Source organism: Lysinibacillus boronitolerans JCM 21713 = 10a = NBRC 103108, from assembly GCF_000772935.1.
Taxonomy (GTDB): Bacteria; Bacillota; Bacilli; order Bacillales_A; family Planococcaceae; genus Lysinibacillus; species Lysinibacillus boronitolerans.
This window is the reverse complement of record NZ_JPVR01000081.1, coordinates 226460-282613: the sequence shown is the minus strand read 5'-3', so window position 1 is coordinate 282613 and position 56154 is coordinate 226460. Positions and strand designations below refer to the sequence as shown.

Here is a 56154-nt window from a genome sequence, read left to right as displayed (position 1 = left end):
GAAAAATTAGCAGCCTGCACACCAGAAGGCTTAACATATTCTATTTTCTCTAGTGGTGGAAGTGAAGCAATTGATGTTGCCTTAAAGTGTGCTCGTTATGCTACAAAACGCAAGAAAACGATTTCCATTAAAAATGGATATCATGGACACACAGGTCTCGCGGTTTCGCTTGGCAATGAACGCTATTCAAAACCATTTTTAAGTGAGGGCAGTCCACACGAATTTGTGCACGTACCATTCAATGATCTTGCGGCAATGGAACGTGAGCTTGCTAGAGGGGATGTAGCTAGCGTAATTATCGAGACTATTCCTGCGACATATGGTTTCCCCTTGCCAGCTGCTAATTACTTGGCGGATGTCAAATCACTTTGTGAACGATACGGGGCACTATATATTGCAGATGAGGTGCAAACGGGCTTGATGAGAACAGGTAAGCTATGGGGAATTGAGCATTATGGCGTGAAACCAGATATTCTGGTGACAGCAAAGGGTCTAAGTGGCGGTATCTATCCAATTGCAGCTACAGTGGTCAATGAACGAGCAGGCGGCTGGATGGAGGAAGATGGACTAGCCCATATTTCTACATTTGGTGGAGCAGAGCTTGGTTGTGTAGTGGCGATGAAAGTATTAGAAATCTCCCAACGTCCTGAAGTAGTAAAGAATGTAGAATATGTTGCTCGTTATCTACGAAGTGGCTTAGAGCGTATTCAACAACAATATCCTGATTTCTTTGTGGGCATTCGTCAGCTTGGCGTTGTCATGGGCTTAGAGTTTAATCATCCTGAAGGGGCTAAATATGTGATGAGCTCCTTGTACAAACATGGTGTATGGGCCATTTATTCAATGCTGGATACACGTGTGCTGCAATTTAAGCCAGGGCTATTATGTGATAAAGCGTACTGTGATGAATTGCTTGAAAAATGTGAGGCTGGCATTAAAGAGGCAGCACAGCTTGTAAAATTTGCACGCTATTAAAGGGAAGAAAGCTTGTCAATTTAGTAAACAGGGGGTTTTCTAGATGGGTCAAATGGATTTCATAGATTTAGAATTGGTCCTTTCCAACTTTCATCAGGCAGCAAATGATGCGTTAAAGGAGTTTAGTTGTTTACTAGAAGCATCGTGTAAAATGATTGATTATTCCGAAAATGCGACGTATCTCGTAGAAGATGGGCAGGGCAAAAAATATATTCTGAGGATTAGCCGTCCAAATTACCATAAAAAAGAGGAAATCGAAGCGGAGATTGCCTGGTTAAACTCGCTCCATGAGCAATCTCCTATTGATGTATCATTACCGATGCGAGCAGATGACGGTGACTACGTACATGCTCATTCGTATAATGACACGATCTATTATAGCACATTATTTACATTTTTGGAGGGCACTGCTCCTGATGAGAATAATGAAGATGACTTAATTCAGCAATTTGAAACATTAGGCGAAATTACAGCCATGTTCCATCAACATACAATCGAGCAGCATGATTATTACCAAGCCTTTCAGCGCATGACATGGGACTATGACACGATTCTAGGTCAATCTCCAAAATGGGCGAGATGGCAGGATGGACTTGGAATGACCCCTGCACGAATCGCCTTATATGAGGAAGCATCACATATCATTCAAAAGAAGCTTGAGGCATTTGGAAAAGATAAAACACGATTTGGCCTTATCCATGCGGATCTACGCTTAGCTAATTTACTCATCGATGGTGATGAAATTAAAGTGATTGATTTTGATGATTGTGGTTTTGGGTGGTTTTTATATGATTTAGCTACTTCAGTGAGTTTTATTGAGCATATGCCGTATCTTGAAGAGTTGATCGCTTCATGGGTTAAGGGCTATAGCAAAATTCGGTTATTATCAGATGAAGAAAACGAGATGATCCCAACTTTTATATTAATGAGAAGACTACAGCTTATTTCATGGATTGGTAGTCGTGATAATGATACCACGCGCTTACTTGGTGAAAATTACACCCTTCAAAGTGATGCATTAGTGAAAGCCTATGTAGAAAAGTATCAAGACCGTAACAACTAAATAACGATAAAAGGTGGCGAATAACATGTCTTCGAAAAAGGATGAAATCATCGTATTAAAGAAAGCCCTTACACCCATCCATTTATGGACAATTGGCGTCGGCATTGTGATTTCTGGGAACTACTTTGGCTGGAATTTTGGTTTAAGTCAATCTGGTTTTTTAGGAATGCTCATTGCCACATTATTTATGGCGATTATGTATTTAACGATGACCTTAGGTATTTCTGAATTATCGACGATGTTACCTTATGCAGGAGGCCCTTATTCCTTTGCTCGTCGGGCGATGGGTCGTTATATCGGTTTTATTACAGGGGTTGGTGTCGTGCTGCAATATGTCATTGCCGCACCAATTATTGCAATCGGTATTGGGGGCTATATCAGCTTTTTGTTTCCAGCCGTACCGACAGTGGTGGCAGCTGCCTTTATGTATGCGCTGTTCATGGGGGTTCATATTATTGGCATTAAAGAATATGCCACGATCGAAATGGTGCTTGTTTTTATCGCTTTAGGCTTACTAGTCTTAATGTATTTCGTTGGTTTACCGCAAATTAATGTGGGCCATTTATTCCCTGAGAATGGCGATCTTATACCAGGTGGATTTAAAGGGATTTGGTCAGCATTGCCATATGCGATGTGGCTATTCCTAGCAATCGAGATGTTGCCTATGTTATCAGAGGAGACGAGAGATGTGCAGAAGGACATGCCAAAGGGGTTAATTTCAGGTATGGTGACCTTGCTGATTTTATCCATTTTGACAACAACTGTTGCCATCGGGCTAGCGGGCATCGATGTCATGACGGTTGCTGAAGATCCGTTGCCTGCAGCGATTGCCGCTGTTTTTGGAAATACGTATTGGTTGGCGCAGATCTTAGCATCTGTAGGCTTAGTAGGACTAATCGCAAGCTTTTCTGGTGTGATTTTGGCTTACTCTCGTCAGGTCTATGCTTTATCACGTGCAGGCTATTTGCCAAGCATATTATCGAAGATGCATAAAAAGCGTCAGACACCCTATATGGCCATTATTTTGCCAGGCTTTATCGGGTTAGTGTTAGTCATTTTATTTAATCCAGATGATTTAATTTTAATTTCTACATTTGGGGCATTAGTATCGTATATTACGATGAATTTATCGGTGTTGATTTTGCGTAAAAAAGAACCTCATTTAGTGCGTACCTTTAAGACACCACTGTATCCATTTACGCCTATTGTCTCACTTGTGCTAGCCGTCATTGCTATCTTTGCGAGCTTCTTTGCGAATTTGACTTTTTTCATCGTTTGTTTGGCTGTTTTTGCTGTGGCAACGATCTATTATTGGGTGTGGGCAAGACACCATATTAACGAGGATGCACCAGAGGAACGCTTTGCGAAGGATGCTGCTACGGTGCAGGTAGAGGTGCAAGCACCAGTATCGCCAATAGAGGCTATACGAGAATAAATAAAGGGATGGGTTTTCCTATGACAAAAGTGGAATGGGTCATTTTTGATAAGGATGGAACAATCATTGAAATGGATTCTTTATGGATTGCTTGGGCCAAAAATTTATATGCTAATTTAACTGAAAATTCAGACTTAGAAATCTGTTTTTCCTTACAAACTTTTTTAAAAAACATAGGGGTTAATGACAATGGAACAACGATTGACCCAACGAGTCCTCTAGCCATTGGAAGTATACAAGAAGCTGAGACGATCGTGGCATTTTTACTCTATCAGCAGGGAATCCCCTGGAGCAAAGGGGTAACACTTGCGAGAGCAGCTTCCAACTTGGCCACATCACAGCAGGAAAATAGCAAGGTACAGGCATTACCAGGTATTCGTAATCTCTTAATCACCTTAAAAAATAAAGGGATGAAATTAGGGGTGATTACAGCTGATCAAACGGCACGAGCCAAATCACATTTACAACAGCTAGAGTTATTAGCTTTGTTTGAATTCGTTCTAGGAAGTGACCAAGCTACGTCCAGTAAGCCCTTCCCAGACTTAGCGTATGTGGCAAAGGAACAATTTCACGTATCACTTGAGAAAGCCGTGATGATTGGCGACTCGAATGCAGATATGCTCTTTGCTAAAAATGCTGGCATGTGCTTTTCAATTGGCATCATTCCTAAAGCCACATACCAAAAGGATTATTTACCTGATGCAACCACAATTATTGAAGCGTATGACGAATCTGTTCTTACCATGCTAATTGAAAGGGAGTGAGCATATGGACAATCAGCTAATTGCCAAGATTACAGAATTGGTCTTGGAAAAACTAACGCAAGTCTCTCAGCCTGAACAAGCTTCTAAAACGTTATCAAACGAAGAGTTACAGGAATGGCAATCATTTCGATTAATAAAAGAAAATCACCATCAGATGCAGCAATCAACTGCTCCTGCTTATGAGGCATTATCTACGCATGAATTACAGCATTGGCAAAGCCTGCACCAGCAATTATCAGGCACTGCCTCTGTAGCCAATGCGACCGACTTAATTGCGTTAAAAAAATTTACATGACGGGAGGTTCGTCATATGGTGAGAGACCAAGATTTGGTTTCGATACAAGAGGCAAGGGACGGAATAGCAGCCGCTTCGATTGCGCAAAAGATGTATGCCAGCTTTACGCAAGAGCAGGTCGATCGAATTGTTGAGGCCATTGCCCAAGCTGCGTATAAACAGGCAGAAAATCTTGCCGTTTTAGCCGTTACAGAAACAAAGATGGGGATTATTGAACATAAAAAAATAAAAAATGAGTTGGCTTCCCAAGGTGTTTATGAAGCCATTCGCCATGAGAAGACAATTGGCATTATACATGAGGATAGGGTAGCAAAACAGGTGGAAATCGCGTATCCATTTGGTGTCATTGCAGCAGTTACACCTGTCACGAACCCGACTGCAACAGCCATTTTTAAAACGCTAATTGCCTTAAAGGCGCAAAATGCCATTGTCTTTAGTCCTCATCCAACAGCAGTCAACTGTACCATTGAGGCATTGAAAATTTGTCAGCAGGCAGCCGTTCATGCAGGAGCACCAGAGGGACTTATTCAATGGATTAGCCATCCAACGATAAAAGGTACAGAGGAACTAATGCATCATCGCGATGTACAGCTCATTTTAGCAACTGGTGGAGCAGGGCTTGTCAAAGCTGCCTATAGCTCAGGGAAACCAGCCTATGGCGTTGGCCCTGGGAATGTTCCTGTCTATATTGATCGCACAGCAAATGTGAACGAGGCGATAAAGCAAATTATCGATAGTAAATCATTTGATAATAGTACGATCTGTGCCACAGAACAAGCTATTGTCGTGCATCAGGAGGTCAAAGCACAGGTGATGGCAGCTTTAGCGGAAAATGGAGCTATCCTTCTAAGTGGGCAGGACAAGGAAAAATTAGCAAAGGTGATTTCACCAGTAGCTCGTACATTAAATAGCCACATTGTCGGGAAGCCAGCAACCGTAATAGCCCGTATGGCCAATATTGATGTCCCTCGGCATACACGCGTATTAGTCGCGGAGGAACAGGAGATTGGGAAGGAGTATCCATTTTCCATGGAAAAGCTTTCTCCCATCCTAGGTCTTTATACGGCTCGTTCTCAGGAAGAAGCCGTAAAGATTTGCCGTCGCTTGCTTGACGTTGGAGGGAGAGGACATAGCCTGGCTATTCATGCACAGGACGAACATTTTGTTAAGCAGTTTGCCGCTCAAATGCCCGTGTCCAGAATATTAGTCAATACTTTAGCATCTGTTGGGGCTGCAGGCGGTACGACAAGTTTAACGCCTTCCTTTACATTGGGCTGTGGGGCATATGGGGGAAATATTACGAGTGATAATATTTCTGCACATCATTTATTAAATAAAAAAAGAGTGGCCTATGGTGTGAAGGCACTAACAATCCCACCCCCACGACATCCACAAAATATACAGGCTCCATCAATGCAAGCAATTGAAGGGGTGGCTATTGACAGCTTAACCATTGAAAAGATTGTAGAAGAAGTACTCACAAAGCTAAGTAATTAGAGGAGGAAAAGGGAATGAGCGTAGAGATAAATGGAGCTTTAGGCATGATTGAAACAAGAGGCTTAATCGGATCAATTGAGGCGGCAGATGCCATGGTGAAGGCAGCAAACGTCAATATTGTAGGAAAAGTACATGTTGGTGGCGGCATTGTGACGGTGCTGGTGACAGGTGATGTCGGGGCAGTCAAGGCAGCGACGGATGCAGGCTCTGAGGCCGCACGTCGGGTAGGTGAGCTATTATCGGTACATGTTATTCCACGCCCTCATTCGGAATTATACGCAATTTTACCAAAGTAAAAAGTGAGGGATTGTGATGACAAACAATCAAATACATGCCACTGAAGTCACCACTCAAAGTATCCCGATTGCGATTTCAGCCCGTCATTGTCATGTTAATGAGGAGGATTTCTATTATTTATTTGGTAGAGACGCAGCGTTACAGAAATGGAAGGAGCTTTCCCAGCCAGGTCAATTTGCCTCACAGCATGTTCTAACGATAAGGGGACCCAAAGGCCAAATTGATAAGGTTCGGGTTTTAGGCCCATTTCGCACTGCAACTCAAATTGAAATCAGTCAAACGGATGCCATCAAGCTGGGCGTAACACCACCGATTCGTATGTCAGGCGACTTAGAAAAATCTGAATCGATCACATTGATTGGGCCACATGGAACTCGCCATAAAAAGCAAGGATTGATTATTGCACAAGCACATATCCACATGGCTGTAACCGATGCTGCTGTGTTCAATGTCCAAGATAAGGAAATCGTGACGGTTGAAATCTGTGGGGATGGACGTCAGCTACGATTAATGAATGTGGTCATACGCGTCTCCCCAGCATTCGTTCTTGAGATGCATGTAGATACAGATGAAGCGAATGCCGCCGCACTTCAACAGCATTCAATTGGCAAGCTTATCAAAATGGAGTGACACGTATGGATATAAAAGAATTACAGAGAATCATCGAAGAAGTAGTCACATCGATGATGGATACGAAGCATAAAAGACTTTTGCTTGTCCATTCGCATACGGCCATTTCTAAGAAACAGGTGGACGTATTACAAAGCTATTGCCATGTCGAGGAGTGGCAGGCAAATGATACCACCAGTCACACTCAGCTATTCTACGATGCTATTGTTTTTCTCGAAGTGGATCAAACATTTATCGTCAGCAGTGCCCAAGGCTTGCCTACTACACCGGCAGCCTTGTACCTGTCTGAGTTGCTGGTTAGCAATCAAACAGCAATTTTAATTCCTAATGAAAAATTATCTGCTGTTGTCACAGCAAAGGAACCAAATCCTTACATGAAAATGTTGCTGCATCATATAGAGCGCTTAAAGGAGTTTGGCTGTGACATTCAGTTATTTGCACAGCTTATTCGATTTATAAAGCAGCAACAGGAACCTACTCATTCGGGTATAGTGGCAAACTATGTAACAGCAGAGATGCTTCAATCGTACAAGGGACAACAGCTGACACTGCCTGCCCATACAAAACTTACACCACTAGCACAAGAAATGATTCAGGAAAAAGGGATGACGATACAAAGATATTAGCAGGAGTGTTGTTACATGATGAAATCGATTGGTATTGTGGAGACAAGAGGGCTTGCGATTTCAATACAGATCGCAGATGCTATGCTCAAAGCAGCGGATATTCGAATACTTCGACAAGAAACCATCGATTTGGCTCTCGTAACCATTGCCATTGAAGGGGACACAGCGGCCATTCAGGAAGCGATAGCTATTGGCACACAACTAGCTAAAGCAGCCAACCAATGGATTGCCTCTTCGACTATTTTACGGCCAGATTTTGCGGTGAATGAATTAGTAACAGAAATTGCGAAAAAGCCAAGTACTTAAAATGAATAAAAGGAAAGGTGGAGGAACGAGTTGAAGGTCGATTTAACGGGGAAGGTTGTCATAGTTACTGGTGGTAGTAAGGGAATTGGGAAGGGGATTGCTACCGTATTTGCGGAACAGGGCGCACATGTGGTGATTGCGGCAAGAGGTATGGAAGCTGCCACAGATTTAGCAAATCAATTACAAGCGCAAGGCTTCTCAGCTTCTGCTGCCACTGTTGATGTTGAAAACTATGAATCTGTTGAGCACATGGCTACGGAGGTTGCTAGCTCTTTTGGTTCCATCGATATTTTATGTGCCAATGCTGGTATTTTTCCCTCTATGAAACTAGAGGACATGACGACTGACCATTGGGATCAGGTATTAAATGTCAATGCCAGAGGAACAATGTTTGCTGTCAAAGCTTGCGTGCCCCATTTAAAGAAAGCGAATGCTGGCAGGGTCATTATTACCTCGTCGATCACGGGTCCAGTGACTGGCTATGCTGGATGGACGCATTATGCCGCAAGTAAGGCAGCTCAATTAGGATTTATGCGAACTGCGGCTCTTGAATTAGCACCCTATCATATTACGGTCAATGCTGTGTTGCCAGGAAATATTGCAACAGAAGGCTTAGATGGGCTTGGTGAAACCTATCTACAGAAGATGGCGAAGGCGATTCCTTTTGGCAGCCTTGGTCGTGTGGAGGATATAGCGTATGCTGCATTGTTCCTTAGTAGCAAGGAGGCAGGCTTTATTACGGGTCAATCGATCATTATTGATGGTGGCCAAACATTACCTGAAGATGCAGAGGCATTTTAAGAGAAGGAGGGATACAAGATGAATTTAGGCGCATTAGGAATGATTGAAACAAAGGGCTTAGTGGGCTCTATTGAAGCGGCCGATGCGATGGTCAAGGCTGCCAATGTCAATATTGTTGGTAAAGTCCATGTGGGTGGCGGTATTGTCACTGTACTTGTTCGTGGAGATGTCGGAGCTGTGAAAGCTGCAACAGATGCAGGGGCAGCAGCTGCACAACGTGTTGGAGAGCTACTATCTGTACATGTGATTCCTCGACCACATGCTGAATTGGAAGTGATTCTAAAAGTGCAATAATGAATGAGGTGGCTATATGAATGAACAAGCGGTAATGCAAATTGTTAATGATGTCATAGCCGAATTAGTACCTAAAAAACAAGCAGCTCCTACACTTAATGAAATCCCTATAGGTATCTCTGCAAGGCATATTCATTTACAACAAGAGCATGTCGAGCAGCTGTTTGGCAAGGGTGCTTCACTAAGTGTAAAAAAAATGTTAGCTCAACCCGGTCAGTTTGCAGCACATGAAACGCTACATGTGGTGGGACCAAAAGGAAGCATCCAAAATGTACGTGTATTAGGTCCAGCTCGCAACTTTACACAAATTGAAATTAGTTATACAGATGCCATTGCCCTCGGAATTCAACCACCATTGCGTGAATCGGGAGAAATTGCTGGCTCAGCTAGCTGTATACTGGTAGGACCCAGGGGAAGTTTGATTTTACAAGAGGGCGTCATTATAGCACAAGCACATATTCATATGGCACCTGCTGATGCACAGCAGTTAGGGGTTCAAAACGGTCAATATGTCTCCGTTAGGGTGCAAGGTCGACGTCCTATTACCTTTGAGCAAGTGAAAATTCGTGTGGCTGATCACTATCAATTAGAAATGCATATTGATACAGATGAAGCAAACGCAGGCTTCATCCAACAGGGCGAAACAGGTACAATTATAACATGCAAGATGGCAGGAGAGCCGTTCAATAACATCGACAGTCCTCCAATTGAAATTAACCACAGGTTTATAACGGCAAATGATGTAAGTCGTTATCAAGGTGAGACAGTGATAGTTCCTAAAGAGGCAAGGTTGACGGCACTGGCGAAGGAGGCCGTGGAAAAATTAGAAATTGACCTTCAGTTTCACGAAAAAGGATGAGGATGTATGCGGATAGGAACAGTGGTCGGAAATATTTGGGCAACACGTAAAGAGGAAGGGCTACAGGGATTGAAATTACTCATTATCCAACCAATAAAGCTGGATGGTCAACTGAGTGATGAACAAATTGTTGCTGCAGATCGTATAGGTGCAGGTGTTGGGGATAACGTCATTTTAACAATGGGCAGTGCTGCCGTACGAAGTTTTTCTACGACCAGTATTTGTCCAATTGATGCCATTGTTGTTGGCATTATCGATGGCAAAGATGAATCGTGAGGTGAGCACAGTGACAGAAGCGATAGGAATGATCGAAACATATGGCTTGATTGGCTCCATTGAAGCTGCGGACGCCATGCTAAAAGCAGCCAATGTCCAATTAGTGAAACAGGAGCTAGTAGACGGTGGTATCGTAACCATTATTGTTGAGGGAGATGTTGGGGCAGTACAGGCTGCGGTTGATGCTGGCAAAGCGGCAGCGACGCGAACGAGCAAGCTACTAAGCGCACATGTAATACCACGAGCAGCCAATGAAGTATTCACAGCGATTATTGATGAAACACAGCCGACAAAAGCGACGGAGGCAGCAGCCAAAAAAACAAGCACTCGCCAGAAGCCTCAACAAACAAAGCTTGTAGAGGATGAGCAGGCAGATAAGTAGTCGTGGATCTTTAGCAATGAATCTATGTCGTTAGGAGGGGGAGGCAGATGAGCTTTAGGCGACCGAAAATCGTTATCATTGGCGCTGGACATACAGGTGCAACCGTCGCGTTAATGGTCGCACAGAAACAGATCGGGGATATTGTGCTAATCGATTTACCAGACTTCGAAAGTGCTGCGAAAGGGAAGGCATTAGATATTCTCCAAGCGGGACCAATAGAAAGATTTAACGTACAGGTGACGGCTACTTCAAACTATCAGGAAATCGCTCATGCTGATATTGTGGTTATCACGGCAGGTATTGCAAGAAAGCCTGGCATGACACGACAGGATTTAATTCATACAAATGCGGCAATCGTCCGCACGGTAAGCGAACAGATCAAACGTTATGCACCAACTAGCTATGTTATCGTCTTAAGTAACCCTGTCGATGCCATGACCTATGTTTGTCTGGAAGCAACGGGTTTTCCAAAAAATCGCGTCATGGGACAATCAGGTGTGTTAGATACAGCGCGCTTTAATACCTTTATCGCACAGGCACTTCAGCTCGCTGTCGAGGATATATCAAGCTTCGTCTTGGGTGGACATGGCGATGAAATGGTGCCACTCGTTCGCTATACGTATGTCGGAGGAATACCATTAGAAAAATTAATGCCACAAGCACAGATTGAGCAACTAGTGGAGCGAACGCGAAAAGGCGGAGGCGAAATTGTCGCCCTACTTGGCAATGGCAGTGCTTACTATGCCCCAGCTGCCGCCATTGTCCAAATGATTGAAGCGATTGTGAAGGATCAACGGAAAGTAATGCCCATCATTACGTATTTACAGGGCGAATATCAAGTAAACAACGCATGTATCGGTGTCCCCGTTGTTTTAGGGGGAGATGGTATTGAAAGTGTAATTGAATTGCATTTAAACGAAGAGGAACAGCAAGCATTTAATCATTCGGTTCACCAAGTTTATCAAACATTAGCCTATATCAAATGATGCAAGCGCATGACACCATCTAATAGTGGCATGTATTAGATGGTACTGTACATAGTTGAGGCACCTTACGATGTTGTAAAGGTGCTTTTTGTTGTGCAAAATTTTCTTTTAATGGAAGATCGTTTTCTGTACAATTAAAAAAGTTACTACTGATGCACAAAGGAGGATTCGATGAAACAAGCACTCATCATTATCGATATACAGGAGGCTTTCTTTCTAGATAGCCAGCAAAATCTTTGGAACAGTGAAGCTATTATCAAAAATATTAATGCCTCCATTACATGGGCACGGCGCAACGAAGTACCCGTTATTTTTATTCAGCATACAGACGCAGATGATGTTGATTTTGCATTAGGTCAACCAGGCTGGGAACTGTATCATGGATTACATAGACAGGCGGAGGATCAGGTGATTCAAAAAACAACGTGGGACGCTTTCTATCAAACGGAGCTGGCAGCTTATTTACAAGCGCATCACATCGACCAATTGCTTTTCGCGGGTGCTCAAACAGAGTTTTGTCTTGATACAACAATCCGTAGTGCTTTTAGTCATGGCTACCATCATAATATTTTAATAGAAGATGCACATAGCACCTTAGATAGTAATGTACTGGCAGCACCACAAATTATTCAACATCACGAATCCATTTGGCATAATCGTTTTGTGCGTATTCAGTCAATTGGAGGATTCCAACATGCTGTTTGATCAGAAAGAGCTTCAGATAAAAGAGCTATCCTATACAATTCGCTGTGCTCGACGCGAAGATGCCCAAGCCTTATCAGATTTACGCTTGCAATTAGACGGTGAAACGGAAAACTTCGATCGTGAACAGGGTGAGGCATTCATAGATCGAGCAGGCTTCGAGCAGCTTATTCAACAAGATAGCGAAAGTCCAAAAAATTTATGTTTAGTAGCGGTTGTCGCTGATCGGGTCGTTGGATTTTCAAGATGTGAGGGCTCTCCACTCAAAAGGCTTGCTCATAAAGTAACCTTTGGTGTTGGTGTCAGTAAAGAGTTTTGGGGCTATGGCATAGGAAAAGCCTTGCTGCAAGAATCCATTGATTGGGCAGATGCCAATGGTGTTCGCAAAATAGCACTAGAAGTGTTAGAAACCAATGAGAAAGCGATACAGCTCTATAAAAAAATGGGCTTTTTAGTGGAAGGCATTCTGAAAAATGATAAATGCCTTGCAGATGGCTTGTTCTATCACACGATCATTATGGGAAGATGGCAGGAATAGCATCGTAGAAGGAATTTAAAATAGCATGACAAATTTTATGTATATCTTTTGTTTGATTGTCTGGGGTCTTAATTTTATTGCAGTCAAAATTCAAGGAACGCCAGTCAGTTTAGAATTATCTTTAACCTATCGTTTAGTCATGACAGCCCTTTTATTTTTTATCCTTGCTTGGTTCATGAAACCACAGGGTAAGCCTCAACAGCGCGATGTACCCTTTATCATCATTTTTGGCGTTTGTAATTTTGCATTCAGCTATTTAGCGCTGTATTATGCGACGATATGGAGCTCGGCTGCTATTGTCACATTAATTTTTTCATTAAAAGTCATACTAACACCCATCGCTCTACGGATATTTCTCAGGGAGCCATTGCCTCGTCGTGTTTTAATTGGCGGTATTTTAGGTGTCATCGGCGTGGGGGTGCTGATTTATCCATCTTTACATAATATCGAGTTAAAAGGAGTGTTGATTGCCTTCGTAGGGACTGTCCTGACAGCCATCGGGGATGCAAGCTCTGCCAGAAATGCCAAGCAGCAGATAAACCCCGTTTATGCGAATGCCATTGGCTTTACAGTGGGTAGTGCAGTCATGTGTGTCATTGTTTGGCTACAGGGACAAACAGTCGAGATACCCAAATCCATTACCTACCTATCGGCTCTCTTGTATTTAACGCTTATCGCCTCCTTTCTCGCATGGTTATTTTACTTAAAACTAGTCGAACGAATTGGTGGGGCAAAAAGTGGCTATATGGTTGCGTTATTCCCCGTGATTGGCGGTATCGCTTCAGTTGTCATTGGCGAATCAACACTCAGTATTTATTTAATTTTAGGCTGTCTTTTTAGCTGTATTGGAGCTGCGATTGCCTTAGGCTTTAAAATTAAGCCTATTTTACGATGAACGAAAACCCCTTTCCCTTCATAAACTAGAGAAGAACGCTTGAAAAGGGTGAGGGACAAAATGTCATTCGTTCCATTGAATGCGATGGGTATCAGGAGAGAAAAAGATGAGGATCACTGGGACATTGATCGCTGGGAAAATGATGGTGGCAGAAGCTTAGAGGCGTAAGGGAGACAGAAATTTGTCTCCCTTTAAATATTTTTGAAACCTTTTGATCGAATGCTCGTATGATAAGTAGATAAGTTTTCATTGTCAGCTATAAAAAAGGGAGAAATGATTTTTTTGAACCATTGAACAAAACGATTACTATTCATTATTTACGTGATTGTCATTGCGGATGCGTATTACACAACGCTCTTTATTGAACCAAAAACACCGCCGCAACACCAAACCATCAAAGCAACAGCCATCACGGTAGACCAACTACGGTAGCAAGCCTCACAAAAGGAAGCGGACAACCCGTCGTTTGAAGCCTTTTTCCTTCAAGCAATTTCTTCAAAGCGTGGCCCAGGAAATGGTGATGCAAGAAAATTTCGTAGAAGCACGAACGCAAAAGCGTGTCTATTTACACTATCAACAGCTACGTTGCTGACACCCTGTACATTTACAGGGTTTTTTTAATAGGAGGAGTAAAAACATGAGTATGGCAACCTATATAGGCTTCAATTTTCCAGTTGAAATACAGGATGACTATACAGAAAATGAAGTTGACATAAATTATTTTTTCTCAGTAAAAGAGAATCGCCAAATTGTACAGGCAAAGCATTTTACAACACCCTATGTATATGAAATCGAAACAAAGGGAGAGCCCATTTGGCAAATGCATAACGATAATAAAGTGTATTCCCCACATAACTATGAAAAAGCCAAAAGAACTTTTCACCATGTATGTGACTTTCTAAAAAAATTCCTTCCCAAAGGAGATTATTGCGAAATCTACATTTGCTGGATAGGAGAAGAAGGAGAGGAACATGAGAAAAAACTGGCACTTTTGTTAGATCAACTTTCAGTAGAAGAGGTAGATATAGTTGAGAAATGTTTGCTGATGTTAAGAAACTAATACCTTCATTAAAGTAAAAGATTGAAGCAATAAGCCTCAATCTTTTTTCTGTTTGCTAGGAAGCTGATAACCCTCTAAGTCTGGAATGAATTCTTGAGGGTCAATCGATATATTCACTTCAAGCCTTTCTGGATGAACATAGCTTGTCAGCTCACCATGTTGGTCATATGTTTCACTTTTAATGAGAATGCCAGTATCTTTATCCACCCAAAAACGAAACGCTTCTGTCGTCCCTTTTAACTTTTCATTATTTGTCACCGCTTCATCCATTTTCCCAGCTAATACGATTGTATTATGACCTAACAACGCTTCATTTTGTTTTTCAATCTCCCAATGCCCCATATTTCTTAAATAACTAGCAGCTTTCTCATAAGCGAACAACGACATACTTGAACTTCCAAATGAAGGTCTTTCTCTCAATTTATTATATGAAATAGGCGGATATTTCAAGTCAATACTAAAAGCTTGCTCAGGAGTAACTATGTCTCGTTTTGATTTCTGTTTCGTTTCACTAACTGTATAAACTTTTTGTCCATTAAGTGCTGTATATTTTAACCAGCTCTTTCTGTTGTTATAAAAGTACTCCTGTGTATCGTTCTTGATTCCCGTCGTGTTATCATCTAAAGCGATTATCTTTTCATAGCCTCCAACTTCTTTTTTGGTACTTACTTTATAAGTAACACCCAATGTTCTAGTGGAACCGTCTTGAGAAATTCTATGTTCTTCAAATTTTCCAGCTGCTGAGTGAAAATAATCGATCGAATTTAATAATTTACTCACGACATCCTCTTTCGTCATATCCCCATAAAATTCTTCTTGGATCGGGGGATGATAAAGAGTAGTTTCCATTGTAGGTTCTTGTGAACGGTCTCCCTTAGCAACTGGTTGTTCTGTCAGCTCCGTGACCATAAAATAGCTAGCCCCTATAAGAAAAAAAACAATGACAGCTATAGGTAACAAATGATTGAAAATGGATTGAAATTGGGGCTGCTTCTTGTGACCTTTTCGAAGCCTCTGCCTTACTTTTTCTTTCTGTTTCTCATTAAAATGAATGTCCTTGAATGCCGTGTCATCCAATGCCTTGCCTATATTTTTAAACATATCATTCATTCATCTTGCACCCCTCCATTGATTTTTTGAGCAAAAGGCGAGCCCTATGAAGTCGAGACTTAATGGTTTGTAAACGCAAATCTAACAAATCAGCTATTTGGTTATAGGGCAGCTCTTCATAATAATATAAAATAATGAGTTCTCGGTAACGTATTGGTAGAGCAAGAATCTTTTCAGAAAGCAATCGTTTTTCCTCCTGTCCGACTAATTCCAACTCAGGGGATTCAATTGTACTCTTAATTTTTGAGAAAAATTCTGTCAGCACAATATTTCGATAAGACCAGCTTTTTAATCTATCTTTACATAGATTGACAGTAATTCGATATAACCATGTTTTATAGGAAGATTCATTCCTGAAATTATCTAAATGCTCATAGCACTTTATAAATACTTCTTGCGCAATATCTTCCGAAAGCTGCTTGTGCTTCATATACGTAAAGGCAAGACGTGCTATGTCATCTCCATATGCCTTCATCAACCATTCAAGCCTCTCCTCCTTACTACATTCACTGCTAACTTCTATTGATGTTCTCGCATGTTCAAGCATCCTCCACACCCTTTCAATTATTAGACGGAGTTGGTGCTATTTGGTTGTAATCAATTTACTATAATAACGATGGATTTGTAATAGCAGTAAAAGAGAGTATGAGAGATTCTTGTGTTATGATTCAATAGTAAAATGCTAATAAATGGTGAAAAGGGGAGTAGTATGCATACACAATTCGAATTTACTGTTTTTCCTCAATTGGAAACAGATCGCTTTATTTTACGAAAAGGAAAAATGGATGACCGCCAAGATATTTTGAGACTTTATTCTAATGAAAATGTAGTGAAGTACCTGCCATTACCATTGTTTGCTTCAGTTGAAGATGCTATTGATGAGATCAATTGGTATGAGAAAATTTTCAAAGAACAAAAAGGCTTAAGATGGGTAATCGAAGAAATTCAGACCAACAAAGTGATTGGCACATGTGGCTATTTGAATTATGAAAAAGAGCATAATCGTATAGAAATTGGCTATGATTTAAACCCTGATTATTGGGGGAAGGGTGTGATGCAAGAGGCTTTAAACGCGATTATCCATTTTGCCTTTACATCCATGGGAATCAATAAAATCGAAGCAAAAATAGAACCAGAAAACACAGCATCTATTAAACTAGTAGAGAAATTAAATTTTTCTCAAGAGGGCCTTTTGAGGCAACATGAATTTGAAAAAGGAAAGTATGTAGATCTCGCTATCTTTTCCCTATTGAAAAGTGAATTTTAGGAGGTTAGGAAAGTCGCACTCATCATGAGGGTGGCTTTTAATTTTGCCATTACTGCGAGATACATAGAGAATCAGCCATGTTAAACGTAACTATTAAATGGGAAATATTATAAAAATTAACTAGTGTAAGGTATTATTATAATAAATGGCTAACCTTCTAAAGAGGAGTGAGAGAGATGAAGCTCTTAAATGTTGTATTGACAGGACTATTGATAAGTGGATTGTTAATAGGTTGTACCGAGGAAGGAGAAACGAAAGGGGAACAGGTAAAAACAGAAGAAACAACAATCAAACAAGTAGCAGCAGTAAACCCTTCGAAAATTTGGAATGATGTATCAACCCCTGAAGACTTCAATAACTATGAGATTGAACCAACGTTGGAAGCATGGATTGCCTATCATGCCCAAGATATTAACAAAACAACAGATGTTGACGAATATTATCTAAGGGCAGATCGTCTCACGAAGGAAATGCTATATTTTAGGGTTCAAGGGGAAGACCTTCAAAAGGATTTTGAAAATTTAAATGTACTGCAGATTTTGATGGGACATCTGGATTATGTGATATCGGTAGAAAAACAACAAGGTCTTGATACAGCTGAGTTCTATGGAGAATTAACTAAATGTTTCAAGTATTTTACTGAATTACTTCACGATCTCAACGTAATTATCAATAACGATGGCAAGGGTGAAACATTCGGGCTCACACACCAATTAGACGGGAACAAGGTGGACGAACTCGAAAAACTTCTTTATTCAGAGGCCGGTAAGGAGTAAAAGTAAAATAGATTTATCAGGGGGGATATTTTTGAGTAATAAACAACTAATTCCTACAAATCAAGTTAAAGAAGAGTTTGAAGCTATTTTATTAGAACATGCTAGTATTGCGCATTGTGAGATTAATTTAAAAAACGGCACGATCAAAAACAACCAACGATTCGACACCCACTATGACGAGTTTGCTTTGGATACTGTGAATAATGAATTTTGTTTTAGTCTAAAAGCTAATAATAGCATAAACTTTCATAGAATTAATCTTCAAACATTCAGTCAAATCAATGCAATAACATTAGACTTAAACAATTATTTTTCTTCTGAAGAACTTAAGGAGGAAAGCTATTATTCCAAGTTAATTTACCTCAATCATCAATATTTGTTGTATTTTATTACGAAAAGAGAAATGAACTATGGACGTCCTTTTTATCAATGTATTTTTTTGGTAAACACTTCAACAGGAGAGATAAAACGATTAAATCCTTACCTTCCAAACGGAGATAATTTACTTAGATTAGATACGTCCAAAAACATCTATCTAAGCAATCATAGTCACTTATTACTGTTAAAAACTGGGAGAATAAGACCCTTTGAGAAACAAGCAATGTATAATGGAGTAGATATAGAAAATCCTTATCATGACCACCTTGAATCGATTTACTTAATGGAGGTTTCAACTTTAATTGACCAACAAAATTTTAATAATGCGACATTACTATCTTTACTAAATTATTCAGGTGCTTCTGAAAACTTACGATATGAGAACAATGTTCTGTCATACGTAGTATCTGATTTTACTAACAATACTAAAGAGTTAATAAAACATGATTTGTTAGACGAGGATGTTTCAAAATTTCAAGATGACCAATTAATACGAGATTATTTAAATTATGATTTTGAAATATTACCAAACTACTATCATTATATCTCTAAATTATCTAAACAAGAAAAAAGTAATACATATAATTTGATTGACGATGAATTGTCGTTTAATTTAAAGCTGAATGAGATAAGCTGAGAGAATTTTAACTTGTTATAAGCATCTGTAATGGAGGATAATTAGGAAGCTATTTGGCATGAATGCGATTTTTGCTTTCTTAAAGATATTTCCCATAAACAAAAAAGATTGAAGCCCATTAGCCTCAATCTTTTTATGGTCGCTCTCATTATTTTACATTCGGATAAATCATTGTTGCTGGGTCTACATATTCGTCGAACTGTTCTTCTGTAAGTAAGCCACTTGCGATGGCTGCTGCCTTTAAGGTCGTGCCTTCTTTGTGGGCCTGTTTTGCGATTTTTGCTGCGTTTTCATAGCCAATATATGGGTTTAATGCCGTTACAAGCATTAATGAATTTTGTAAATTATGATCGAGTACCTCTTTGTTTGGTTCAATACCTACCGCACAATGGTCGTTAAATGATTTCATTGTATCCGCTAATAGGCGAGTTGATTGTAAGAAGTTGTAAATGATGACTGGTTTAAAGACGTTTAATTCAAAGTTACCTTGAGAAGCGGCGAAGGCAATTGTTGCGTCATTCCCAACTACTTGTGTGACAACCATTGTCATTGCTTCACTTTGAGTAGGGTTTACTTTACCTGGCATAATGGAAGAGCCTGGTTCGTTTTCTGGGATCGTAATTTCACCAATACCTGAACGAGGGCCACTTGCTAGCCAGCGAACGTCATTGGCAATTTTCATTAAATCAGCCGCTAAAGCCTTTAATGCACCATGTGCTACAACTGCTTCATCATGACTCGTTAGGGCATGGAATTTATTTGCAGCTGATGTAAATTGTTTGCCTGTTAGCACACTAATTTCCTCAGCCACACGATCACCAAATTCAGGGTGAGCATTGATTCCTGTACCGACCGCTGTTCCACCAATTGCAAGCTCCTTCATATAGTCAATATTTTGGATAATCATATGCTCTGATTTTGCCAGCATAGCTGCCCAGCCGCTAATTTCTTGACCTAATGTAAGAGGTGTCGCGTCCTGTAAATGCGTACGACCAATTTTAATAATGTCTTTAAATTGAGCTGCTTTATCTTCCAAGGTTGCTTTTAGTAAACGTAATCTTGGTAATAAATAATCTTCCACTTTTAAGACAGCCGCAATATGCAATGCTGTTGGGAAGGTATCATTTGAGCTTTGAGATTTATTGACATCATCATTTGGATGAATACGGTCCGCTTCACCAGCATCCTCTAATAGTTGATTCGCACGGTGAGCAATGACTTCATTTACATTCATATTGGATTGGGTACCACTACCAGTTTGCCAAACCACAAGAGGGAATTGATCGTCCCATTGACCATTTAAAATTTCATCTGCAGCCTGCACGATGGCATTTGCTTTAATATCAGAAAGTTTGCCTAGTTTATTATTCGCAATCGCTGCACTTTTCTTTAGGATTGTCATAGCTTGCACAAGCTCGATTGGCATTTGTTCCGTACCAATTTGGAAATTTTCTTTACTGCGCTGTGTTTGCGCGCCCCAAATTTTATTGGCAGGTACTTTAATTTCACCCATAGTGTCTTTTTCAATACGATAATCCATGTCAAAACAGCTCCTTTAGTATGTAAAATTTTCCTCATGTACAGATAAAAACGGATACTCTTAGTCTGATGTAAGAATATCCGTTTGATACATGCTTATTCAAAAAAGAGGGGGATTCTGAATAAAGCAATTTGGAGAAAAGAAATAATCTATTGATAATGATAATTGTTATCAATTAAAAAGTCAACGGATATGCTTGAAGAAATTTAAGATGAGAATGATTCGCAATCCTTGCCTATTTTATTCCCGAAATTTAATGGAATAAACATGTTTTAGTCGACTATCTCTTTTTCTTTCCAAGCTCTTTAAGAGGCTGCTTTTTAGGGATTTTTTCGAACAATATCTTTACATGAAAATTGTTGTCATCGACTTGAAGTACCTCCAACACCTTTGCCTTGCGCCCTTTAATGCGAATATCCTCTTCCACAGTAGGTAGCTTGACGAGCAATTGACTTAAAACGGACGTCTTGTTTTCATAATAATGAGTCACAAACATCGCGATTCTCCTTCTGACTTTTGATTGTTACTCAATTTATGAGCGAGGGATAATAGTTAGAACTTTGGAGATGGTGGAAGACGCTGAAGAGTGATGAAAAATGTTAAAGGTGAACATCAAGTGAGGGAATCCGCGCTCAAGAAGGATTTCTAAGTGATCAAAAAGGTAGACAACCCGCTCAGAAAGGAAGTCTAAGTGATCAAAAAGGTAGACAACCCGCTCAGAAAGGAAGTCTAGGTGATCATAAAGAGAGAAAACCCGCTCAGAAAGGAACCCTAGGTGATCATAATAGAGAGGCAACCCTTTCCAGAAAAAAATCCAAGGTAATCATGGAATGAGGGGCAACTTGCTTATTTAAGAGAATTGATCAGCAAGCTACAGCGAAATAAATTGCAATGGAAAACACTACTGCATGTTGCAGGGAAATCATTCACTTAATCAGTTAGAGAGGAGGTCAATGTCCGCTTATTTTATCAGAAAATCAAAAATATGACATGTTTTTACCTTTGGAAATTGCAACTTTCGACATGTTTTTTATTTATTTCTCGGGAAATATCTCATAGCGAATTGTGAAAATGGTAGGGACTTCGTAAGCTGTTTTAGGCTATTTATGTGGTGGCTGGTTCGAATGGATACATAAAAAGGTGACATTTTAATCAAACAGGTGGGTGGAATACGTTTCAGCTAGGGGGATGTTCGCTATAATAAGATTAGGGAGGAAATGAAATGTATTTAAAATCATGTAAGGTGTTACAGGATACGATTCCCAATAAACAGGAGTATCCTTTTAATATACCAAGCTTGCAGGATTTGCATGAGCTAGAATTCCCAACAAATGTGACGTTCTTTGTTGGGGAAAATGGTTCTGGGAAATCAACATTACTTGAGGCGATTGCTGATCGCTGCGATTTCAATACGGCTGGTGGCGGTCGTCAAAATTTATATGAAGTACATAAGGCGGAATCTTCATTGGGGGAATATATCCGTTTGTCGTGGCTGCCGAAAATTTCGAATGGGTTTTTTCTTCGATCAGAAACATTTTATCAATTTGCCAGTCATATTGATTTGATAGAAGATCCAAGGAGATATAACGCTTTTGGTGGGAAATCGCTACATCATCAATCTCATGGTGAATCCTTTCTTGCGTTATTTATGAATCGCTTTAAGGGGAAAGCCATTTATTTATTGGATGAGCCTGAGGCAGCATTGTCTCCAACGAGGCAGCTGAGCTTGCTGAAAATAATGAAGGACCTTGAGCATGAGGCACAATTTATTATTGCTACACACTCACCCATTTTGCTTGGCTATCCGAATGCAACGATTTATAGTTTTGATCAAGGAGAAATTGAATCCATTCGCTATGAGGATACAATTCATTATATTGTGACCAAACGTTTTTTAGATGCACCACAGTCGATATTAAGAGAGTTATTTGATGAGGAGAGGGAATCATGAATCAACGAAAAGGCTTAATCATGCGAGAAATTCGATTAGATGAAATGGCACAGTCCATTGATTTACTGAATTATGTCTTTCAAATGTCAATGTCCATTCACAAGGATCGTCGCTTTGTGAATGCGAAGAGTAGGCAATTTAATGAAGGGCATGCTATCGGGTGGTTTGATGGTTCACAGCTTGTATCGCAAATTTTAAGTTTGCCTTTTGAGGTGAATGTGCATGGCAAGATTTATGAAATGGGTGGCATCACAGCAGTTGGGACATACCCTGAATATTCAGGGCATGGCTTAATGGAGAGCTTGATCATTGAAAGTCTGCAAAGTATGCGAAATGAAGGACAGTATATATCCTATTTATTTCCATATTCTATTCCTTATTACCGCAAAAAGGGATGGGAAATTATGAGTGATATTGTGGAGTTTCAAGTGAAGGATACACAGCTTCCTCATTATGCTGGGCTAAATGGGAAAATTCGCAGAGTTGATCCGAAGCATGAGGATGTGGTGGATATATACTCACGCTATGCGCAGAAGACGCATGGGGTAATGGTGCGCAATAGTATTGCCTGGAACGAGAAATTTCAGGAGGATTTCTGGGAGGAGAAATTTATAGATAGTGATGTGAACCTTCAGGCAGCGGTCTACTATGATGAAGAAGATGTGGCACAGGGCTACATGTTCTATCGTATTATGGAGGAAAATTATTACATTGATGAAATCGTTTATTTGCAGGAAGAGGCTCGTAAAGGTTTATGGAATTTCGTCTCGGCTCACAGCTCGATGGTCTACAATGTCTACGGGAAAACAACCGGAAATGAAGCGGTAGCCTTTCTATTAGAGGATAGTGAGATCATTCAAAAGGTATCGCCATATTTCATGGCAAGAATCGTCGATGTCAAAGAATTTTTACTGCGCTATCCATTTGTCGGTCAGAATTTCGAGCTCCAGCTAGCTGTCAGTGATCGTACTGTTGCGTGGAATAATGGTACGTACATCATCAAAATGAAAGATGGAAACCTTTCTGTGCAAAAGGTAAGTGAGACGTTAAACGCGAATGCTGTGCATTTAACGGTGCAAACATTGGCGACCATGCTGTTAGGCTATAAACGTCCAACCTATTTAGAAAGAATTGAACGATTACAGGGACGTGCAGAGGAAATTGCATTGCTCGAGGCGGTTTTACCAGTAGGTATCCCAACATTTATTGATTATTTTTAAGTGGTATGGGGGTAAGAGCCATAACGTTGACGGTTATGGCTGCCACGCCTCTTTTAACAGCTCGATGCCCAGCTTGATTTCTTCCAGCGTTAATTTACTAAAGCCTAATTGCAGCATGGGTTCCTCATTTGTTTGATGGATAAAAAAGGGACTTGTCGGATAAACCTTTACACCATAAGTCGCCGCTCTTTGGATTAACTGCTGCTCGGAAAGTGAAGACTTTATCTTCACTAATACATATAGGCCTGATTGCTCGCCTAACACGGCTATTTGCTGACCAAAATGTCGTTGTAGCTCCTGCACAAGGTGTTGCATTTTTTGTTTATAGGTCAAACGCATTCGTTTAATATGGCGTGTCCATTCTCCCTGCGCCATAAATTGGGCCATTGTGCGTTGATGGAGGGACGAAGCATTTTGTTCAAAATGAGCAAAACGCTCTTTATAGGGCTGAACAAGTGTATTTGGTAGCACCATATAGCTTAAACGCACACCTGGTAAAAACGATTTGGAGAAGGTGCCGAGATAGATTACCCTTGATGAATCGATGGAGGCAAGGGCAGGAAATGGCTGTTGCGTATAGCGAAACTCTCCATCATAATCATCCTCTAGAATATAACCATCGACTTGTTGAGCCCATTGTATTAAGGTCTGTCGCTGCTGAATAGACATGGACACACCGTATGGGAAATGATGTGATGGGGTGACATACATTAAGCGTGATTGACAGTTTTGGAGTATGTCAAGTTGAGCTCCTGTTTCCCTTACAGGTAGTGACTCTATTTCGAAGTGATGTAACTGGAAGGCCTCACGTGCACCATTATAGCCAGGGTCTTCCAAAAGAATGCTTGGGAAAGAATCCTTTAGTAAAAAGCCAAGATACAAGAGCATTTGCTGTGTGCTACTACCAATGATGATATTGTCGCTCGTTGTATAAACCCCTCTTGCTTGCAGTAAATACGGCACAAGCTGCTCCTTTAGCACTGATTCTCCAAACAGTTCTCCGTATTCGTAACATGTTGATTCCTGTAATACTTGATTGGCAATTTGGCGCCATGTTTTCATGGGAAAATGTTGCTGATCGACCGCCCCTGCACGAAAATCTACGAGGTATGATGCAGTCTTTCTTTTTGGCTGTAATATAAGAGGCGGTTCCTGCTCCTGTAGAAAAACCTGCTCTAGCGCATTGACGAAATAGCCTTTTCGTCCCTCCCCACGTATGTATCCTTCTGCCACAAGCTGTTCATAAGCGGTTAATGTAGTATTACGACTGACCTGTAAAGTTTCTGCAAGTTTTCGTATGGAGGGCAAGGAATCATCTGTTTGAAGTGTACCTTGCGTAATAAGTGCTTTAATTTGCTGGTACACTTGCTTATATTTTGCCTCTTTTTCTGTTAATAGAAAGATAAAATCGTCCATAAGGCACCACCTTGACATGTTAAAATATTTGGAACTGTTTCTTTTGAAATGTCAGATTATTTACTACCATCATACTAGAAGGACAATCAAAAGGAAATGGAGATCAAAACATGAAAATTTGTATGGTGACACAGCAAACGATGGGAGACGTAGTCCCATTATTTAATGCCTATCGTGAATTTTATGGACAATCATCTGATTTACAGCAAGCTGAGCAGTTTATACAGGAGCGAGTAATGGGCGCAGAGTCTATTATTTTCCTGGCATATTTGGAGGAGGAGCCAGTTGGATTTGCACAATTGTTTCCAGTCTTTTCATCCGTAGCTATGAAACGAGCGTTTCTCTTAAATGATTTATTTGTGGCGAAACAAGCCAGAAAACAAGGTGTAGCACAGGCGTTGATGGAGCAATGCTATATCTATTGTCAGCAGGAAGATGCTCGTTACATGATGCTAGAAACTGCCAGAGATAATGTCCAAGCACAGAAGCTCTATGAAAAAATGGGCATGACGATTGATGACACTGTTTATTATTACAGTATTTATTGGTAATTTTTTTCGATGTGATGGATGTTGGTGGAGAGCCCGCTCAATACCACTATAAATCTAAGTTTCAGCCCCCACCATTGATTGTGTAATGGAGGGGGCTTTGTGGTTAGGCGTGGCTCATCCATCCTGCGAAGAGACCTGATGAGAAAAAGTGGGTAATATTTTGAAAGCCCGCTTCACTTAATAGCTGTTGGATTTCTTGATCGGAGAGGAAGGAAATATTCATGATGCCCTTGCCCATGTTAGCTACCTTTTCTTTTGTATAGCCGGCCTCTAAAAAGTAGCTTTGCCATATTTTGATGCGATCCTGTAGCTCGTCACTTTCTCGTTCACCATAGGCACAAGCGAGGACAAAGGGCTTTCCAGGTTTTAATTGCTTGTGAATGTTTTGCAGTAAATGGAGTTTCTCCTGTCGATCTTCAATGAAATGAAGAACGAGGATACAGCTAGCCGCATCGAATTTCGGTGTTGATTGTGGCAAGCACTCAATCGTTCCTTGTAGCAGCTGAACGCGATTTTCAATATCGAGTTGCACGGCTTTATGTTGTGCGATTTGGAGCATTTCCATCGCTGGATCAACCCCTGTGAACGTCCATTTAGGGTTTGTAGGTCCCCATGCAGAAAGCTCGTTGCCCCCGCCAGCTCCTAAAATAAGCAGGGATGCTTCTTGTTCCCCTAAATGCATACGGAAATAGGCTTGAGTCACGGCAAATAATGTGTCATAGGCAGGCACTGAAATCCGCGTGCTTTGCTCATATATTCGTGCCTTTTCTAATAAATGTGTTGATAATGTCCCCATTGTGATAGCCTCCAGTGATTTATTGCCTCTATTACAGACCCTTAATGTCTGTAATAGAGTATAAATGAAAATAACTGAAAAGACAAAGGAGAAGCCCTTTGACATCGTTTTTTATTGTAAAACATTTAATAATTAACAATAAAGATAAATAATTTAATGTTTATCATTAAATTTATATTGAAAATAATGGTGCTTTCTTCTATGCTTGTAGTAACAGGAGGGGGAAATAAGATGATGAATAGTTTAATTAGTGCCATTTTGCAAGTGATGTTATTTTCAGTGATTCCGTTTATTTGGTGGCTTTATACAGCGAGAAAAAAACAGCCCTTTTTAACGTGGATAGGATTGCAAAAGCCTATTATTGTGCATAAGGGAAGGTATGCTATGTACATTGTACTTTCTATTTTCACGATGTTAATACCGAGCTTTGCGTTAATCTTTTTCTATATTGATCGTACCTTACTAGCAGCGAATCAATTCGCGGGACTTGGAGCTGCTGCCGTCATTCCAGCACTTTTCTACGCTATTATTCAAACTGGTTTATCAGAAGAGCTATTATTTCGCGGCTTTTTATTAAAGAGATTGATGAAAACTTTTGGCTTTCAAGCAGGTAATGTCGTGCAAAGTATTGTTTTTGGCTGTGTTCATGGGGCCATGCTATGGTCGGTACTTCCGCTACATGTAATCTTATTAGTTGTGCTTACTACAGCGCTTGCTGGCTATGTGATGGGCTGGGTGAACGAACGAATTGCTGGGGGCTCTATTGTCGCTAGCTGGAGTATCCATAGTATTGTGAATTTCATAGCGGCGTGCTTGTATATGTTTAAATTTTGACTTATTTGCATTTCTTTGCTGTCACTTGCATAATAGGGCAGAGAAGATTTTTTCGTGAAGGGACGTGCAAGCATGACAGAGTGGCCTAAGGGAGTAGCAAAACCAGCAATTCGCGCATTACAGGCAGCGGGCTTTACAGAATTGAAGCAGCTAGAAAAAGTTGAGCTTTCTACATTAGCTCATCTTCATGGAATGGGGCCAAAAGCTTTAGCAGCGATTGAGGCGGCACTAAAGGAAAGTAGGGAACCTCGTGAATAAGCTGACATTGTTTTTACTGGCGATGGTTGTCTATTATATCCTCGTTGTAGTCGTAATTAGCAAGCTGTTTATTATTCCCATTATGAAAGTGATGGCTCTGATCTTTTTTATAGGGGCAGGTTATATTTTTTCTCGTAAAATGCGTAGGAAACTTCAGTAGGAGGTAACATGAAAATTGTTAAATTAACATTCTTTTATTTAGCTATTATTTTATTGGCACTGACGCTGTCCTTAGCGGGTGTTCGTCTATCCATTTCACTAGGGATATTTGCATTGATAGCGATTGGGATGATTTATCGCCATATACATATTTTATATCGGACAAACAATATGGAGCAGGTAGATAAATGGGTTAAAAATCACCGAAAAGAGCCTATATTTGCTGCGCTCTATGCATCAGCTTACGGGACAAAGGAGGAACAGATTCAGGCAATCGATGTCATTATCCATCATTATAAGCAGCCAGCCATTAAGTACAATTACCTCTTTATTAAGGCGATTATGGAGGAGAATCTTGGTGCTGCTAAAGTAGCTGCAAGACAAATTGATAAGGAGCCTTTAACTAGCTATGCATTATGCTATATCGCCGCTCTGGAAGGCCGCTCAGCCGATATGAGAAGTGATAAACTAACACAGCCGTGGATGCAACCTGCAATTGAAGCGGTCTATGCCTGTACAATAAAGGATGAGGCTAAGTTCCGCCAATTCGCGGATGCCAGCATCCATCAAGCACGTGGCATACAGAAATACGGTTTAATACATAATTTTAAGCAAATGGAAGATGAATTGGTAAAGGCATAATTGAAGGGCTACTTGATAACAGTATCAGGTAGCCTGATTTTGTGTCAGAAATCATAAATTAATTCAATGAGGTGAAAATGTTTGTCTAAAATGGATCATATGATGCAGATTTTATGGATGTTGAATTCAGGTAGGAAAATTACCGCGAAAGAAATCGCTGAAAAATTAGAGATTAATATCAGATCCGTTTACCGCTATATTAACTCACTTTCTGCCAGTGGTGTGCCAATTATAGCTGAAACAGGTCATCATGGAGGATATACCCTGTTAAATAATTTTATTAAAAGTCCTCTTATTTTTGATGTAGATGAGAAAGCGGCATTACTTCATGCTTCTATTTTTGCAAAAGAAGCTGGCTATTTTTTAGATGAGGCATTAAACAGTGCAACAGCAAAGCTTACAATGTATTCAAATCAAGAGCAAGAAAAAATGATTCAACAGCATTTACAAGGTTTTGAGATAATCGGTCCTGTAGAATCCTCATTGGAGCCTCTATTAAAAAAATTAGAAGAGAGTATAGTAAAGGAAACATCTATAGAAATGGAATACCATACTAATAGCGAAGTGCAATCTAAGTCGAGGGTGGTCAATCCATATGGTTTGGTTTATTGGAATCAAAACTGGTATGTCGTTGCATTTTGTCATGTAAGAAATGAAATCCGTACTTTTAAAGTAGACCGAATTAGCAGTCTGCATCAAACAGTCCTTCCCTTCCAACGACCACAATCTTTCTCTGCCAGTGATTTTTTTATGAAAAGCCTATTTCCCCAAGCCGAAGATAATCAGAACCTTGTGCCCTTCATCATTTGTGGAAAGACAAGTGCTGTGGATGCGATCAGTCAGCATTGGTTTTTAAAGTATCACCTCAAAGAACGCACCAATAAGAACGCAATATTTTTAGTAGATGAGGAAGCATTACATACATATGTACCCTATTTACTTTTTCCCTATGGAAAATCAATCCAAGTAGTGGAACCCATAAGTTTAAAGCAAACGATAATTGACGTTCTCTATGAGCTCATACATTTTTATGAAAATGAAAACTTTACTGACGGAGAATGTCAGTAAAGCTTTTTTATACTAAGCATAGTTTCATTCATAAAAAGGAGTGTTTATTATGCAGACAAGAAAAGTATATCTTTATGTATTTGATACGATGGCAGATTGGGAGATAGGATATTTAATGGCCGAATTAAATACAGGTAGGTATTTTAAAAAGGGGTTAGAGCCTTTAGAGGTGATGACAGTAGGGATTGATAGAAGTCCTGTTACGACGATGGGTGGCATCACCATACTTCCGACGATGACCGTTGCTGAATGTCACTTGAACAGCATGGATGTCTTGATTCTTCCAGGAGGCAATACATGGCTAGAATCTATTCATGAGCCTGTATTGAATAAAGTCTCAAAAGCGTTGAACGAAGAAGTTTTCGTAGCTGCAATTTGTGGTGCAACGTTCGGTCTCGCAAAGCTTGGTTTGCTTGATACAAGACACCATACGAGCAACGATCTCGAATATTTGAAGATGCTTTGTCCACATTATATTGGGGATGAACATTTTAAACAGAAGCCAGCCGTAACTGAAAGGAATCTAGTAACGGCATCTGGCATTGCACCGTTGGATTTTGCCTACCATGTTTTGAGGCTGCTCGATGTTTTTACACCAGAAACATTACATGCTTGGTATAAGCTTTATGAGACGCAGGAGAAAAAATATTTTTACGAATTAATGACATCCATTGGATAATAAGTAGTCTAAGAAGAGCATGTTCATTGTTAACACATGCTCTCTAATTTTTTGCATTAGATTTTTTATCCAACAAAATGCCTCGCACAATACCCATCATGAAGATGCCAAATAACAGCAGTAAAAATAAGTAAGCATGCCATTGCTGTAAAATGCGTTCGCGTCCTAAAGCCACCGTAAGATCATTAAATAGGGAGTAGGTAAAATACAATAGAATACTATTTTTGATGAGACAAAACGTTAGGATGCCATTTTGTCGCTGTCTATGGGATAGTGGTGCTTTATTTTTACGCATCACTGGATAAGCGGCCTTTATCTCCAAATAGTGTAAAAGTAGAAAGAGCATAAGAGCGACAAAGGGTAAATAAAAAATAGCAATTTTCGGACCGAATTGGGCATGGTCACTCGTAAAGCTTTGCAGGACAGGAATCGTGGCTGGGAGCTTGCCATATTGAATAAGTGTCGCTGTAATACCAGCTAAAAAAATAGTCGCCACAATAACAGTTAGCTGGTGACAAAAGCGTGGTGTGGGTGTTTTTTGTTGTATATGCATCCTTGCTCCTCATTTCCATCATCATTGATAATAACAATCTGTTATACTGTATCATAGAATGATTGCTTTTTGTGTTAGAGAAAGAAGGATATTATGGAATACTTGTTGTTTTTACTAATTGGCATCATTGGGAATGTCATTGGTACGTTAGTTGGAGGGGGTGGCTTAATTACCTTGCCAACGATGATGCTAATGGGGGTACCCGTCCATTCGGCAATTGGCGCAAATAAAGTGTCCAATATGGTGAGTGCTTTTTCGAGCTTTTATACGATTTATCAACGTAAGGAATTAGCATGGAACGAAATGCGTTCGGTGTTACTTGTCTCTTTAATCGGAGGCACATTGGGTGGACTTTTCGCTTCCTTCATGAGTAGTCAATCATTGACGTTCATTGCTATTATTTTACTTGGCTTTGCGCTTGTCATGTCCTTTATGGGGGGAGCTGATTTTGGCGACAAGGAACGCTTTACGATGAATCGAAAAAACGGTCCTATCCTTCTTGGGGTTGGCTTTTATGACGGTATGTTTGGTCCTGGCAGTAGTACATTGGCGCTTTATACATATGCACATGAGAAGATTTCCTATATTAAAGCCGTGGGGCTATCACGGGTAGGGGTATTTGCAATGTGCTCAGGCGCAGCGATTACCTATATTGCTACAGGGAAAATCGAATGGCCGTTAACGCTTATTTTAATGATTGGCTCGACGATTGGTGCACAAATTGGGCTTGTGCTAGCCAGAAAAGTGAAGGCACATCAGGTAAAGCTTTTACTGCGTATTGTAACGATTGTGCTGATTATACAGCTTGTTTATGATTTCATCCATCAGCTTTAGGAGGTGATTGTCCTGTTTGAAATTTCACCCTATCCAACCTTTTCGTGGTCACTATCGCGTCATAAAACATTGACAAGCTGCGCCCGCAAATACGGCTATGAATATTACTTTTCACATAACGGGTGGCTCAGTTACAATGTGGAGCCATATCATCAACAGGTGTATCGCTTAAAAAAGCTGCAATCGATGCCTATTTTATTTGGGCAAATTGTCCATCGATACATTGAGCAGGCCATTAATGATTATTTACAAACAGGAAAAGCTCCAACTGTAGAGGAGCTAATTCAATTAGGTCGCGGGCAGCTGAATGCAGCCTTTATTGACTCCACACGTCGTCTTGACTTTTGGAGGCAAAAGCCGAATAAGTATTATATGATGCAGGAAATCTATTATCATGGCACACTTTCTCCTGAGCTTGTGCAAGACTACAAAGAACGTTTACGACTTGTCTTTAATCATTTTTTGATGAGTGAAACATTTCAGCAAATCACCTCACAAAAAGGCTCGCTCCGTATCGGAGAACCAGAGCAATTCCGCTCGATGAAAGTGGAAGATGTCCAGGTATTCGTTGTTATGGACTTTCATTATTATGATGAACTGAGGGATAAATGGATTATTGTTGACTGGAAGACTGGTGGAGAGTCTGATGATGACCGTCAGCAATTAGCGCTCTACGCTTACTATGTTCAGCAAAAATACCGTGTGTCTCTAGCGCAAATCGAGGTCTATAATGAATATTTATTAACAGGCAAGCGCAAGAAATATAGTTTTACAGACTTCGATATGGAGAATATTTTGTATACGTTTCAGCGCAGTGTTTTAGAAATGAAAAAGTATCAGGCCGATATTTTCTCCAACGAGCCCGTAGACATCGAGGACTTTGAACAAACACAAGAAAAATGGCATTGTCGTGGCTGTAATTTTAGGGAGCTATGTGTGTCAAGGTGAATAAAGAAGCGAGTGCTAAAATAGCCTCTCGCTTCTTTTTAAGAGATTTTCGTATAATGAGCTTTTGTGCTTTTTTTAATAAAGTAAAGAAAAATTAATTGTATAAGCACAACTATTAGAAACATGATGCCCAAAATAACGAATGAAACCATTCTCACTTCAGGTGTTTGCACAATCCCTGCACCATCCACATTCCTTGCCCCAATAAATATGGCGATGCCAGAAAAAATCAATAACCACACAATATTTACAGCCCACCAAAATATTTTCATACCTAAAATGAACACCCTCTTTCTTCTTGTAATTTCCTCTTATTGCTTAATCATATCAATTTACCTTAATTTTGGAAATGCACTATAGACGGTGCTACATCTCAGCCTGCAGACGGATTGACTCTTTTTAAAATAGTTGTTTTTATAGGCTTCATTTCTTTTTAAGGATATATATGGTAAATTGGTGTATGCATATTTGTATATCACCTAGTCAAATTTTAGAAAGGAGGCAGCATATGATAAACAATAAAAAGACGTTCATAGGGTCAATCGTTATGTTGGGTATTTGTATGTGTCTGTTTTTTCCGTATCCCTACAATGAAGCGATGATGGCACATACTACCTTCATGTCAATTCCTATCGAAACACAAGATGGATACGTGTTACTTGGCATCTTTGGCTCGATTTTATTTATAATTGCTATGATTTTACTACTTAGAAGTATAAACAAATATCATTTTCGAACATTTGTCATCGTAGTATTACTCTATTCATTTTTACCCCATTTGCTTATCGTGGCGTATCAAGAAACCTTTGCTAGTGGCATTATGGCCATTTCATACAAAGGGGATGGAGCATGTCGGTTTGATATGGTGGGAAAAGACTTTATGAATGGGGAATGTACCATTGTCTTACATAATCGAAGCAATGAAGCTGTGTCCTTTGATTTACAATTTATCGATACGAATTTTTTTAAAGGCGATAAACGGATGAATTCACTTATGAATATAACAGGGCCATATCATGTGACCATCGAGGCCAATCGTGAAAAAGCTATTCATCTAAAGGAATTACTCGATTTAACAAATGTTCCTAATCATATAGAGGGAGGTAGCTCCTCCAATGTGCATGTGCAATTAATAGACGGTGACAAGGAAAGAACTTTATAAATAGTCGATGCGGGGAAAATATTTTGCGTCTTATACATAGTTTCAACGTTGCATTTGCTTTTGTGGTAAACTTGTATTAAATTATAGTAAGCTATGAATTGAACTTGAGAGAGGAGGCAAAAAGTCATGGAAACGATTTTCAGAAGAACGGCGATTGAGGTAAAGACATTTTTACAATTAGATGATTTATGCTCAAAGGGACCAGTCTGTGGTTTTTTAAGAAAACAGCATAGTGAAAGTAGTAACCGGAAGCTTTTTGCCTTTGTTAGTCATGTGTGAAAAATGACTTTTTAACCATACAAAGTAATTGGTAGACGCCGGTTTTATGGCGTCTTTTTTGTTGTGATAAAACGGAGAGAGGGTGAGCTAATTGCTAAAAAAACTAAGACAATTAAGGAATGTTGCAGTGTTCCAAGCGCTTCTAATTTAGAAAAATAATTAGAAGCGAGGAATTTACTATGAAAAAACAACCAATTTTTACTTCATCATTTCTTTTTCTATTCATAAGTAATTTTTTTATTTTTATAGGATTTGAAATGCTATTGCCTATTTTACCAGCCTATTTATTAAGCATAAACGCCAATCCGATGCAAGTAGGCTTGGTGACGACGGTATTTACACTAGGTGCCATTACGATAAGACCTTTTATAGGGTACTATTTAATGGATCATAAGCGGAAAAAACTAGCGATTGTGGCAAGTATAGCATTACTACTAATTACCATGCTGTATCCATTGCTTAATACGATTTGGATTTTCCTATTACTCCGACTTTTCCATGGAACAGCGTGGGGTGTATCCACAACAGCCAATAGTACAATGGCTGTAGATAGTATCCCTAAAGCTCGATTAGGAGAGGGAATGGGCTATTTCTCGGTATCCACAACCGTGGGAGCAATTGTTGCACCCAGTCTCGGGATTCTTATTTACAGTACCTTTTCTTTTCACACGCTGATTTGGTCGTCAGCCTTACTAAGCCTTTTTGCGATCATAATGCTTTCATTTGTGCATTCCACGGCACCTATTCAAAATGACAAGCAGCCATTTCGATTTATGGAAGCGATATTTGAAAAAGAAGTAAGGTTTCAGGCATTATTGACTGTTGTGACGACGCTTGGTTTCGGCGCCATTATTACATTCTTAGTTCTTTTTGGTGAACAAAAGGGATTACAACAGATTTTTCTATTCTTTCTTATTAACGCAATTGTTTCCACGTTAATACGTCCTTTTACAGGGAAATGGTTTGATAAGCATGGACCATGGTCGATCATTATTGTGTCAGCGATTTTCGGTTTTCTATCATTAATCATGTTATCCTATACTACTAATATTTTCACTTTGATTTTTGCAGCGATTTTATTTGGTGCAGGCTATGGCACCGTTATGCCGTGCTTACAAACTTGGGCTGTTCAAAAAGTAAGTGAAGCCAAAAGTGGTGCAGCCAATGCCACTTTTCTTTCCAGTTTTGATGTTGGGGTCGGTATGAGCGCATTTATCTTAGGGATTTTAGCTGAGTGGATGAGTATAGAAATGATTTTCCGACTTGTTAGCCTAAGCTTTCTCCTCGTCGCCCTGTTAGTTTATCGGGATTATATTGTTAATAAAAAAACGAGCCATTAATACAGTAGGGAGGACCAGTCTCCATTAATTGCCCCTTTAAATAGACAATGTAAATTTTAGTCAATTACATGTCTTCTTTAAAGGGGGTTTTTATATGAACAACACCACTTGGATAGGATTGTAAGCCGCTTGCGTGTTAACAAATAGTTGGAAAATTCAATCCAAATTGTTAGATTTAAGGTATGATAGGGGAAGGCAAGCTTTGGAGGACTTTAAATGCTAAATGTACAATTATTAAAGAAGGTTAGAACCTTATTGGAGATGTATGAAGAAGGAGAACTTGGTGGGGAAGTAATGCCTGAAGATGTTTTAAAGGGTGTTGTAGAAGATGCAGATTTACTTCATGTGTTAACGCTAGCAATGGCTTTGAATTATCAACGAAATTCTTATACGTTGTGGGAATCTGTTGTAAAGGCTTATCAGGATGAAAAAACAGCATGGATTTTTCATCCTAAAATAGCCGCAAATTGTGATATTCATGATTTACGCGAAGCATTATTACTTCATCGTGTTGGTTTACAACCTAATCGACACCCTGAGATATGGCAGCGAGTAGCGAAAGGTATTGTAAATTCCTCAGCAAACGGAGATGTACAGGGGCTGATCGAATCTGCTCACTTTGATATTGCTATTTTAAAAGAGCTGATGCAACATACTCGCAAAGCGGAATTCCCCTATTTATCTGGACCTAAAATTTTCAATTACTGGCTATATGTTTTGGAAAATTACGCATCTATTAGGTGGCGTTCTCGTGAGCTTATAACAATAGCTCCAGATACACATATAATGAAAGCAACTGTTAAATTGGGGTTATGTATGGATGAGGTATTAGATGGGGGAGCGAATGATCGGAGAGTTGTAGCGAATGCATGGGAGCAAGCACTCAAAGGAACAGAGATCGCCCCAATCGATATTCATACGCCATTATGGCTGTGGTCTCGAGCTGGGTTCCCCTCGCTTGAAGAGAAAAAGCAAAGTGTATAGCCGTGTAGGATTAAATAAAAAACTTAAAGAGCATGTTTTGATTATATGTCAAAACATGCTCTTATTTATTGTGACCGTATTTAGGAAAGACTACAAACTACTTCTCCCAAAGCTCAATCAGTCGACCTTCTGGATCTTTAATCCAAATAAACTTCCCAAATTCGCTACTTTCTAGAGGTTTTGCAAGGGGAATATCCAGATGTTCAAGATGCTTTAACATATCGTTTAAATCATGTACTTGGAAATTCAACATTACTTGTTGTTCTGTGGGAAAATAACTGTCCTGTTCATTGAAAAAAGAAAAGATCGTTTCATTGCCTTCATGGGGTTTAATGATTGTCCCATTCCAATCGTTTATTTCAATCATCAAGACTTCATTGTACCATTTCTTCACAACCTCTAGATTTTTAGTTCGCCAAAATATTCCGCCAAAACCTTTTATCATCGTCTCAAACTCCTATCTGTAGAAAGTTTCCTGATCTTTTCCATTAATATAGCATGACAAGGTGGCCATAAGAAAGAGACCATGCCATTTTGGATGGTCTCTACCTGTTATTCGGTAATCGTTTCTGCAAATGTTTTACGGCCAGGGCTTACTTTATTAATATGAATATGGATTTTGCTAATGGAGTCTTTGCTTAAAGGAATTTTGCCATCCTTCTCTAATCTCTTCCAGGCCTTTACATTACTACGGTAGAGGTATTCGGATAGACGAAAGACATCCGCATCCATTTTTAGTCCTTCCTCAAAGGTAGTTAGAATTTCTTCCTTGACGGCTTTTTCTACTTTTTTTCTTACCTGATTGGGTGCTAGCTTCCCTTTAAAACCATTTAAAATCGTATCGAATTTTAAATTTACCTCAAACTTTACATCATTACCTTTGACAATTGGCTTGACTTTTACATCGAGCTTTTTAATATCGACGGTTAGGTAATCACTTTTTTCATTATTTTCCAATTCAACGGTAATTTCACCTTGCTTTGTTTTATCGTTCATCCATTCAATTCCACGAGCGGATTTGCCTTTAATATAACCCTTAAAACTATCCTTTGAAAGAATACCGACACCTGAAAAAACGGTTTCTGTTTTAGGGCCATCCATTGTTTCCCAGTTTTCGTTGACAGTTACGTAAGGAATTTTCATTTCGTGGTTGGGCTCATTTAAGCCAATGACTAGTTGTCTTAAATTGACAGGCTCTACAAATGACTCCTGTTTCGCTGTATTTTTGGGATTACTTAATTTGGCAGCAGTTGGTGATTTCTCTAACAATGGAGAAACTAATAAAACATCCTCAATAGGATCTTGGGTACAGTAAACCCAAATATGATATCTGGTCTCGCGAAAGCGTAAAAAAGTATCAATAACCGCAATAGCATGTTCATCTTTCATAGCACTCTCTGAGAAAAGAAGAAAGGTCATATGTCCCCAAAATACTTCTTGGTCCATTGAACGATACAATTTGTAAATGGCTTCTTCTATTGTCTTTCCCTTCGCTTGGCCAATTTCGGTAGGGGCAGCATTTGGATTAGCTGATTCCGTTTTCGCTACGTTAGCAAAGTTGATAATTTGTAGGTATGCTGTATATTCATTATCCTTATAGTCAACCCCGACACCTTGTACGTAATACATGCGTTGTGGCTCTGTTACATCCCAACAGCCCGATAGCAGTAGTGTAGTCGTAAGCATTAAAATAACAATTGCAATCTGTTTTTGGCTCATATGTCTCCCTACTTTTTGAAGTTCATGTATATTAGTTTGTACAAGAACGCAAGGTATTATAAGTAGAGACCATTTGTATGTAGGAAAGTGCTGCTCTTGTCAAAAATGACATGAAGACAGCACTTGTGGTTTTAGTGGAAATATTTTTGGACGCGTTGAACGACCTCGTTTGCCGAAAGTCCATTCGCATCGATCACAGGGCCTTCAATGACTGGATCACTAATTCCCATGACATCGCGATCTTGACCTGTAATAATACAAGCATCACATTTTTTCGCATCCTCTTCATTGCGAAGCTGGATGACTTCATAGCCCTGTGCTTTTAAAGCATCCTCGATATTTGATAATGATTGTTCCACACCAATAATTCTAGACATTTCTTGTCCACCTCCTACAAATAATGTGCCATTTCAGGTTGCGCATTATTCATACTATTTTTAGCTGGGAGAGATAATTTCTAGAGATCCGTGCGTAATAGGGGTTGTGTACTACATCTAAAAGAACCGCCAAAGCTTCGAGAAATCGTAAAATCAACATATTCTACGGTGATACCTCTCTTTGCTAATTGCTCACCAATCCATGTAAATTCTTTGTCTGTAATGTAGACTTCTTCATTAATAGGTAACCCGTTAGTAGCAAGTTTGGCGGCATCCTCTAGGGAAACGTGAATTTTATCCCAATCTTTTAGCTGTTCGGGAATACCATCAAGGAGTGCTTCCTCGCAGACAATCATTAGACCCTCTCTAACGAGGCTAAGCGCACAGTCGAGATGGAGAATGGTTGGATGAAGCGGCACTTCGACCACCATATAATCAAAGTTACGTGCTAAATTACGCAGCCATTGCACACCATTTTTATTGGAGGCTAGTCCTGAATTCCCGATGAAAATCGTTTTATCTAACACTAACACATCACCGCCCTCTAAAAACGGGCCAGCTTCAGAATCTAAACCATCTGCCGTATCAGGCTTTGGAATGGAGACATAGAAACATTGATTTTCGTTTGCTTCCTGTGCTAAAAGATTGCGCACTGGCAAAATTTCGTTGCGTCTATGTGGGAATCGAAGGGAGACCTCGATTAAGAGATGGCCGATGGTGAAAAAGGGATCGCGAACGAAGAAATTGCTATAGCCATCTTCTTTTCCTACCTCTTTTTCATAGTCTGTTAAACGTCTTGGTACCTGTACTTCTACACCGTATTTTTCTAATACTTTTTTTAAATTTGCACGTTCCAATTCCCATTGCTGCTGTCTTTCTGGAAAGACGTCCTTAAAATTTTTTCCTAGTGTATTTACGCTTTCATAAAGCGCTAATGTTTCTTCTGTTAAAAAATCATCATCTGTCGGAGCCTCTTTAGCTGGAAAAGCAAATTCCGATTGAGCCATGACGACTCGTTTTAAAGGAGCAAACTCACTTTTTACAAAAATATTCGTCATCGTACTTCCTCCTGTTGTATGATTTAGAAAAAATAATGAAATTTTTTCCTTCGATGTTCCTTATCGTAAGGTATATAGTTACTATATAGTCAAGAATAGGGTGTAAGGTGGTGAAAAGATGGGCATTGCTGAGGTGCTGACGATTGTCTTTATCGTATTAAAGCTAACAGAAGTCATAACATGGTCGTGGTGGTTCGTCTTATTACCAATGATTCTTTCATTTAGTCTGTATGCCATTATTGGCCTGGTGAAGCTTGGAATGGTATTGATTGCTGTGGTAGCAGTGAAAAGGCGGGATGATGAAATCAATAGATAAATAATATAGCCACCTGATTAGTTTAAGAAGCTTTGAACAAATAAAAATAAATCAGTATTGTCCACGACAATGTATTGCTTCATATTTTTAGGATGCACGTTAATACCAATGATATTTCTAGCATAATCCAATTTGATTGTAAAAGACTCATTTGTATTGGGTGAAGTGAAAATCAAATAAGCATCCGTATTAAATGCGGGTATATTCGGTATAAATTTCTTTTTCATCACTAGATTATCTAGTATTGAGATCAGTTGCTCTGTTTCCTTTGCATCCATATAATACGATTTTTCTCTTGTATCTGAAATCAGAACGGTGTGAATACTATCTGTATTTAATTCAGGTAAAGCATCATGAAAGGAAATGTGCGGTTTACGATAAAACACAAGTAGCAAAATGATTACTAGTAATCCGAACGACCAGATTAATCTTTTGTTTTGCATAGTCATCGCCTCCTAGTTCTTAAACCAATTATAGGATCATTTTGAATAGTAGGGAATGAAAAAGGTGAGGTTAGTCCAATTAGGTCCAGCCTCACCATTTTATTATTTGCTTAATTCATAAGTTTTCACTGCTGGAGGAACAAAGCTTTCGCATTTATCTAATAGTGCTGCTGCGTCCTCATCAACAATAAGTGCCTCACGATATTGTGCTTTTAAAAATTGTTCATTTTGCATATGGTCAAAGAATGATATTAATAAATCAAAATAGCGTTCCATATTGAAAATAGCACAAGGTTTTTGAAGCAGACCGATTTGATTCCACGTAAATACTTCAAAAAATTCCTCTAATGTTCCAGGTCCACCAGGTAGGGCGATAAAGCCATCTGCTAATTCCATCATTTTACTTTTACGCTCATGCATCGTCTTTACAACAATCAGCTCCGTCAGCTGTTGATGCGCAATTTCACGTTCTTCTAATAATGTCGGAATCACCCCAATGACCTTGCCGCCTTCTTCTAGCACTGTATTCGCTACTGTTGCCATGATGCCTACAGAAGCACCACCATAAATAAGCGTAATTTGTCTTTTGGCTAATTCTTTACCTAGTAAAATCGCGCCTTGACGATAAGCGTCAGATGCGCCTAGACTGGATCCACAAAATACGGCAATACTTTTCATAGCTGATTTCCTCCATATCTGATCAAATTCTTTTATAGTATAATTTATTTTGAAGAGGAAGGAAATGGAGGAAACGAAATTGGAACTAAATGAATTTCAACGCTGGGTAAAGGATTATTATGAAGCACGTGGCTGGTCAGAGCTTAATATTTTTACACGTATCGGCTTCTTGGCAGAAGAAACAGGTGAGGTAGCAAGGGCGATTCGAGCAATCGAGATTGGTAGAGATCGACCAGATGAAAAAACACAATCCTTTGAAGAAAATAAACAGGAGCTTATTGAAGAGCTAGGGGATGTCCTAGGAAATCTTATAGTGATTGCCAATCAGTACGATATTCCATTAGAAGAGATCTTTGCTGCGCATCAAGACAAGCTGATAAAACGTTACGAATAGGAGGAGCAAGATGGAATATCAAGTAGAGGTTTTACGAGAACAGCATGAGGATTTTACGAATTTTTTAAGCGAAAAAATTCGTGCCTATAATAATGAGCAATCTCTTCATCATCGTGAAAGTAGACAGCAAGGTGCGGTTCTTCCTTTACAGTTGATCGTCACAGATCAACAACAGCAATGGATAGGTGGTATAACGGCTGAAGTCTACTGGGGATGGGTGGAAATACATAAATTTTGGTTTAGTGAAGAATATCGTGGAAAGGGTATGGGCAAAAAGCTCTTAGCACAAGCAGAATGGGTAGCGAAGGATATGGGGGCAACAAAGGCCCTACTAACAACCTACGAGTTTCAGGCGCGTACCTTTTATGAGGCACATGGCTATCAAGTAGTGGGCGAAATTAAAGATTATCCACCAGGCAGTAGCTACTATACGATGGTGAAAGTGCTTGCTTAAGAATTGGCTGTCTATTCTATAGACAGCCTGTTTTAATTGACATCACCCAAATAGATTGTTGTTTGTTGTCCTCGTATAAACTGCTGTAGCGGTTGGATAAGCGCTTTTGGGTAAAGTCGATAAGTATGAAGCTTTTCAATTGGTATCCATTGTGCCCCAATTTGAAGACTATCTGGATTTGTTGGTTGACAAGCTTGCTTATTTACCTGACAGAGGAAATAATATTCTACCTGATGTACGTCTGCATCAAAGGCGGCATGCTCATGATTTTGTCCGATGTATTCTCGGATAAATAATAGCTCTCCAATCTGAACAGAGGACCCAATTTCCTCAAGGCATTCCCTTTGCAACGTTTTGTGAAAGGTCTCTCCATGCTCCTGTCCGCCACCAGGGCAAAGATAAAAGTAGCCCTCGACATCTTGATTTTTTGTTAGTAATAGTTTCCCGTCCATGATGATGATGGCTTTGATAGAATTTCTAATCATCGACTTCTCCTTTAATTGTTATTTTTCGTGATCATGACTAAAACGCTTCATGAATGTCTACCTTAGTAAAAAGGGGAGATGAAGCGTGTATTCAATGTCCAATTTTAAATTACTTGTAGAAAAACAGTCTGAAATTGATACCATTTATCAGAAGTGTAATGATTTAATTCAATCAACTGTTACACCGAAGCTAGATGAAGAGGTCGAGCAGTTTTTAAAGCTGGTTGAACAGCATTTGACACAGCAAGGCTTTACCATTACGAATACATCAACAGGGTTAATCGCCAATTATCAAGAGGCTGTCATTAATGTAGATAAGCATTCAAAGCATTTGGAAGAATGCTTTTTTATCAATTTAAATAGTTATGCTGAGGATCAAGTCTCTATTGTTCTAGATATTTCACCGACAATGCTACCAAAAATTTCAAACCAGCTCGATGGCTACACAGATATTATTGAGCAAATGACAGATAAGCTAAAGCAAGCAAAAAGTTTGGAGAAAGCCTGTACAAATCCCAAATTTCTTTATAAAACGCAAAGCAATAAAGTTTTCCATACCCCTCAGGAAGTATTGGATTATTATTTTCAAGGATAGGAGAAGCAGCTAGAAAAAACTAGTAGGTGTATAAAAAGTGGAAACTTGATGTTGAGGACTGACCTCAACAGTATAGACAAATAAAAAAATACACCTTCGATTGAATATGGGGTTAAAAACTAAATTTCAATTAGGAGGTGATTTTTCTAAGAGTAAAAGGTTTTAAATGAATTAATTGATCCCTTTTGCGAAATATATATAAAGGATGATGATTCAATTACAAATCAACATCCTTTTTAGCGTATTAAATAACTAAAACATACTTAATCTGTAAATAAATCATTCCTTAATCCGTTTCAAAGGGCTTTTCTTTATACTTGGAAACATCATAACGCCCAATTACTTGATAATTACTAGACGTTTCATCGTCAGCCTTAAATTTATTGAAATCAGCTACATCCAGAGCATCTGTCATTCTTCAATAAATATTGTGGTTCCGGAGCTTCTTCTACTGCTGAAAGAACTAGTGCATTTCGTAAATATCCTGCATACTGTGAGAGCAATTGAGCATTGAAGTCTAGCCTATTTGCTTCAGCAAAAAGCTTCATGAAAATCGATACCGTTCGTGTATTTCCTTCTCGGAAAGGATGAACACGCCAAAGTTTTGTCATAAATGAAGAAAAGTCCTCAACAAGGCGAGGATTAGAATACTTCCATTGCTTAGATTTAGACCAACTGAAAATAGTTTTTAAATCAGATACAATGTGATCTTTATCACTATAAGCAACAGATAATCCATTTAAAACATGTTCACTTTTATAAATATTGACTGTGCGGAATTCTCCTGCCCATGAATATAGCTCATGAAAAAGGAAGTGATGAATCGTTTGGAGACTTTTATATTTGTGGAAGTCAATATCCTGCGTGATAGAAGAAATATCTATAATCCCAGCGATTAACAGTTGTGCTTCAACGTCAATCAATAGTTGTTCATCTCGAATATTTAATTTGTTGATTAAGACATTTGTATTAGGATAAATATATGGGTCCATAAACTACTGTGAAGCCCTTGTATATTTTTCAACAATCGCTTGTTTCAATTCGCTGGATGATACTTGACCATTTTCATATTGGTTTAAGAGGTTCTGTGTAAATGCGCTCGGTTTTCCACCGTCAATGGCAGCCATACCAACTGCGAATTGCACTTGCTTTTTACGTTCTAAGGATGAATTTTCTTTCATAAATAACACCCCTCACTTTAATGGTATATCTATTATATCAGTTTTATGCATCAGGAGATAGTTAGATCACTGCACGATGCCTACTGAGTGAGAAAATTCAATAGGTGCCAGTGGGAAAAATTTAGAGCTAAGCTCCCTATAATCAAAGTGGGTGAAATTTTACGAAGAGTAAAATTTCACCCACTTTTTCTATTCGGAGAAGAGGTTTTGTTCTAGTCTTTCATCTATCTAAAAGCGATAGGATTGGAAGCCCGCTTTCTTCCATTATCGAATAAACTTTCTCCCAAAAAGCCACATCATTAAGGATAGACCTAAGAAATAAAGTGGCATTGTCAGTAAAGAACCGTTATGCAGTAGGCTCATACCAGAAGTGATGGCACTGACAAGTAAATAATAGCCGAGACTAAAGATAGCGCCTGCTGTGCCAATGACATCCTGAAAATCTAATAACGCTAAACTTAAGCAATTAGGAAGTGCAATGCCTGAGCCTAGCAGTGTGATAAAAATAGTAATCAGCATACCAATGGCCATCATGCTCGCGTGCAATGGCAGGGTACAAACGATAGTCAAAAGCAAAGTGCCACCGAGCATTACCAAGCAGCCAACATGGATGATTTTTTGTGGCGGATGGCCGATGACGAGTCGCTTTGAAATCATAGCCCCTATTATGGAAGCAAGGGCAACAATGATACCAAGAAAGCCGTACAGGCCAGGTGACAGCTGGAAATACTCGATGAAAATAAAGGGTGCTTCGGCATAGTAGCTAAATAGGACACCATTGATGCCTCCAATTAGCAAACCATAGACAAGCACAATGGGTGAAGCAAAAATGCGTTTGACGACAGGCCAAATCGCCGTTCTTTGTCTTGTTGCAGGGTCAGTTGTTTCTGGAAGTCTGCAATAAGCATAGATAAACAACAAGATACTCATGATGACAAGGACAAAAAACACGGCCCGAAAGCCTAGTGCTTGATCCACCCAACCACCGATTAATGGCCCTACCGCAGGGGTAAAGGCAATGACGGCTGAAATTTGAGCAAACATGGCATGGCGTTGACTACCTGACAGACTTTCACGCAATATGGTCTGCGTAATAATGGAGCCAGTGGCAGCGCCGAACGCTTGGAGCAATCGACTTGCCAATAGAAAAGGGATTGACTCTGCATAAAAACAAAGTAGGCTACCTATGCCATAAAAAATTAAACCGCCTAGCATGGCAGGTCGACGGCCAATAAAATCAGAAATCCATCCCCAGCAAAAAACACCGAGTGCAAAGCCAATAAAATAGATGCTTAAGGTTAACTGGACAGAGCTAAAGTCTACACCAAGTGCAGTTGCAATATCCGGTAGAGATGGTGTATATATCGTTTCGCTAATTTGTGGAAAAGCCACAAGAACAATCATTAATAATAAAGATGGTACTGCCTGTTTTTTCAACATATTGCCCTCCTACAAGCAAAATTCTACTTTGTTCGTTACAAGTAGATTGCGTAGCTAGGGAAACGGCGGGACCATTATAAGAATACGTTCATAGGATGTCATGTTGAAATCACCTTTATATGCTTGAAGTAGGAGTGCATAGTCTAGCAACTATTATAGGCTATTTTACAATAATTATATAGTAATAATTGCTAAAGCTAAGAGATATTGCTTGTATAGGGAAGGAGGATTTTGTAAAATGGAACATATGTTCTTTTGAATTTAAATGACAGAGGGTGTATCTAATTGAATTTTGAGCTAACTTTATTTACTTCTACTGATATTCAGGGATTAATCGAGCTATCAGCTTCCGTTGGATGGGATTACGATGCCCATGAAATTGAAACGATTATGGCAGCAGGTAGAATAGTTGGACATAAAAATATGGAAGGGAAAATTGTTTCCAGTGCAGCTATTATTCCCTATGACACAAATGTAGCCTCCATTGGCATGGTGATTGTACATGAGCAATGCAGAGGTTTTGGCTTAGGTAGAGTCGTTACTCAAGCGTGTATCAATAGTGTTTCAGAGGAAACAGCGATTTTGCTCGTAGCTACGAAAGAGGGAGAACCTTTATATCAAAAAATGGGCTTCACGACTGTTGAGCATGTACATAAATATTTGGCAGACAAATTTGTTGAGACGACCAGCGAAGCCGATTTTTTAGGCACCATCAAAGAATTTCAAGAACAGGATTTTGAACAGCTTGTTAAACTTGACGCAGCAGCCTTTGGGGATAGTAGAAGAATCTTTTTGCGTAAAAGAATTCAGCAGTCACAGCGCTGTGTTGTTGTAAAAAATCAAGACAACCAAATGATTGGCTATGGCTTAACGATCGCTGGACCAATTTATCTTCTTTTAGGGCCAATCGTTGCGCCAAGTATGGAAATAGCACATCACATTATAAATGAATTGGCTAAGGGCCATCAGGAGAAATTACGTATTGACTGTCCAGCTATCCAAAAGGAGCTTAGTCCAATTTTACAACAAAGTGGTTTTATGTTGGCTGCAACGCCACCTGTCATGATCCGTAATGCCAAAAAAATGCCTACACGAAATCAAACATTATTTGCTCTAGCAGCACAAGCTTTTGGGTAATCAAACGTGCAAGCCTACTTTTAGGTTTGCACGTTTATGTTGTCAAAAAAGGATTTTGAAGAAAGAGTAGCGAATGATATGGATGGTAGAGGAGGGGAACAGCATGTTTCCAGAATTAGAAACAGCAAGACTTAGGTTAAGAGAACTTACAGAGGAGGACATTGCTGCGATTTTTCGCTGCTTTTCCAATGAGGCTTTAACACGCTATTATGGACAGGAGCCTTTTGCTGACACACAGCAGGCTAAGCAGTTAATTAAGCAAATTGCTAAAAATTTTGAGGAAAAGCGTGGAATTCGTTGGGGAATTGAACGAAAAGATACGAATGAGGTGATTGGTACAGTTGGCTTTCATCTATGGTCGGCGGCACATCGACGAGCAGAGATTGGCTATGAAATTCATCCCGATTATTGGCGGCAGGGTTATACAAAAGAAGCCGTGCAGAAAGTAATTACTTATGGTTTTGGGAATATGAACTTAAACCGTATTGGAGCTGTTGTTTTTTTAGAGAATGAGGCATCCTCCCAGCTTTTAATTCAGCTTGGATTCCAACAGGAAGGTATATTGAGGGACTATATGTATCAAAAGGGACAGGGACATGATACATTTATCTATTCTTTGTTAAAAAAAAATGAATAACTTAGCTTTAGCGTTTTTATAGAATAATAATTTACTTAGAAATGGATAATAAATAATAATTTAGATGGAGTTTTGAGGGTACTTTTTTCGGTTATATTTCTTATATGAACAACAATTTTTATAAGTTTGTGTAAAAATGTAACAGATGAGGGGCTGGGTGTTATGGAGCAATATAGCACAGCTTATTTTCAAAAGCTAGATTTACTGTCAAGCCTATACGCGGGACAGGCTGCTTTAAAGGATTCCATTCCAGCAGAGAAGGTCAAGCGAATGGAGCGCTATCAACAAATTGAAGCGGCGATTACAAAACTAAATAACGAAATTAGAATAATTGAACGGACCATATTAAAGTCCTCCCATTCTATTCGAAATAGTTAATGGTAGCTCAACCCATGCATATCCCAGCATGGGTTTTTCGTTTGATAAGGTAAACTTATGTATTTTTATAATAATTATAGATTTTTCTTATGGGTGATCTACTAGTACACTAAAATAAAGAGGGAGGATGAAGAGAATGGGTATTGATTTCCACAATCAGCAACATCGTGCGTCTTATACAACAAGACAGGCAGACAGCTCATGGAAGGAAGCGTTAGCGACACATATTCCTTTTCATCGTATGGGAAAGGCAGTGGATATCGGCTGTGGCGGAGGGATTTATGCCAAGGCTCTTGTCGATATGGGGGTGGCATCTGTAACAGGTGTAGACTTTTCACTAGCCATGCTAGACGGAGCGAAAGAAAATTGTCGGGCTTATCCACAAATCACATTTGTCCAAGGGAGTGCTTTCAATACAGGGCTTTCAGGGGATACTTTTGATATCGTGCTGGAGCGAGCTTTAATTCATCACATACAAGATGTCAAAGCATGCTTTCAAGAGGCTTTTCGGCTCTTACAGAAAGATGGTTATTTTATCGTGCAGGATCGCACCCCAGAGGATTGCTTACTTCCAGGGGATGCTCATCATATAAGGGGCTATTTCTTTGAAAGTTTTCCTTCGCTTATTCAAAAGGAAGTAGAGCGCAGACACAATAGTCAGTTGGTGACAGAAAGCTTACAAGAAGTAGGCTTTCAAGAAGTTAACGAGCTAAAGCTATGGGAGACGAGACAGGTCTATGCCAATAAGGAGCAATTATTGGCCGATTTACAAGGTAGAGTGGGGCGTAGTCTATTACATGAGTTAAATGACACCCAATTATCGTCCCTTCTTGAGCATATAAGGAATGCAATTACCACTGAAGCTTCCATCATTGAAAAGGATCGATGGACGATTTGGATCGCCAAGAAAAAATAAGGATCATCCTATGGAGAGGCTCAACCCTCTCCTTTTTTATTCGATTGCAGCATCCCCAGAGCTATCCTTCAATTTACAGGATTTATCCGCCACTTTTAACTTTCTATCCGTCACTTTAGGATTGCTATCCACTACTTTGCACATTTTATCCGCTTTCCTAGAGAAAACCCTCATAGCATCACTATAAGGGCCTTCATCCTTTATTGAACAAGTGCCAGCAAAAATTGATCGCGGTCTGCTTCTTCCTGCATTTTACTGTCGACAAGCATTGCACCTGATTGGACACTTGTGATGTCGTTGTCTACAAGAAACTGTACATTCACCTTGGCTACTTCATTGTTAACCGTGCAATCACCCTCAAACTCTACAACATCCTGTCCCTTTTGTGTTTCAAAATAAACCCAATATGGATTTTCACAGGCAGAGGCAAAGGCACTCTCCAAAGTTTTTGTACTATTTTCATAGGAATAGTTTTTTACGTATGTAATGTATTCATTGTCTGTAATATCCTTTTGTGGACCATAGAAGTACCAAAATACCGCTAAGATACCGATTGGCACAATCCACAATATATTTCTTTTACTTAATTTCCCCATATGTTATATCCCCCTTTATGTGAATATTTTAACATCTTCTTTTGTATTTTTGCTAGCTTACGATAATATTTTCTATAGAAGGCCGCGATTCTGTTCATTACGTGAGCTTTGAATTCAGGTGGCAGTTATGATAACGTTAGTTGATAGATTTCTATCGATGTCGCCAAATTGCTTGGTGAAGGAGGTTTTTACATGCATAAAAGTAGACGTGGTTTGCTGCTAGTTCTTGTGCTGATGTTAATGGGTCTAGCCTTTTTTATCGGCATGAAAATGAGGCCAGTCACACAGCCGACTAGAAATCCTGAGACAACGCCCGTTCAAGAGGATGCGTCCGAACAGAAAGGTGGTTCAGAGAATGTAGAGGCCCTCATACAGACTATTGCTCAATTAGCGCGAGAGGGAAAAGTACCTGAAGTGCCATTTGCAGCAGGAGATACACAACAACAAGCGGTTCGTGAGCAATGGGGAGAACCACAGCAGGTCACTGAATCCGCCAATGGACAATATGAAGATTATGAGGATGTGACGATTGGCTATCGAGGTTCACAGGCCTTCGATATCCGTTCATCGAAAGAGAATATCAAAAGCATTCATTTTGCAGCAATTAAAAATAAGTTGGGTGAACCTGATGAAGTTCGTTACTATCAGGATCCATCAACCAATCAAATTATTCTTGTCTACCAGGTAAATGCCAGCTATCAATTAAAGTGGATCTTACCGAAACCGACTGACAGTGATGCCAATCCTGCGGTTCATCATATTTCGGTCTATACAGAACTGAAGCCACAAGCACCAGATACAGTGGTACAAATGACATTGGACGAGAAAATCGGTCAAATGATGTTTGCGGGTGTGTCAGGTACGGCGCTTCAGCAGGAGACAACAAGCCTCATTCAAAAGGCAAAAGTAGGTGGCTTGATTCTTTATGGCAATAATCTTGAAACACCCCAGCAAACGGTCACATTGATGAATGACTTAATGGCTGCCAATTCGAATAATCGGCTACCACTTTTCCTTGGCACCGACCAAGAGGGTGGCAAAGTAGTCAGATTACCAGGCGCTTTAAAAAATTTCCCAACGAACAAAAAAATTGGGGACATTAACCAATCCAAGTTTTCATTTGAAATAGGCCAATTATTAGGGGAGCAATTAAAGGCATTTGGCTTCAATTTGGACTTTGCGCCTGTATTAGATGTCAATAGTAATCCGAATAATCCGATTATCGGGGATCGTTCATTTTCCGATGATCCAGCTATCGTCAGCAAATTGGGCATTCAAACAATGAAGGGTCTGGAGTCGGAGCAGGTTATTCCTGTCGTGAAGCATTTCCCTGGGCATGGTGATACATCTGTGGACTCCCATTTAGAATTGCCAAAGGTGACGAAAAGCTTGAACGATTTGAATCAGCTAGAGCTTGTCCCATTTAAAGAGGCCATTAACAATGGTGCAGATGTCGTCATGGTCGCACATATTTTATTGCCAAAGATCGATCCACAGTACCCTTCCTCCATGTCGAAGGAAATTATCACGGGTATGCTAAGAAAGCAACTGGGCTTTGACGGTGTTGTTATGACTGATGATATGACGATGAAAGCTATCACGAATCATTATGCGATCGGGCAAGCAGCTGTCGATTCGATCAAGGCTGGTAGTGATATTATTTTAATCGCTCATGAATATGCCAATATTACAGCAGCGATAGAAGCGGTGAAGATAGCCGTCAGCAATGGGGAAATAACAGAGGAACGCATCAATGAGAGTGTCCAAAGAATCGTAAAGCTAAAAGAAAAATATCAGCTTGTCAATCAGCCCGTGACTGCGGTCGATGTGAACAAGCTTAATACAGACATCGAAAAAGTATTGAATACGTATATGAAATAAAGGCGAAAAGGGACATACAGCAACCGATGTATGTTCCTTTTTGTGAATGATGGATAGGGTGAGAACGTGGATAAGGAATTCAAATTAGCTAGTCAATTATTACTGCTGCTAGATTCTGAACAAAGGTGGTTTACTTTAGCGGAGGTGGAAAAAAGCTTACATATTTCGGATAAGACCATACGTAAGCTCGTAGAAGAAATCAATCGGCAATTACCAGTAGCAATGACGATTGACGTATCTAGAGGAAAGGGAATTTTTCTACAACGCGATGGGCGAAGTACAACCGTTAGTGAAGTGCTTTCGAGCATGTTCAGGCAAACCATCTTCTATCGCTTCATGCACTTATTGTTTATCAATGGGCAACATTTTTCGATGGAGGAGCTAGCAGAGGCGATGTATATGAGCACCTCCTCGTTGAAGAAGCTGATTATGCAACTAAATAATCATGATTTGAAGCCATATAAGCTACGCATTACATACTCGACGCCAGCCGTAAAGGGAAACGAATTGAATATTCGCTACTTTTACTGGAAGCTATATGGTGATGCCTATGAGTATACAGGATGGCCATTTACCAATAGTGACGCTGATTTTATCAATCAATGCATCACACATATAGAGCATGAGCAAAGCATAGTTTATTTTATTAATTCCAAAAGGAAATTATCCTTTTTAGTGGCGATTGTATTGGAAAGAGCGAGAAAGGGAAACTATGTCAAAATTACGGAGGATGATTACGCTTGGGAAAGTGGAATGTTCTATTTGCCCGTAAAGGACTTTACACAGGCACTGGAAGAAAAATTCTCGATTGAATTACCAAGGAGTGAATTGTTTTTTATGCAATCTCTATTTAGTCTAAGCCAATATCATTATTATGAAGGCTCAGACATGACGCCAATGAAGGAAATCGAATTATATAAGAATAAAGAAATGGATCAAATGGCGCAGCAGCTGTTTTCCCTATTGGCAAAGGCTTACCCAAATCTGGATATGAATGAGCGGTTTAGCTTGGAGGTATATGAGTTCTTGGACAAGCTTTTAATCGATAATGCCATCCCTGAATGGCTGATGATTTCAAAAAGTAATTTAACAAACTATGTTCAAATTGAATGTCAGCAAATTTACCAAGATATGCAGACCTGTATGCAGACGTGGCAAAAATCGTACCCTGCTGTCCTATATAATGACTTTCATTTAACCAAGCTTACCTTACTTGTTCGTTCAGGGCTACGTTATAAAAGTAAACGAGCCTTCTTGGTCATTGGAGAGGAATTTTCAATCCGCCATTATATCGCCAATTTAATCAAGAATGAAATTGGGGACCAGCTGATTATTAATACCTCTATTATGAAGGGGTTAACGGATGAAATGGTACAGCAGCATCACATTGATTTTGTCATAAGTAATTTCCCTGTTGCCTTAACGACAGTGCCAGTTGTTATTATATCCACGATTCCTTCCAAAAGGGATTTAGATAATATTCGTCAGGAACTGCTTCGATAATTTGGTCAATTATTTCCTGTACACTACGTAACAATCTGGTCTAGTTTGTCATCATCATTAAATCTTATACTCATAGTAGTTTCTGAACAGATTTCTTGTAAAAGAGATCGTGTTGGAAATGGCTATGGGTATTTTTTATTGGTAAATGAAAACGGTTACCTAATTGGATTTAAGATAAATGACATGTTTTTGGAGGTATGAAAATGAGTAGACATTTAGGAGCAAAAAAGGGAGAAATAGCTGAGCGTGTCTTGCTACCTGGAGACCCATTACGTGCAAGATTTGTAGCAGAGCATTTTTTAGAGAATGCTTATTGCTATAACGAGGTAAGAGGAATGTATGGTTACACAGGTACATTCAAAGGCGTGCCGATTTCCGTGCAGGGGACGGGCATGGGGAATCCATCGATGAGTATATACGGTACTGAACTGGTTAACGATTATGGCGTGAAGAAATTGATTCGTATCGGCACATGTGGTGCGATGCAAAAGGATATTCAAATCCGAGATATCATATTAGCCCAAGCAGTCTCTTCAGACAGTAATTTGACGGAGAAAATTTTCTACGGCAATAATTATGCCCCAATAGCAGATTTTCCCTTATTAATGAAAGCGTTTCAACAAGCACAAGGAAAAAAGGGAAATGTCTTTGTTGGCAACATTTATAATTCAGATGAATTTTATCGTGAAACATTAGACAGGCTTCATAAGTTTATGGAATTCGGTGTTTTAGGAGTAGAAATGGAAAGCACAGCTCTCTATACTTTAGCCGCAAAATATGGGGTAAAGGCATTGTCTATTTTGACGGTCGGTAGTCAATTATTAACAAATGAAAGCTTAACGCACGAGGAAAGTGAAAAATCCTTTTTTGATATGGTGGACATTGCTCTTCAAACAATCATCGATGAGTAGGGGATTATGCTGGATGGGAAGAAAAGGCATTTGAAAACATTGTTCGTAACGGAGGGGACAACATGCATTATATCATTTCGATAGTAGGACTACTACTCGTGCTATTTTTAGCATGGCTTGCAAGTAATAATAAGAAAAAGATTAAATACCGCCCAATCATTGTGATGATTGTTATCCAGCTTGTTTTAGGGTTTCTATTACTGAAAACAGGTATCGGGGAATTTTTAATTAAAGGATTTGCTGATAGCTTTGCAAAACTACTTGAATATGCCAACGAAGGCACAAATTTTGTATTCGGTGGGATGGCGAATGAAGGCGCACATACATTTTTCCTCTATGTTTTAATGCCAATCGTATTTATGTCAGCCATCATCGGCATATTGCAACATTATAAGATTCTACCGTTTATGATTAAATATATAGGTTTCGTATTAAGTAAAATCAATGGGATGGGTAAACTAGAATCCTATAATGCGGTTGCAGCGGCAATTGTAGGGCAAAATGAAGTATTCATTTCAGTAAAAAATCAAATTGGCTTTTTACCAAAGCATCGACTCTATACCTTGTGTGCTTCTGCGATGTCAACGGTATCGATGTCCATTGTGGGCTCTTATATGACGATGCTAGAGCCAAAGTATGTAGTGGCAGCTCTCATATTAAACTTGTTTGGTGGTTTTATCGTGGCCTCGATCATTAATCCGTATGAAGTGCAAGCGGAGGAAGATATAATCGAAGTGCAAGAAGGTGAAAAGCAAACATTTTTTGAGATGCTAGGCGAATACATTATGGACGGTTTTAAGGTGGCCATCATCGTCGGGGTTATGTTAGTAGGCTTTGTTGGGTTAATTGCCCTCATTAATGGTGTGTTTAATGGCATTTTTGGCATCACATTCCAAGGCTTCCTAGGCTATGTCTTTGCCCCAATTGCCTTCGTCATGGGTGTACCGTGGCATGAAGCTGTGAATGCTGGTAGTATCATGGCGACAAAGCTTGTGGCAAATGAATTCGTTGCCATGCTGGACTTCGTTAAAATCCAAGACAGCTTTAGTGAGCGTACAGCAGCCATTGTCTCTGTTTTCCTCATATCCTTTGCTAACTTTGGCTCGATTGGTACTATCGTAGGTGCCGTAAAAGGGTTAAATGAAAAGCAAGGCAATGTGGTGGCACGCTTTGGATTAAAATTGCTATACGGTGCCTCACTTGTAAGTGTTCTATCAGCCATCATTATTGGCATTGTGTTTTAAAGAGAAGAAATGAGAGGTGCATATTTTAGGCGCATCAATTCCTAAAATATGCTTTTTTTTGATCTTTTGTCAGGTGAGAAACATTGTAACTTTCTTCCGTGATTTTCGTTTGATCTTTAAGAGGTTGAATTGTACCAGCAGTAAAAATTCATAAGGGGAAGGATAAGAATGAAAACTTTCTATCATTGTTTAATCATGTGGATACCTTTTATAGTGCTGTTTGCCTTAGCTGGATTTGGCTTAGAGGTTTTAGAAGGAAGAAAAATCAGGACATCAGAATATATGACGGGATTTCGTGATTTAGGCGTTGGTTATATGTTCTTAATGGGCTCTTTTGCTTTTATTCTCTATCCGATTTCATTTTTACCACTAACATTGCTTGTGAGTCGTTTTATGAAAAATTGGCTGTATAAAGTGGCTTCCTTTACTTTATGTGGTGGGGCAATAGGGGCTTTTTCCTGCATAATCATCTATGATTCGCGATTTATAGAAGAATATAATGTAAGCATTGTCAATTCGATGCTTATTTTTGGGATTGCGGGTTTACTCAATGCTTTAGTAGAAAATGCGGTGAAGAAAAATATAAAATTTGTTTAACTAATGAATATGTCTTTTTTCATCTAGCGGAATATGGAAAAATAGATTTCTACTCATTTCAGTCTAATTACCGATAGCATATTAACGGATTTTCCTTTATGGTTAATAAGTCGTAAAAGACACTATCAGGAATATCCTGCAAATATTGAAATGATAGGTGGAAAACAATGAATTATCAAGTTTTATTATATTACCATTACACGAAGATTGAAGACCCAGCGGCGTTTTCAGCAATGCACTTAGAAATGTGTAAAGAAATCGGTCTAAAAGGTCGTATTTTAGTTGCCAAAGAGGGCATTAACGGTACTGTTTCTGGTACGATTGAGCAAACAGAGCAATACATGGCAAACATGCAAGCAGACCCATTATTTGAAGGCATTGTCTTCAAAATCGATGAGGCAGATGGACATGCATTCAAAAAAATGCACGTACGCCCACGACCTGAGTTAGTCAACTTAGGCTTAGAAGAAGACGTCAACCCACATGAGTTAACAGGTCGCTACCTGTCACCAGAACAATTCCTTGCTGAAATGCAAGATGAAAATACAGTAGTATTAGATGTACGTAACACGTATGAATATGATGTCGGCCATTTTCGTGGTGCGATTCGACCAGAGGTAAAGAACTTTCGTGATACACCAGAATGGGTCCGTGCAAACCGTGAGCTATTCGAAGGGAAAAATGTTTTAACCTATTGCACGGGAGGGATTCGTTGTGAGAAGTTTTCGGGTTGGATGAAACGTGAGGGCTTTGGCAATGTTGGTCAATTACATGGTGGTGTTGCCACATACGGAAAAGATCCTGTTGCGAAAGGTCAACTATGGGACGGTCAAATGTACGTATTTGATGAGCGTTTAACAGTGCCAATCAATCAAGTAGAGCATGTGATTGTCGGCCGAGATCACTATGATGGGGAACCTTGTGAGCGTTACATTAACTGTGCAAACCCTGAATGTAACAAGCAAATCATCGCATCTGAAGAAAATGAAGCTAAGCATTTAGGTGGCTGTACAATCGAATGTACAAAGCATGCGCGCAACCGCTACATCGTGCGTCACAATTTAACAGAAGAGCAAGTAGCTCAAGCAATTGAGGCGTTAATTTAAACATACAAAACGTTATTAAATATCTTTCATAACCCACGTTATAGA

71 protein-coding genes (1 of these 71 running past the window's edge) are annotated in these 56154 nt (G+C 39.5%); 52 read left to right on the top strand and 19 right to left on the bottom strand.

Going from position 1 to position 56154, the window contains the following annotated elements:
- The 20 genes from CD31_RS22035 to CD31_RS21940 all read left to right on the top strand — a co-directional run.
- Positions 1-975, top strand: partial view of a class-III pyridoxal-phosphate-dependent aminotransferase gene (locus CD31_RS22035; RefSeq protein WP_036081301.1) — the 3' portion only. It extends 291 nt beyond the left edge of the window; 975 of the gene's 1266 nt are visible here — the last part of the coding sequence; its start codon lies beyond the left edge, outside the window; the stop codon is at positions 973-975.
- Between the two features lie 43 nt (positions 976-1018).
- A complete protein-coding gene (locus tag CD31_RS22030; protein ID WP_036081298.1) occupies positions 1019-2038 on the top strand; it encodes a phosphotransferase enzyme family protein in 1020 nt (339 codons plus the stop codon).
- 25 nt (positions 2039-2063) lie between these two features.
- A complete protein-coding gene (eat, locus tag CD31_RS22025; RefSeq protein ID WP_036081296.1) occupies positions 2064-3473 on the top strand; it encodes an ethanolamine permease in 1410 nt (469 codons plus the stop codon).
- A gap of 20 nt (positions 3474-3493) precedes the next feature.
- Positions 3494-4237 (top strand): HAD-IA family hydrolase, encoded by a 744-nt coding sequence (locus CD31_RS22020; protein WP_026023536.1) that lies wholly within the window; start codon positions 3494-3496, stop codon positions 4235-4237.
- A 4-nt stretch (positions 4238-4241) separates the two neighbouring features.
- Positions 4242-4532 (top strand): hypothetical protein, encoded by a 291-nt coding sequence (locus CD31_RS22015; RefSeq protein ID WP_036081293.1) that lies wholly within the window; start codon positions 4242-4244, stop codon positions 4530-4532.
- A gap of 15 nt (positions 4533-4547) precedes the next feature.
- A complete protein-coding gene (locus CD31_RS22010) occupies positions 4548-6029 on the top strand; it encodes an aldehyde dehydrogenase family protein (protein ID WP_016995116.1) in 1482 nt (493 codons plus the stop codon).
- A 14-nt stretch (positions 6030-6043) separates the two neighbouring features.
- Positions 6044-6325: a BMC domain-containing protein gene (locus tag CD31_RS22005; RefSeq protein ID WP_004229005.1), complete on the top strand. Its 282-nt coding sequence runs from the start codon at positions 6044-6046 to the stop codon at positions 6323-6325.
- A 16-nt stretch (positions 6326-6341) separates the two neighbouring features.
- Positions 6342-6956, top strand: a complete 615-nt coding sequence (gene pduL / locus CD31_RS22000; RefSeq protein ID WP_016995118.1) for a phosphate propanoyltransferase — start codon at positions 6342-6344, stop codon at positions 6954-6956.
- Positions 6957-6961: 5 nt separating this feature from the next.
- Positions 6962-7582: a hypothetical protein gene (locus CD31_RS21995; RefSeq protein WP_016995119.1), complete on the top strand. Its 621-nt coding sequence runs from the start codon at positions 6962-6964 to the stop codon at positions 7580-7582.
- Between the two features lie 15 nt (positions 7583-7597).
- Complete coding sequence (locus CD31_RS21990; RefSeq protein ID WP_036081290.1) at positions 7598-7888, top strand: BMC domain-containing protein; 291 nt, start codon at positions 7598-7600, stop codon at positions 7886-7888.
- Positions 7889-7918: 30 nt separating this feature from the next.
- A complete protein-coding gene (fabG, locus tag CD31_RS21985; protein WP_036081287.1) occupies positions 7919-8689 on the top strand; it encodes a 3-oxoacyl-ACP reductase FabG in 771 nt (256 codons plus the stop codon).
- Between the two features lie 18 nt (positions 8690-8707).
- A complete protein-coding gene (locus tag CD31_RS21980) occupies positions 8708-8983 on the top strand; it encodes a BMC domain-containing protein (RefSeq protein ID WP_016995122.1) in 276 nt (91 codons plus the stop codon).
- 16 nt (positions 8984-8999) lie between these two features.
- The gene (gene pduL / locus CD31_RS21975; RefSeq protein ID WP_036081284.1) at positions 9000-9842 is read left to right on the top strand and encodes a phosphate propanoyltransferase; all 843 of its coding nucleotides are present in this window, start codon (positions 9000-9002) and stop codon (positions 9840-9842) included.
- A 6-nt stretch (positions 9843-9848) separates the two neighbouring features.
- Positions 9849-10118, top strand: coding sequence for a EutN/CcmL family microcompartment protein (locus tag CD31_RS21970; protein WP_036081281.1), 270 nt, complete (start codon positions 9849-9851; stop codon positions 10116-10118).
- Positions 10108-10500, top strand: a complete 393-nt coding sequence (locus CD31_RS21965; protein WP_036081613.1) for a BMC domain-containing protein — start codon at positions 10108-10110, stop codon at positions 10498-10500. Before CD31_RS21970 ends, CD31_RS21965 begins: the two co-directional genes overlap by 11 nt.
- A gap of 47 nt (positions 10501-10547) precedes the next feature.
- The gene (gene mdh, locus CD31_RS21960; RefSeq protein WP_036081278.1) at positions 10548-11486 is read left to right on the top strand and encodes a malate dehydrogenase; all 939 of its coding nucleotides are present in this window, start codon (positions 10548-10550) and stop codon (positions 11484-11486) included.
- Positions 11487-11657: 171 nt separating this feature from the next.
- Positions 11658-12191 carry a cysteine hydrolase family protein gene (locus CD31_RS21955; protein WP_036081275.1) on the top strand — a complete coding sequence of 178 codons (534 nt, stop codon included), beginning with the start codon at positions 11658-11660 and terminating at the stop codon, positions 12189-12191.
- Positions 12181-12726 (top strand): GNAT family N-acetyltransferase, encoded by a 546-nt coding sequence (locus CD31_RS21950; RefSeq protein WP_036081272.1) that lies wholly within the window; start codon positions 12181-12183, stop codon positions 12724-12726. The genes CD31_RS21955 and CD31_RS21950 overlap by 11 nt, the downstream gene beginning before the upstream one ends.
- 25 nt (positions 12727-12751) lie before the next feature.
- Positions 12752-13621, top strand: coding sequence for a DMT family transporter (locus CD31_RS21945; protein WP_036081268.1), 870 nt, complete (start codon positions 12752-12754; stop codon positions 13619-13621).
- Between the two features lie 637 nt (positions 13622-14258).
- Entirely contained in the window at positions 14259-14681 is a 423-nt protein-coding gene (locus CD31_RS21940) for a hypothetical protein (RefSeq protein WP_036081265.1), read from the top strand.
- A 36-nt stretch (positions 14682-14717) separates the two neighbouring features.
- Here CD31_RS21940 and CD31_RS21935 read toward each other — a convergent pair whose 3' ends face one another.
- Together CD31_RS21935 and CD31_RS21930 are read right to left on the bottom strand one after the other, a co-directional pair.
- Complete coding sequence (locus CD31_RS21935) at positions 14718-15791, bottom strand: hypothetical protein (RefSeq protein WP_036081262.1); 1074 nt, start codon at positions 15789-15791, stop codon at positions 14718-14720.
- Positions 15784-16338 carry a sigma-70 family RNA polymerase sigma factor gene (locus CD31_RS21930; RefSeq protein WP_036081259.1) on the bottom strand — a complete coding sequence of 185 codons (555 nt, stop codon included), beginning with the start codon at positions 16336-16338 and terminating at the stop codon, positions 15784-15786. Before CD31_RS21930 ends, CD31_RS21935 begins: the two co-directional genes overlap by 8 nt.
- 162 nt (positions 16339-16500) lie before the next feature.
- On the opposite strand from CD31_RS21930, the gene CD31_RS21925 reads away from it, so the two are divergent.
- The 3 genes from CD31_RS21925 (at position 16501) to CD31_RS21915 (ending at position 18849) form a co-directional block, all read left to right on the top strand.
- Entirely contained in the window at positions 16501-17058 is a 558-nt protein-coding gene (locus tag CD31_RS21925; protein WP_016995133.1) for a GNAT family N-acetyltransferase, read from the top strand.
- Between the two features lie 176 nt (positions 17059-17234).
- Entirely contained in the window at positions 17235-17834 is a 600-nt protein-coding gene (locus CD31_RS21920) for a hypothetical protein (protein ID WP_036081257.1), read from the top strand.
- 31 nt (positions 17835-17865) lie between these two features.
- Positions 17866-18849, top strand: a complete 984-nt coding sequence (locus tag CD31_RS21915) for a hypothetical protein (RefSeq protein ID WP_036081255.1) — start codon at positions 17866-17868, stop codon at positions 18847-18849.
- A 148-nt stretch (positions 18850-18997) separates the two neighbouring features.
- On the opposite strand, the gene fumC is transcribed toward CD31_RS21915, so the two are convergent.
- Both fumC and CD31_RS21905 read right to left on the bottom strand, forming a co-directional pair.
- The gene (gene fumC, locus CD31_RS21910; RefSeq protein ID WP_036081252.1) at positions 18998-20389 is read right to left on the bottom strand and encodes a class II fumarate hydratase; all 1392 of its coding nucleotides are present in this window, start codon (positions 20387-20389) and stop codon (positions 18998-19000) included.
- A 280-nt stretch (positions 20390-20669) separates the two neighbouring features.
- Positions 20670-20885: a hypothetical protein gene (locus CD31_RS21905; protein WP_004228943.1), complete on the bottom strand. Its 216-nt coding sequence runs from the start codon at positions 20883-20885 to the stop codon at positions 20670-20672.
- 726 nt (positions 20886-21611) lie between these two features.
- Between CD31_RS21905 and CD31_RS21900 the strand changes: the two genes are divergently transcribed.
- Together CD31_RS21900 and CD31_RS21895 are read left to right on the top strand one after the other, a co-directional pair.
- Positions 21612-22340, top strand: coding sequence for an AAA family ATPase (locus CD31_RS21900; protein WP_036081249.1), 729 nt, complete (start codon positions 21612-21614; stop codon positions 22338-22340).
- Positions 22337-23560: a GNAT family N-acetyltransferase gene (locus CD31_RS21895; protein WP_036081246.1), complete on the top strand. Its 1224-nt coding sequence runs from the start codon at positions 22337-22339 to the stop codon at positions 23558-23560. The genes CD31_RS21900 and CD31_RS21895 overlap by 4 nt, the downstream gene beginning before the upstream one ends.
- A 33-nt stretch (positions 23561-23593) precedes the next feature.
- Here CD31_RS21895 and pdxR read toward each other — a convergent pair whose 3' ends face one another.
- Positions 23594-24976, bottom strand: a complete 1383-nt coding sequence (pdxR, locus tag CD31_RS21890) for a MocR-like pyridoxine biosynthesis transcription factor PdxR (protein ID WP_036081243.1) — start codon at positions 24974-24976, stop codon at positions 23594-23596.
- Between the two features lie 110 nt (positions 24977-25086).
- Here pdxR and CD31_RS21885 point away from each other — a divergent pair, with 110 nt between their 5' ends.
- Positions 25087-25527: a GNAT family N-acetyltransferase gene (locus CD31_RS21885; RefSeq protein WP_036081241.1), complete on the top strand. Its 441-nt coding sequence runs from the start codon at positions 25087-25089 to the stop codon at positions 25525-25527.
- A 103-nt stretch (positions 25528-25630) separates the two neighbouring features.
- Here the strand turns inward: CD31_RS21885 and CD31_RS21880 are convergent, their stop codons facing one another.
- Positions 25631-26323 (bottom strand): class I SAM-dependent methyltransferase, encoded by a 693-nt coding sequence (locus CD31_RS21880; protein ID WP_036081240.1) that lies wholly within the window; start codon positions 26321-26323, stop codon positions 25631-25633.
- A 231-nt stretch (positions 26324-26554) separates the two neighbouring features.
- Here CD31_RS21880 and CD31_RS21875 point away from each other — a divergent pair, with 231 nt between their 5' ends.
- The 6 genes from CD31_RS21875 (at position 26555) to CD31_RS21855 (ending at position 29963) form a co-directional block, all read left to right on the top strand.
- Positions 26555-27157 carry a CPBP family intramembrane glutamic endopeptidase gene (locus tag CD31_RS21875; protein WP_036081239.1) on the top strand — a complete coding sequence of 201 codons (603 nt, stop codon included), beginning with the start codon at positions 26555-26557 and terminating at the stop codon, positions 27155-27157.
- Positions 27158-27229: 72 nt separating this feature from the next.
- Positions 27230-27415 carry a helix-hairpin-helix domain-containing protein gene (locus CD31_RS21870; RefSeq protein WP_036081610.1) on the top strand — a complete coding sequence of 62 codons (186 nt, stop codon included), beginning with the start codon at positions 27230-27232 and terminating at the stop codon, positions 27413-27415.
- The gene (locus CD31_RS23650) at positions 27408-27575 is read left to right on the top strand and encodes a hypothetical protein (protein WP_016993359.1); all 168 of its coding nucleotides are present in this window, start codon (positions 27408-27410) and stop codon (positions 27573-27575) included. The genes CD31_RS21870 and CD31_RS23650 overlap by 8 nt, the downstream gene beginning before the upstream one ends.
- An 8-nt stretch (positions 27576-27583) precedes the next feature.
- Positions 27584-28216, top strand: coding sequence for a hypothetical protein (locus CD31_RS21865; RefSeq protein ID WP_036081238.1), 633 nt, complete (start codon positions 27584-27586; stop codon positions 28214-28216).
- A gap of 81 nt (positions 28217-28297) precedes the next feature.
- Complete coding sequence (locus CD31_RS21860; RefSeq protein ID WP_036081236.1) at positions 28298-29284, top strand: helix-turn-helix transcriptional regulator; 987 nt, start codon at positions 28298-28300, stop codon at positions 29282-29284.
- 49 nt (positions 29285-29333) lie between these two features.
- On the top strand, positions 29334-29963 hold the full coding sequence (locus tag CD31_RS21855; protein ID WP_036081234.1) for a type 1 glutamine amidotransferase family protein: 630 nt from the start codon (positions 29334-29336) through the stop codon (positions 29961-29963).
- A 43-nt stretch (positions 29964-30006) separates the two neighbouring features.
- On the opposite strand, the gene CD31_RS21850 is transcribed toward CD31_RS21855, so the two are convergent.
- Positions 30007-30516: a hypothetical protein gene (locus CD31_RS21850; RefSeq protein ID WP_036081232.1), complete on the bottom strand. Its 510-nt coding sequence runs from the start codon at positions 30514-30516 to the stop codon at positions 30007-30009.
- A gap of 93 nt (positions 30517-30609) precedes the next feature.
- On the opposite strand from CD31_RS21850, the gene CD31_RS21845 reads away from it, so the two are divergent.
- A complete protein-coding gene (locus tag CD31_RS21845) occupies positions 30610-31350 on the top strand; it encodes a sulfite exporter TauE/SafE family protein (protein ID WP_004228897.1) in 741 nt (246 codons plus the stop codon).
- A gap of 3 nt (positions 31351-31353) precedes the next feature.
- On the top strand, positions 31354-32298 hold the full coding sequence (locus CD31_RS21840) for a PD-(D/E)XK nuclease family protein (protein ID WP_176408482.1): 945 nt from the start codon (positions 31354-31356) through the stop codon (positions 32296-32298).
- Between the two features lie 38 nt (positions 32299-32336).
- On the opposite strand, the gene CD31_RS21835 is transcribed toward CD31_RS21840, so the two are convergent.
- Entirely contained in the window at positions 32337-32570 is a 234-nt protein-coding gene (locus CD31_RS21835) for a DUF3923 family protein (RefSeq protein ID WP_036081607.1), read from the bottom strand.
- A 236-nt stretch (positions 32571-32806) separates the two neighbouring features.
- On the opposite strand from CD31_RS21835, the gene CD31_RS21830 reads away from it, so the two are divergent.
- The 4 genes from CD31_RS21830 (at position 32807) to CD31_RS21820 (ending at position 36063) form a co-directional block, all read left to right on the top strand.
- Positions 32807-33460: a hypothetical protein gene (locus CD31_RS21830; RefSeq protein WP_036081227.1), complete on the top strand. Its 654-nt coding sequence runs from the start codon at positions 32807-32809 to the stop codon at positions 33458-33460.
- 126 nt (positions 33461-33586) lie between these two features.
- Positions 33587-33739, top strand: a complete 153-nt coding sequence (locus CD31_RS23645; protein WP_016993367.1) for a hypothetical protein — start codon at positions 33587-33589, stop codon at positions 33737-33739.
- A 179-nt stretch (positions 33740-33918) separates the two neighbouring features.
- Complete coding sequence (locus CD31_RS21825; protein ID WP_036081225.1) at positions 33919-35079, top strand: MFS transporter; 1161 nt, start codon at positions 33919-33921, stop codon at positions 35077-35079.
- Positions 35080-35295: 216 nt separating this feature from the next.
- Positions 35296-36063: a hypothetical protein gene (locus CD31_RS21820; RefSeq protein ID WP_036081223.1), complete on the top strand. Its 768-nt coding sequence runs from the start codon at positions 35296-35298 to the stop codon at positions 36061-36063.
- Between the two features lie 97 nt (positions 36064-36160).
- Here CD31_RS21820 and CD31_RS21815 read toward each other — a convergent pair whose 3' ends face one another.
- The 4 genes from CD31_RS21815 to CD31_RS21800 form a co-directional block, all read right to left on the bottom strand.
- Entirely contained in the window at positions 36161-36508 is a 348-nt protein-coding gene (locus CD31_RS21815) for a VOC family protein (RefSeq protein ID WP_036081221.1), read from the bottom strand.
- A 107-nt stretch (positions 36509-36615) separates the two neighbouring features.
- Entirely contained in the window at positions 36616-37782 is a 1167-nt protein-coding gene (locus CD31_RS21810) for a Ger(x)C family spore germination protein (protein WP_036081219.1), read from the bottom strand.
- Between the two features lie 131 nt (positions 37783-37913).
- The gene (locus tag CD31_RS21805; RefSeq protein WP_036081217.1) at positions 37914-38159 is read right to left on the bottom strand and encodes a YkuS family protein; all 246 of its coding nucleotides are present in this window, start codon (positions 38157-38159) and stop codon (positions 37914-37916) included.
- Positions 38160-38239: 80 nt separating this feature from the next.
- Positions 38240-39217, bottom strand: a complete 978-nt coding sequence (locus tag CD31_RS21800; protein ID WP_036081215.1) for a dimethylarginine dimethylaminohydrolase family protein — start codon at positions 39215-39217, stop codon at positions 38240-38242.
- Between the two features lie 118 nt (positions 39218-39335).
- Here CD31_RS21800 and CD31_RS21795 point away from each other — a divergent pair, with 118 nt between their 5' ends.
- Positions 39336-39533 (top strand): hypothetical protein, encoded by a 198-nt coding sequence (locus tag CD31_RS21795; protein ID WP_016993373.1) that lies wholly within the window; start codon positions 39336-39338, stop codon positions 39531-39533.
- Positions 39534-39550: 17 nt separating this feature from the next.
- On the opposite strand, the gene CD31_RS21790 is transcribed toward CD31_RS21795, so the two are convergent.
- Both CD31_RS21790 and CD31_RS21785 read right to left on the bottom strand, forming a co-directional pair.
- Positions 39551-39976: a hypothetical protein gene (locus CD31_RS21790; RefSeq protein ID WP_036081213.1), complete on the bottom strand. Its 426-nt coding sequence runs from the start codon at positions 39974-39976 to the stop codon at positions 39551-39553.
- Between the two features lie 102 nt (positions 39977-40078).
- Positions 40079-40654 carry an LOG family protein gene (locus tag CD31_RS21785; RefSeq protein WP_009371001.1) on the bottom strand — a complete coding sequence of 192 codons (576 nt, stop codon included), beginning with the start codon at positions 40652-40654 and terminating at the stop codon, positions 40079-40081.
- A 79-nt stretch (positions 40655-40733) separates the two neighbouring features.
- On the opposite strand from CD31_RS21785, the gene CD31_RS21780 reads away from it, so the two are divergent.
- Complete coding sequence (locus CD31_RS21780; protein ID WP_026023570.1) at positions 40734-41048, top strand: MazG nucleotide pyrophosphohydrolase domain-containing protein; 315 nt, start codon at positions 40734-40736, stop codon at positions 41046-41048.
- A 10-nt stretch (positions 41049-41058) separates the two neighbouring features.
- Positions 41059-41502, top strand: coding sequence for a GNAT family N-acetyltransferase (locus CD31_RS21775; protein ID WP_036081212.1), 444 nt, complete (start codon positions 41059-41061; stop codon positions 41500-41502).
- 32 nt (positions 41503-41534) lie between these two features.
- Here the strand turns inward: CD31_RS21775 and CD31_RS21770 are convergent, their stop codons facing one another.
- Positions 41535-41987 (bottom strand): NUDIX domain-containing protein, encoded by a 453-nt coding sequence (locus tag CD31_RS21770; RefSeq protein WP_036081211.1) that lies wholly within the window; start codon positions 41985-41987, stop codon positions 41535-41537.
- A 94-nt stretch (positions 41988-42081) separates the two neighbouring features.
- On the opposite strand from CD31_RS21770, the gene CD31_RS21765 reads away from it, so the two are divergent.
- Positions 42082-42582: a hypothetical protein gene (locus CD31_RS21765; protein ID WP_244905005.1), complete on the top strand. Its 501-nt coding sequence runs from the start codon at positions 42082-42084 to the stop codon at positions 42580-42582.
- Between the two features lie 389 nt (positions 42583-42971).
- On the opposite strand, the gene CD31_RS21760 is transcribed toward CD31_RS21765, so the two are convergent.
- The 3 genes from CD31_RS21760 to CD31_RS21750 form a co-directional block, all read right to left on the bottom strand.
- Positions 42972-43574 carry a Fic/DOC family protein gene (locus tag CD31_RS21760; RefSeq protein WP_244905001.1) on the bottom strand — a complete coding sequence of 201 codons (603 nt, stop codon included), beginning with the start codon at positions 43572-43574 and terminating at the stop codon, positions 42972-42974.
- A gap of 3 nt (positions 43575-43577) precedes the next feature.
- Complete coding sequence (locus CD31_RS21755; protein WP_016995489.1) at positions 43578-43763, bottom strand: antitoxin VbhA family protein; 186 nt, start codon at positions 43761-43763, stop codon at positions 43578-43580.
- 264 nt (positions 43764-44027) lie between these two features.
- Positions 44028-45200, bottom strand: a complete 1173-nt coding sequence (locus CD31_RS21750; protein ID WP_036081604.1) for a multidrug effflux MFS transporter — start codon at positions 45198-45200, stop codon at positions 44028-44030.
- A 288-nt stretch (positions 45201-45488) separates the two neighbouring features.
- Here CD31_RS21750 and CD31_RS21745 point away from each other — a divergent pair, with 288 nt between their 5' ends.
- From CD31_RS21745 to CD31_RS21730, 4 genes are all read left to right on the top strand, one after another.
- A complete protein-coding gene (locus tag CD31_RS21745; RefSeq protein WP_036081209.1) occupies positions 45489-46340 on the top strand; it encodes a GNAT family N-acetyltransferase in 852 nt (283 codons plus the stop codon).
- Between the two features lie 103 nt (positions 46341-46443).
- A complete protein-coding gene (locus CD31_RS21740; protein ID WP_036081207.1) occupies positions 46444-46977 on the top strand; it encodes a GNAT family N-acetyltransferase in 534 nt (177 codons plus the stop codon).
- A 162-nt stretch (positions 46978-47139) separates the two neighbouring features.
- On the top strand, positions 47140-47355 hold the full coding sequence (locus tag CD31_RS21735; protein ID WP_016993664.1) for a hypothetical protein: 216 nt from the start codon (positions 47140-47142) through the stop codon (positions 47353-47355).
- A 136-nt stretch (positions 47356-47491) separates the two neighbouring features.
- A complete protein-coding gene (locus tag CD31_RS21730) occupies positions 47492-48271 on the top strand; it encodes a class I SAM-dependent methyltransferase (RefSeq protein WP_036081205.1) in 780 nt (259 codons plus the stop codon).
- Between the two features lie 200 nt (positions 48272-48471).
- Here the strand turns inward: CD31_RS21730 and CD31_RS21725 are convergent, their stop codons facing one another.
- A complete protein-coding gene (locus CD31_RS21725) occupies positions 48472-48867 on the bottom strand; it encodes a hypothetical protein (protein ID WP_036081202.1) in 396 nt (131 codons plus the stop codon).
- Positions 48868-49059: 192 nt separating this feature from the next.
- On the opposite strand from CD31_RS21725, the gene nagZ reads away from it, so the two are divergent.
- From nagZ to trhO, 6 genes are all read left to right on the top strand, one after another.
- Entirely contained in the window at positions 49060-50748 is a 1689-nt protein-coding gene (gene nagZ, locus CD31_RS21720; protein ID WP_036081200.1) for a beta-N-acetylhexosaminidase, read from the top strand.
- 66 nt (positions 50749-50814) lie between these two features.
- On the top strand, positions 50815-52251 hold the full coding sequence (locus CD31_RS21715; protein WP_036081197.1) for an AcpB/EbpR/MafR family transcriptional regulator: 1437 nt from the start codon (positions 50815-50817) through the stop codon (positions 52249-52251).
- A 203-nt stretch (positions 52252-52454) separates the two neighbouring features.
- Complete coding sequence (deoD, locus tag CD31_RS21710) at positions 52455-53162, top strand: purine-nucleoside phosphorylase (protein ID WP_036081194.1); 708 nt, start codon at positions 52455-52457, stop codon at positions 53160-53162.
- 62 nt (positions 53163-53224) lie between these two features.
- Positions 53225-54406: a NupC/NupG family nucleoside CNT transporter gene (locus tag CD31_RS21705; RefSeq protein WP_036081191.1), complete on the top strand. Its 1182-nt coding sequence runs from the start codon at positions 53225-53227 to the stop codon at positions 54404-54406.
- 168 nt (positions 54407-54574) lie between these two features.
- The gene (locus tag CD31_RS21700) at positions 54575-55003 is read left to right on the top strand and encodes a hypothetical protein (RefSeq protein ID WP_036081188.1); all 429 of its coding nucleotides are present in this window, start codon (positions 54575-54577) and stop codon (positions 55001-55003) included.
- A gap of 167 nt (positions 55004-55170) precedes the next feature.
- Positions 55171-56109, top strand: a complete 939-nt coding sequence (gene trhO, locus CD31_RS21695) for an oxygen-dependent tRNA uridine(34) hydroxylase TrhO (protein WP_036081186.1) — start codon at positions 55171-55173, stop codon at positions 56107-56109.
- Positions 56110-56154 lie beyond the last annotated feature (45 nt).

Bases quoted from the DNA above. Each gene is read 5' to 3' on its own strand.
- CD31_RS22030 (WP_036081298.1), top strand. From the start codon at position 1,019: ATGGGTCAAATGGATTTCATAGATTTAGAATTGGTCCTTTCCAACTTT.
- eat (WP_036081296.1), top strand. From the start codon at position 2,064: ATGTCTTCGAAAAAGGATGAAATCATCGTATTAAAGAAAGCCCTTACA.
- CD31_RS22020 (WP_026023536.1), top strand. From the start codon at position 3,494: ATGACAAAAGTGGAATGGGTCATTTTTGATAAGGATGGAACAATCATT.
- CD31_RS22015 (WP_036081293.1), top strand. From the start codon at position 4,242: ATGGACAATCAGCTAATTGCCAAGATTACAGAATTGGTCTTGGAAAAA.
- CD31_RS22010 (WP_016995116.1), top strand. From the start codon at position 4,548: ATGGTGAGAGACCAAGATTTGGTTTCGATACAAGAGGCAAGGGACGGA.
- CD31_RS22005 (WP_004229005.1), top strand. From the start codon at position 6,044: ATGAGCGTAGAGATAAATGGAGCTTTAGGCATGATTGAAACAAGAGGC.
- pduL (WP_016995118.1), top strand. From the start codon at position 6,342: ATGACAAACAATCAAATACATGCCACTGAAGTCACCACTCAAAGTATC.
- CD31_RS21995 (WP_016995119.1), top strand. From the start codon at position 6,962: ATGGATATAAAAGAATTACAGAGAATCATCGAAGAAGTAGTCACATCG.
- CD31_RS21990 (WP_036081290.1), top strand. From the start codon at position 7,598: ATGATGAAATCGATTGGTATTGTGGAGACAAGAGGGCTTGCGATTTCA.
- CD31_RS21980 (WP_016995122.1), top strand. From the start codon at position 8,708: ATGAATTTAGGCGCATTAGGAATGATTGAAACAAAGGGCTTAGTGGGC.
- pduL (WP_036081284.1), top strand. From the start codon at position 9,000: ATGAATGAACAAGCGGTAATGCAAATTGTTAATGATGTCATAGCCGAA.
- CD31_RS21970 (WP_036081281.1), top strand. From the start codon at position 9,849: ATGCGGATAGGAACAGTGGTCGGAAATATTTGGGCAACACGTAAAGAG.
- CD31_RS21965 (WP_036081613.1), top strand. From the start codon at position 10,108: ATGAATCGTGAGGTGAGCACAGTGACAGAAGCGATAGGAATGATCGAA.
- mdh (WP_036081278.1), top strand. From the start codon at position 10,548: ATGAGCTTTAGGCGACCGAAAATCGTTATCATTGGCGCTGGACATACA.
- CD31_RS21955 (WP_036081275.1), top strand. From the start codon at position 11,658: ATGAAACAAGCACTCATCATTATCGATATACAGGAGGCTTTCTTTCTA.
- CD31_RS21950 (WP_036081272.1), top strand. From the start codon at position 12,181: ATGCTGTTTGATCAGAAAGAGCTTCAGATAAAAGAGCTATCCTATACA.
- CD31_RS21945 (WP_036081268.1), top strand. From the start codon at position 12,752: ATGACAAATTTTATGTATATCTTTTGTTTGATTGTCTGGGGTCTTAAT.
- CD31_RS21940 (WP_036081265.1), top strand. From the start codon at position 14,259: ATGAGTATGGCAACCTATATAGGCTTCAATTTTCCAGTTGAAATACAG.
- CD31_RS21935 (WP_036081262.1), bottom strand. From the start codon at position 15,791: ATGAATGATATGTTTAAAAATATAGGCAAGGCATTGGATGACACGGCA.
- CD31_RS21930 (WP_036081259.1), bottom strand. From the start codon at position 16,338: ATGCTTGAACATGCGAGAACATCAATAGAAGTTAGCAGTGAATGTAGT.
- CD31_RS21925 (WP_016995133.1), top strand. From the start codon at position 16,501: ATGCATACACAATTCGAATTTACTGTTTTTCCTCAATTGGAAACAGAT.
- CD31_RS21920 (WP_036081257.1), top strand. From the start codon at position 17,235: ATGAAGCTCTTAAATGTTGTATTGACAGGACTATTGATAAGTGGATTG.
- fumC (WP_036081252.1), bottom strand. From the start codon at position 20,389: ATGGATTATCGTATTGAAAAAGACACTATGGGTGAAATTAAAGTACCT.
- CD31_RS21905 (WP_004228943.1), bottom strand. From the start codon at position 20,885: ATGTTTGTGACTCATTATTATGAAAACAAGACGTCCGTTTTAAGTCAA.
- CD31_RS21900 (WP_036081249.1), top strand. From the start codon at position 21,612: ATGTATTTAAAATCATGTAAGGTGTTACAGGATACGATTCCCAATAAA.
- CD31_RS21895 (WP_036081246.1), top strand. From the start codon at position 22,337: ATGAATCAACGAAAAGGCTTAATCATGCGAGAAATTCGATTAGATGAA.
- pdxR (WP_036081243.1), bottom strand. From the start codon at position 24,976: ATGGACGATTTTATCTTTCTATTAACAGAAAAAGAGGCAAAATATAAG.
- CD31_RS21885 (WP_036081241.1), top strand. From the start codon at position 25,087: ATGAAAATTTGTATGGTGACACAGCAAACGATGGGAGACGTAGTCCCA.
- CD31_RS21880 (WP_036081240.1), bottom strand. From the start codon at position 26,323: ATGGGGACATTATCAACACATTTATTAGAAAAGGCACGAATATATGAG.
- CD31_RS21875 (WP_036081239.1), top strand. From the start codon at position 26,555: ATGATGAATAGTTTAATTAGTGCCATTTTGCAAGTGATGTTATTTTCA.
- CD31_RS21870 (WP_036081610.1), top strand. From the start codon at position 27,230: ATGACAGAGTGGCCTAAGGGAGTAGCAAAACCAGCAATTCGCGCATTA.
- CD31_RS21865 (WP_036081238.1), top strand. From the start codon at position 27,584: ATGAAAATTGTTAAATTAACATTCTTTTATTTAGCTATTATTTTATTG.
- CD31_RS21855 (WP_036081234.1), top strand. From the start codon at position 29,334: ATGCAGACAAGAAAAGTATATCTTTATGTATTTGATACGATGGCAGAT.
- CD31_RS21850 (WP_036081232.1), bottom strand. From the start codon at position 30,516: ATGCATATACAACAAAAAACACCCACACCACGCTTTTGTCACCAGCTA.
- CD31_RS21845 (WP_004228897.1), top strand. From the start codon at position 30,610: ATGGAATACTTGTTGTTTTTACTAATTGGCATCATTGGGAATGTCATT.
- CD31_RS21835 (WP_036081607.1), bottom strand. From the start codon at position 32,570: ATGAAAATATTTTGGTGGGCTGTAAATATTGTGTGGTTATTGATTTTT.
- CD31_RS21830 (WP_036081227.1), top strand. From the start codon at position 32,807: ATGATAAACAATAAAAAGACGTTCATAGGGTCAATCGTTATGTTGGGT.
- CD31_RS23645 (WP_016993367.1), top strand. From the start codon at position 33,587: ATGGAAACGATTTTCAGAAGAACGGCGATTGAGGTAAAGACATTTTTA.
- CD31_RS21825 (WP_036081225.1), top strand. From the start codon at position 33,919: ATGAAAAAACAACCAATTTTTACTTCATCATTTCTTTTTCTATTCATA.
- CD31_RS21820 (WP_036081223.1), top strand. From the start codon at position 35,296: ATGCTAAATGTACAATTATTAAAGAAGGTTAGAACCTTATTGGAGATG.
- CD31_RS21815 (WP_036081221.1), bottom strand. From the start codon at position 36,508: ATGATAAAAGGTTTTGGCGGAATATTTTGGCGAACTAAAAATCTAGAG.
- CD31_RS21810 (WP_036081219.1), bottom strand. From the start codon at position 37,782: ATGAGCCAAAAACAGATTGCAATTGTTATTTTAATGCTTACGACTACA.
- CD31_RS21805 (WP_036081217.1), bottom strand. From the start codon at position 38,159: ATGTCTAGAATTATTGGTGTGGAACAATCATTATCAAATATCGAGGAT.
- CD31_RS21800 (WP_036081215.1), bottom strand. From the start codon at position 39,217: ATGACGAATATTTTTGTAAAAAGTGAGTTTGCTCCTTTAAAACGAGTC.
- CD31_RS21795 (WP_016993373.1), top strand. From the start codon at position 39,336: ATGGGCATTGCTGAGGTGCTGACGATTGTCTTTATCGTATTAAAGCTA.
- CD31_RS21790 (WP_036081213.1), bottom strand. From the start codon at position 39,976: ATGCAAAACAAAAGATTAATCTGGTCGTTCGGATTACTAGTAATCATT.
- CD31_RS21785 (WP_009371001.1), bottom strand. From the start codon at position 40,654: ATGAAAAGTATTGCCGTATTTTGTGGATCCAGTCTAGGCGCATCTGAC.
- CD31_RS21775 (WP_036081212.1), top strand. From the start codon at position 41,059: ATGGAATATCAAGTAGAGGTTTTACGAGAACAGCATGAGGATTTTACG.
- CD31_RS21770 (WP_036081211.1), bottom strand. From the start codon at position 41,987: ATGATTAGAAATTCTATCAAAGCCATCATCATCATGGACGGGAAACTA.
- CD31_RS21765 (WP_244905005.1), top strand. From the start codon at position 42,082: ATGTCCAATTTTAAATTACTTGTAGAAAAACAGTCTGAAATTGATACC.
- CD31_RS21760 (WP_244905001.1), bottom strand. From the start codon at position 43,574: ATGGACCCATATATTTATCCTAATACAAATGTCTTAATCAACAAATTA.
- CD31_RS21755 (WP_016995489.1), bottom strand. From the start codon at position 43,763: ATGAAAGAAAATTCATCCTTAGAACGTAAAAAGCAAGTGCAATTCGCA.
- CD31_RS21740 (WP_036081207.1), top strand. From the start codon at position 46,444: ATGTTTCCAGAATTAGAAACAGCAAGACTTAGGTTAAGAGAACTTACA.
- CD31_RS21735 (WP_016993664.1), top strand. From the start codon at position 47,140: ATGGAGCAATATAGCACAGCTTATTTTCAAAAGCTAGATTTACTGTCA.
- CD31_RS21730 (WP_036081205.1), top strand. From the start codon at position 47,492: ATGGGTATTGATTTCCACAATCAGCAACATCGTGCGTCTTATACAACA.
- CD31_RS21725 (WP_036081202.1), bottom strand. From the start codon at position 48,867: ATGGGGAAATTAAGTAAAAGAAATATATTGTGGATTGTGCCAATCGGT.
- nagZ (WP_036081200.1), top strand. From the start codon at position 49,060: ATGCATAAAAGTAGACGTGGTTTGCTGCTAGTTCTTGTGCTGATGTTA.
- deoD (WP_036081194.1), top strand. From the start codon at position 52,455: ATGAGTAGACATTTAGGAGCAAAAAAGGGAGAAATAGCTGAGCGTGTC.
- CD31_RS21705 (WP_036081191.1), top strand. From the start codon at position 53,225: ATGCATTATATCATTTCGATAGTAGGACTACTACTCGTGCTATTTTTA.
- CD31_RS21700 (WP_036081188.1), top strand. From the start codon at position 54,575: ATGAAAACTTTCTATCATTGTTTAATCATGTGGATACCTTTTATAGTG.
- trhO (WP_036081186.1), top strand. From the start codon at position 55,171: ATGAATTATCAAGTTTTATTATATTACCATTACACGAAGATTGAAGAC.